56 protein-coding genes (2 of these 56 only partly in view) are annotated in these 57,671 nt (G+C 54.1%); 36 read left to right on the top strand and 20 right to left on the bottom strand.

All coding sequences use genetic code 11. From position 1 onward, the window contains the following. A protein-coding gene (locus ACR8BF_RS14475) for a glycosyl hydrolase family 18 protein (protein ID WP_434745172.1) crosses the window boundary here: on the bottom strand, positions 1–1,606 show its 5' portion. The gene continues 317 nt to the left of window position 1, outside the view; 1,606 of the gene's 1,923 nt are visible here — the first part of the coding sequence; its start codon is at positions 1,604–1,606; its stop codon lies off the left edge, out of view. 269 nt (positions 1,607–1,875) lie between these two features. On the opposite strand from ACR8BF_RS14475, the gene gspG reads away from it, so the two are divergent. The 13 genes from gspG to ACR8BF_RS14540 all read left to right on the top strand — a co-directional run bounded on the left by gspG (position 1,876) and on the right by ACR8BF_RS14540 (position 13,086). Next, positions 1,876–2,295: a type II secretion system major pseudopilin GspG gene (gene gspG / locus ACR8BF_RS14480; RefSeq protein WP_314985110.1), complete on the top strand. Its 420-nt coding sequence runs from the start codon at positions 1,876–1,878 to the stop codon at positions 2,293–2,295. A gap of 2 nt (positions 2,296–2,297) precedes the next feature. After that, positions 2,298–2,753: a lytic transglycosylase domain-containing protein gene (locus ACR8BF_RS14485; RefSeq protein ID WP_179897142.1), complete on the top strand. Its 456-nt coding sequence runs from the start codon at positions 2,298–2,300 to the stop codon at positions 2,751–2,753. An 8-nt stretch (positions 2,754–2,761) separates the two neighbouring features. Continuing rightward, on the top strand, positions 2,762–3,931 hold the full coding sequence (locus tag ACR8BF_RS14490) for a type II secretion system F family protein (protein WP_292989637.1): 1,170 nt from the start codon (positions 2,762–2,764) through the stop codon (positions 3,929–3,931). Further along, positions 3,931–5,562 (top strand): GspE/PulE family protein, encoded by a 1,632-nt coding sequence (locus tag ACR8BF_RS14495; RefSeq protein ID WP_434745173.1) that lies wholly within the window; start codon positions 3,931–3,933, stop codon positions 5,560–5,562. The genes ACR8BF_RS14490 and ACR8BF_RS14495 overlap by 1 nt, the downstream gene beginning before the upstream one ends. Further along, positions 5,546–6,253 (top strand): hypothetical protein, encoded by a 708-nt coding sequence (locus ACR8BF_RS14500; RefSeq protein ID WP_179896749.1) that lies wholly within the window; start codon positions 5,546–5,548, stop codon positions 6,251–6,253. The genes ACR8BF_RS14495 and ACR8BF_RS14500 overlap by 17 nt, the downstream gene beginning before the upstream one ends. Beyond that, complete coding sequence (locus tag ACR8BF_RS14505; RefSeq protein WP_179896751.1) at positions 6,250–6,765, top strand: hypothetical protein; 516 nt, start codon at positions 6,250–6,252, stop codon at positions 6,763–6,765. The genes ACR8BF_RS14500 and ACR8BF_RS14505 overlap by 4 nt, the downstream gene beginning before the upstream one ends. Next, positions 6,749–7,267, top strand: coding sequence for a hypothetical protein (locus ACR8BF_RS14510; protein WP_179896753.1), 519 nt, complete (start codon positions 6,749–6,751; stop codon positions 7,265–7,267). Before ACR8BF_RS14505 ends, ACR8BF_RS14510 begins: the two co-directional genes overlap by 17 nt. After that, complete coding sequence (locus ACR8BF_RS14515) at positions 7,264–7,776, top strand: hypothetical protein (RefSeq protein WP_179896754.1); 513 nt, start codon at positions 7,264–7,266, stop codon at positions 7,774–7,776. Before ACR8BF_RS14510 ends, ACR8BF_RS14515 begins: the two co-directional genes overlap by 4 nt. Before the next feature lie 116 nt (positions 7,777–7,892). Further along, complete coding sequence (locus ACR8BF_RS14520) at positions 7,893–9,656, top strand: secretin N-terminal domain-containing protein (RefSeq protein ID WP_314985123.1); 1,764 nt, start codon at positions 7,893–7,895, stop codon at positions 9,654–9,656. Then, complete coding sequence (locus tag ACR8BF_RS14525; RefSeq protein ID WP_434745174.1) at positions 9,656–10,132, top strand: type II secretion system protein; 477 nt, start codon at positions 9,656–9,658, stop codon at positions 10,130–10,132. Before ACR8BF_RS14520 ends, ACR8BF_RS14525 begins: the two co-directional genes overlap by 1 nt. Next, on the top strand, positions 10,119–10,466 hold the full coding sequence (locus tag ACR8BF_RS14530) for a type II secretion system protein (protein WP_292989614.1): 348 nt from the start codon (positions 10,119–10,121) through the stop codon (positions 10,464–10,466). Before ACR8BF_RS14525 ends, ACR8BF_RS14530 begins: the two co-directional genes overlap by 14 nt. Position 10,467: 1 nt before the next feature. Beyond that, on the top strand, positions 10,468–10,956 hold the full coding sequence (locus ACR8BF_RS14535; protein ID WP_434745175.1) for a hypothetical protein: 489 nt from the start codon (positions 10,468–10,470) through the stop codon (positions 10,954–10,956). A 237-nt stretch (positions 10,957–11,193) separates the two neighbouring features. Continuing rightward, the gene (locus tag ACR8BF_RS14540) at positions 11,194–13,086 is read left to right on the top strand and encodes a lytic polysaccharide monooxygenase (RefSeq protein WP_434745176.1); all 1,893 of its coding nucleotides are present in this window, start codon (positions 11,194–11,196) and stop codon (positions 13,084–13,086) included. A gap of 97 nt (positions 13,087–13,183) precedes the next feature. On the opposite strand, the gene ACR8BF_RS14545 is transcribed toward ACR8BF_RS14540, so the two are convergent. After that, entirely contained in the window at positions 13,184–13,921 is a 738-nt protein-coding gene (locus tag ACR8BF_RS14545; RefSeq protein WP_434745177.1) for a prepilin peptidase, read from the bottom strand. 131 nt (positions 13,922–14,052) lie between these two features. On the opposite strand from ACR8BF_RS14545, the gene ACR8BF_RS14550 reads away from it, so the two are divergent. Then, positions 14,053–15,306 (top strand): hypothetical protein, encoded by a 1,254-nt coding sequence (locus ACR8BF_RS14550; protein ID WP_434745178.1) that lies wholly within the window; start codon positions 14,053–14,055, stop codon positions 15,304–15,306. A gap of 12 nt (positions 15,307–15,318) precedes the next feature. Here ACR8BF_RS14550 and ACR8BF_RS14555 read toward each other — a convergent pair whose 3' ends face one another. Then, positions 15,319–15,783: a cytochrome b gene (locus ACR8BF_RS14555; protein WP_434745179.1), complete on the bottom strand. Its 465-nt coding sequence runs from the start codon at positions 15,781–15,783 to the stop codon at positions 15,319–15,321. 731 nt (positions 15,784–16,514) lie between these two features. Between ACR8BF_RS14555 and ACR8BF_RS14560 the strand changes: the two genes are divergently transcribed. From ACR8BF_RS14560 to ACR8BF_RS14570, 3 genes are all read left to right on the top strand, one after another. Then, entirely contained in the window at positions 16,515–17,111 is a 597-nt protein-coding gene (locus ACR8BF_RS14560) for a response regulator transcription factor (RefSeq protein ID WP_179896774.1), read from the top strand. A 1-nt stretch (position 17,112) separates the two neighbouring features. Beyond that, positions 17,113–20,466 carry an ATP-binding protein gene (locus tag ACR8BF_RS14565; protein WP_434745180.1) on the top strand — a complete coding sequence of 1,118 codons (3,354 nt, stop codon included), beginning with the start codon at positions 17,113–17,115 and terminating at the stop codon, positions 20,464–20,466. An 83-nt stretch (positions 20,467–20,549) separates the two neighbouring features. Further along, positions 20,550–21,236: a LuxR C-terminal-related transcriptional regulator gene (locus tag ACR8BF_RS14570; RefSeq protein WP_434745181.1), complete on the top strand. Its 687-nt coding sequence runs from the start codon at positions 20,550–20,552 to the stop codon at positions 21,234–21,236. Between the two features lie 225 nt (positions 21,237–21,461). Here the strand turns inward: ACR8BF_RS14570 and ACR8BF_RS14575 are convergent, their stop codons facing one another. Further along, a complete protein-coding gene (locus ACR8BF_RS14575) occupies positions 21,462–23,303 on the bottom strand; it encodes a TonB-dependent copper receptor (RefSeq protein ID WP_434745182.1) in 1,842 nt (613 codons plus the stop codon). Positions 23,304–23,909: 606 nt separating this feature from the next. Continuing rightward, complete coding sequence (gene bolA, locus ACR8BF_RS14580; protein WP_008924895.1) at positions 23,910–24,224, bottom strand: transcriptional regulator BolA; 315 nt, start codon at positions 24,222–24,224, stop codon at positions 23,910–23,912. A gap of 286 nt (positions 24,225–24,510) precedes the next feature. On the opposite strand from bolA, the gene ACR8BF_RS14585 reads away from it, so the two are divergent. From ACR8BF_RS14585 to ACR8BF_RS14620, 8 genes are all read left to right on the top strand, one after another. Continuing rightward, positions 24,511–25,089 (top strand): lipoprotein, encoded by a 579-nt coding sequence (locus ACR8BF_RS14585; RefSeq protein ID WP_179896781.1) that lies wholly within the window; start codon positions 24,511–24,513, stop codon positions 25,087–25,089. A gap of 57 nt (positions 25,090–25,146) precedes the next feature. Next, entirely contained in the window at positions 25,147–26,637 is a 1,491-nt protein-coding gene (gene ampG, locus ACR8BF_RS14590; RefSeq protein ID WP_313699864.1) for a muropeptide MFS transporter AmpG, read from the top strand. Positions 26,638–27,081: 444 nt separating this feature from the next. Further along, positions 27,082–28,008, top strand: coding sequence for a cytochrome o ubiquinol oxidase subunit II (gene cyoA, locus ACR8BF_RS14595; protein ID WP_179896785.1), 927 nt, complete (start codon positions 27,082–27,084; stop codon positions 28,006–28,008). Between the two features lie 4 nt (positions 28,009–28,012). After that, a complete protein-coding gene (gene cyoB / locus ACR8BF_RS14600; protein WP_292989579.1) occupies positions 28,013–29,995 on the top strand; it encodes a cytochrome o ubiquinol oxidase subunit I in 1,983 nt (660 codons plus the stop codon). After that, positions 29,995–30,612, top strand: a complete 618-nt coding sequence (locus ACR8BF_RS14605) for a cytochrome o ubiquinol oxidase subunit III (RefSeq protein WP_013356987.1) — start codon at positions 29,995–29,997, stop codon at positions 30,610–30,612. The genes cyoB and ACR8BF_RS14605 overlap by 1 nt, the downstream gene beginning before the upstream one ends. Further along, positions 30,612–30,941, top strand: a complete 330-nt coding sequence (locus tag ACR8BF_RS14610; RefSeq protein ID WP_136196568.1) for a cytochrome o ubiquinol oxidase subunit IV — start codon at positions 30,612–30,614, stop codon at positions 30,939–30,941. Before ACR8BF_RS14605 ends, ACR8BF_RS14610 begins: the two co-directional genes overlap by 1 nt. A gap of 13 nt (positions 30,942–30,954) precedes the next feature. Then, positions 30,955–31,842, top strand: a complete 888-nt coding sequence (gene cyoE, locus ACR8BF_RS14615) for a heme o synthase (RefSeq protein ID WP_090963256.1) — start codon at positions 30,955–30,957, stop codon at positions 31,840–31,842. Between the two features lie 132 nt (positions 31,843–31,974). After that, positions 31,975–33,339 (top strand): MFS transporter, encoded by a 1,365-nt coding sequence (locus ACR8BF_RS14620; protein ID WP_313699867.1) that lies wholly within the window; start codon positions 31,975–31,977, stop codon positions 33,337–33,339. A 282-nt stretch (positions 33,340–33,621) separates the two neighbouring features. Here ACR8BF_RS14620 and ACR8BF_RS14625 read toward each other — a convergent pair whose 3' ends face one another. Next, positions 33,622–34,113 (bottom strand): YajQ family cyclic di-GMP-binding protein, encoded by a 492-nt coding sequence (locus ACR8BF_RS14625; protein WP_337008071.1) that lies wholly within the window; start codon positions 34,111–34,113, stop codon positions 33,622–33,624. A gap of 135 nt (positions 34,114–34,248) precedes the next feature. Here ACR8BF_RS14625 and panE point away from each other — a divergent pair, with 135 nt between their 5' ends. Beyond that, positions 34,249–35,169: a 2-dehydropantoate 2-reductase gene (gene panE, locus ACR8BF_RS14630; protein WP_434745183.1), complete on the top strand. Its 921-nt coding sequence runs from the start codon at positions 34,249–34,251 to the stop codon at positions 35,167–35,169. After that, entirely contained in the window at positions 35,123–35,719 is a 597-nt protein-coding gene (gene yajL / locus ACR8BF_RS14635) for a protein deglycase YajL (RefSeq protein WP_179896792.1), read from the top strand. Before panE ends, yajL begins: the two co-directional genes overlap by 47 nt. A 66-nt stretch (positions 35,720–35,785) precedes the next feature. Here the strand turns inward: yajL and thiI are convergent, their stop codons facing one another. Beyond that, complete coding sequence (gene thiI, locus ACR8BF_RS14640; protein WP_434745184.1) at positions 35,786–37,234, bottom strand: tRNA uracil 4-sulfurtransferase ThiI; 1,449 nt, start codon at positions 37,232–37,234, stop codon at positions 35,786–35,788. A 232-nt stretch (positions 37,235–37,466) separates the two neighbouring features. On the opposite strand from thiI, the gene xseB reads away from it, so the two are divergent. The 4 genes from xseB to ACR8BF_RS14660 all read left to right on the top strand — a co-directional run bounded on the left by xseB (position 37,467) and on the right by ACR8BF_RS14660 (position 41,553). Next, a complete protein-coding gene (xseB, locus tag ACR8BF_RS14645) occupies positions 37,467–37,709 on the top strand; it encodes an exodeoxyribonuclease VII small subunit (RefSeq protein ID WP_013356982.1) in 243 nt (80 codons plus the stop codon). Next, positions 37,709–38,608, top strand: coding sequence for a (2E,6E)-farnesyl diphosphate synthase (gene ispA, locus ACR8BF_RS14650; protein ID WP_292989565.1), 900 nt, complete (start codon positions 37,709–37,711; stop codon positions 38,606–38,608). The genes xseB and ispA overlap by 1 nt, the downstream gene beginning before the upstream one ends. Positions 38,609–38,627: 19 nt before the next feature. Further along, entirely contained in the window at positions 38,628–40,493 is a 1,866-nt protein-coding gene (gene dxs / locus ACR8BF_RS14655) for a 1-deoxy-D-xylulose-5-phosphate synthase (protein WP_292989562.1), read from the top strand. A gap of 85 nt (positions 40,494–40,578) precedes the next feature. Further along, positions 40,579–41,553: an aldo/keto reductase gene (locus ACR8BF_RS14660; RefSeq protein WP_313699877.1), complete on the top strand. Its 975-nt coding sequence runs from the start codon at positions 40,579–40,581 to the stop codon at positions 41,551–41,553. A 56-nt stretch (positions 41,554–41,609) separates the two neighbouring features. Here ACR8BF_RS14660 and pgpA read toward each other — a convergent pair whose 3' ends face one another. The 6 genes from pgpA to nrdR all read right to left on the bottom strand — a co-directional run bounded on the left by pgpA (position 41,610) and on the right by nrdR (position 45,680). Beyond that, on the bottom strand, positions 41,610–42,149 hold the full coding sequence (pgpA, locus tag ACR8BF_RS14665; RefSeq protein WP_292989555.1) for a phosphatidylglycerophosphatase A: 540 nt from the start codon (positions 42,147–42,149) through the stop codon (positions 41,610–41,612). After that, positions 42,094–43,071: a thiamine-phosphate kinase gene (gene thiL / locus ACR8BF_RS14670; protein ID WP_179896803.1), complete on the bottom strand. Its 978-nt coding sequence runs from the start codon at positions 43,069–43,071 to the stop codon at positions 42,094–42,096. The genes pgpA and thiL overlap by 56 nt, the downstream gene beginning before the upstream one ends. A gap of 55 nt (positions 43,072–43,126) precedes the next feature. Further along, entirely contained in the window at positions 43,127–43,546 is a 420-nt protein-coding gene (gene nusB / locus ACR8BF_RS14675) for a transcription antitermination factor NusB (RefSeq protein ID WP_010255372.1), read from the bottom strand. A 19-nt stretch (positions 43,547–43,565) separates the two neighbouring features. Further along, positions 43,566–44,036 (bottom strand): 6,7-dimethyl-8-ribityllumazine synthase, encoded by a 471-nt coding sequence (ribH, locus tag ACR8BF_RS14680; protein ID WP_179896805.1) that lies wholly within the window; start codon positions 44,034–44,036, stop codon positions 43,566–43,568. A 90-nt stretch (positions 44,037–44,126) separates the two neighbouring features. Next, positions 44,127–45,227 carry a bifunctional diaminohydroxyphosphoribosylaminopyrimidine deaminase/5-amino-6-(5-phosphoribosylamino)uracil reductase RibD gene (gene ribD / locus ACR8BF_RS14685; RefSeq protein WP_314985155.1) on the bottom strand — a complete coding sequence of 367 codons (1,101 nt, stop codon included), beginning with the start codon at positions 45,225–45,227 and terminating at the stop codon, positions 44,127–44,129. Between the two features lie 3 nt (positions 45,228–45,230). Next, entirely contained in the window at positions 45,231–45,680 is a 450-nt protein-coding gene (gene nrdR / locus ACR8BF_RS14690) for a transcriptional regulator NrdR (RefSeq protein ID WP_009091750.1), read from the bottom strand. Positions 45,681–45,866: 186 nt separating this feature from the next. On the opposite strand from nrdR, the gene lysM reads away from it, so the two are divergent. Both lysM and ACR8BF_RS14700 read left to right on the top strand, forming a co-directional pair. Continuing rightward, a complete protein-coding gene (lysM, locus tag ACR8BF_RS14695; RefSeq protein WP_292989532.1) occupies positions 45,867–46,304 on the top strand; it encodes a peptidoglycan-binding protein LysM in 438 nt (145 codons plus the stop codon). Between the two features lie 16 nt (positions 46,305–46,320). Beyond that, entirely contained in the window at positions 46,321–46,899 is a 579-nt protein-coding gene (locus ACR8BF_RS14700; protein ID WP_434745185.1) for a DUF3251 domain-containing protein, read from the top strand. A gap of 59 nt (positions 46,900–46,958) precedes the next feature. Here the strand turns inward: ACR8BF_RS14700 and secF are convergent, their stop codons facing one another. From secF to queA, 5 genes are all read right to left on the bottom strand, one after another. Further along, positions 46,959–47,927 carry a protein translocase subunit SecF gene (gene secF, locus ACR8BF_RS14705; protein ID WP_179896813.1) on the bottom strand — a complete coding sequence of 323 codons (969 nt, stop codon included), beginning with the start codon at positions 47,925–47,927 and terminating at the stop codon, positions 46,959–46,961. Between the two features lie 10 nt (positions 47,928–47,937). After that, the gene (gene secD / locus ACR8BF_RS14710) at positions 47,938–49,785 is read right to left on the bottom strand and encodes a protein translocase subunit SecD (RefSeq protein ID WP_292989524.1); all 1,848 of its coding nucleotides are present in this window, start codon (positions 49,783–49,785) and stop codon (positions 47,938–47,940) included. A 25-nt stretch (positions 49,786–49,810) separates the two neighbouring features. Then, positions 49,811–50,143 (bottom strand): preprotein translocase subunit YajC, encoded by a 333-nt coding sequence (gene yajC, locus ACR8BF_RS14715; RefSeq protein WP_009091760.1) that lies wholly within the window; start codon positions 50,141–50,143, stop codon positions 49,811–49,813. Then, positions 50,143–51,291: a tRNA guanosine(34) transglycosylase Tgt gene (tgt, locus tag ACR8BF_RS14720; protein WP_013356969.1), complete on the bottom strand. Its 1,149-nt coding sequence runs from the start codon at positions 51,289–51,291 to the stop codon at positions 50,143–50,145. The genes yajC and tgt overlap by 1 nt, the downstream gene beginning before the upstream one ends. A 78-nt stretch (positions 51,292–51,369) precedes the next feature. Then, entirely contained in the window at positions 51,370–52,440 is a 1,071-nt protein-coding gene (gene queA / locus ACR8BF_RS14725) for a tRNA preQ1(34) S-adenosylmethionine ribosyltransferase-isomerase QueA (RefSeq protein ID WP_434745186.1), read from the bottom strand. A gap of 103 nt (positions 52,441–52,543) precedes the next feature. Between queA and ACR8BF_RS14730 the strand changes: the two genes are divergently transcribed. From ACR8BF_RS14730 to ACR8BF_RS14740, 3 genes are all read left to right on the top strand, one after another. Beyond that, entirely contained in the window at positions 52,544–53,125 is a 582-nt protein-coding gene (locus tag ACR8BF_RS14730; protein WP_434745187.1) for an ACP phosphodiesterase, read from the top strand. Positions 53,126–53,331: 206 nt separating this feature from the next. Beyond that, a complete protein-coding gene (locus ACR8BF_RS14735; RefSeq protein ID WP_434745188.1) occupies positions 53,332–54,144 on the top strand; it encodes an inositol monophosphatase family protein in 813 nt (270 codons plus the stop codon). Further along, positions 54,145–55,401, top strand: a complete 1,257-nt coding sequence (locus ACR8BF_RS14740; RefSeq protein ID WP_292989503.1) for a histidine-type phosphatase — start codon at positions 54,145–54,147, stop codon at positions 55,399–55,401. It abuts the gene before it with no gap. Between the two features lie 514 nt (positions 55,402–55,915). Here the strand turns inward: ACR8BF_RS14740 and proY are convergent. Both proY and brnQ read right to left on the bottom strand, forming a co-directional pair. Next, positions 55,916–57,268 carry a proline-specific permease ProY gene (proY, locus tag ACR8BF_RS14745; RefSeq protein WP_313699892.1) on the bottom strand — a complete coding sequence of 451 codons (1,353 nt, stop codon included), beginning with the start codon at positions 57,266–57,268 and terminating at the stop codon, positions 55,916–55,918. 70 nt (positions 57,269–57,338) lie between these two features. Continuing rightward, positions 57,339–57,671, bottom strand: the end of a protein-coding gene (brnQ, locus tag ACR8BF_RS14750; protein WP_434745189.1) for a branched-chain amino acid transporter carrier protein BrnQ. 987 nt of this gene lie beyond the right edge of the window; the window shows 333 of its 1,320 coding nt (coding positions 988–1,320); its start codon lies beyond the right edge, outside the window — the gene reads right to left on this strand; it ends in the stop codon at positions 57,339–57,341.

Consider the following 57,671-nt stretch of genomic DNA (forward strand, 5'->3'; position numbering starts at 1 on the left):
TGTAGCTATAGGTTGTCGCGGCTTTCAGACCCGTATCGGTAAATTGGGTTCCCGCCAGCGTGCCGACCCGGATGCCATCACGCAGGACCTGATATTTTACCGCACCGGAAACCCCTTTCCATTTAATACTCAGGTTTGTTTCTCCGGCAGAGATCAGGCTCAGGCTGGCTGGGGCCGCCGGGGCCACAGACCCGGCCTCAGGAGCCGGAGCCGTTTTCACTTCCACCTGATTACTGGCTTCAGAGAGATTGCCTGCCGCATCGCGTGCTTTGACGGTATAGCGATACGTCACGCCACCCAGCTCTGTGTTGGTGTCGGTCCAGTGGGTATCTGTTGTTGAGCCTACCGCCACGCCGTTGCGCAGAATCGAATAACTCATCACGCCCACGTTGTCGGTTGAAGGCTGCCACACCAGCATGATGGTTTTATCGTTTGCCATCACTCTGAGGCCGGTCGGGGCCGTTGGGGCGGTCACATCCGGAACTGCCTGATCGCCGGACATCAGGTCAGCCCGCTCTTTCATCTCGTTGAAGTAATCTACCTGCTGGGCAAGGGACGTCTGCTGATCATTTGCACCCAGCGTCCAGATGAAGAAACCACCATAACCGTTTTCTGCCTGCCATCCCGCACGGTTAACGTTAGTCTGACGATTTTCTACAAAGCGCCCTTCTGGTCCCCACTGAGAGTTAATCGTCTGACCGAGGACAATTTTACGCTTATCACCCACAGCGCGAGCGTAGTTGGCCATCGCTACGTCATATTTAAAGTTTCGACCTGCGTCATAAGCCATCACGTTAAAGAAGTCGAAAACATCCTTGCCTTTGGTCAGCAGCGGCAGGACTTCACCGTGATGACTGGAGCGCGATGATTCGGTGAATGAGCAGTTTTCAGTGACCGTGCTGGACTGGCACGCTACCGGGTCAGCGCCAACGTGATAGGTCGTCAGGCTGATCAGTTTTTTACTGCCAGAAGCGTTGAGCAGCTCGCGCACACGCTTTGCTACCGCCAGCACGTTGTCATTCTCTTCTGGCGTCAGACGCGCCACTTTTTCAAAGTCAAAATCAATCCCATCGAGCTGTACGGTTCCCGCCAGCTGATTGACGCCCATATCGCACGCCCCTGACCAGTTGGTGTGCAGACACTGGCCGGTCATCTCTTCAGGCTTCAGGTTCTTCTGGTAAACCGGGTAATTGGTTTGCAGCATTTTGACCAGATTCTGTGCCAGATTTTCGCGCGTTTGTGGGGAAGCCAGATACGCCCACATGGACTCATAGGTTTCACCGCCGAAGGCGACCATCATTTTAATACCTGGACGGGCCAGCTTCAGTCCGCTCCAACCGCTGTAAGCGGAGGCCTGGATGTACCAGGGATCGTAGGTCGGCATGCTAACGATATTATCAGAGCTGGATATGTTACCGTTCGCATCCCAGCCTCCGAATGAAAGCAGCAGCGTATTGGCTTTAACATCTTTGAGGGTCTCAACAGACCCTGCACCGATTCCCCCCCAGGAAGTCAGATAAGAAACCGCGTAGTGCTCCTGCGCAGCAAAAGCCGACTGTGCCAGGAGGGCACCGCCGATTAAAAGAGGTAACGTTAGTTTTTTCATGACATATCCCATGTTTTTATTGAATACAATATTTGTTACTGCACTCAGTATTACGCTCTGCTTTAAAAAAATCTCTGGGGATATTTTCTTTTACTTTCAGAAATGAGGTAAACCAGACAAGAAGTATCTTAAATAAAAGAGGATAAGAAATTCCTTAATCCTATGATGTTTATTCTCAGATAAGAAAAGAAGCCGTACCTTCTCCCCTGGCGCTATTTAATTAAGAATCCTTCCTCACTTAACAGCATCTCTGATAAAGAGGTATTTAAATGAATAGTCAAACCCGGTTGCTTCATCAGCAAGGGGGGTTCACCTTGCTCGAACTGCTGGTCGTCCTGATGATCATTGCGCTTCTGGCTGGCTTTGTCGGACCCAAGGTCTTTTCTAATGTTGACTCGGCAAAAGATAAAACTGCCCAGCGGCAGATGCGCGCAATTGCAGACGCGATGGTGCAATATCGTCTTGACGTGGGGCATTATCCTGATGAATCAGAAGGATTGCGTGCGCTAACGGAAAAACCCGCTTCGGCGCAAAACTGGAAAGGACCTTACCTAAGCCATCAGGTGCCACTGGATCCGTGGGGTCAGGCTTATCAGTGGCATAACCCGACCAGAGAACAAGGTTCTATTAATGACGTCGATATTACTTCTATGGGTAAAGGCGATAAAGCCATTACGTATGGATTCTGATGATGTTACGCGCTGGATTATTATTAGTGCTATTACTCCCGTTATTTTCCGTCCGGGCTAACTGCTGGGTAGATGCGGGAGCACGCTACGGAATCGAACCTGAACTATTACAGGCTATCGCGATTGTCGAGTCGAATGGAAACACCAAAGCAATCAATAAAAATCGTGATGGATCATTTGACGTTGGTCTGATGCAAATAAATAGCAGCCACTTTAATACGCTGTGGAAATTTCGTATTAGTCAGAAAGATTTGCTCAATGATCCCTGCCAGAGTGTGATGACCGGAGCATGGATTCTGGCCGGTCAGATTCAACGGTTCGGGTATACCTGGGACGCTGTCGGCGCCTATAACGCTGGCACGGCGAATACACCTAAACGCCGGGCGCTCCGTCAACAATATATAAAAAAAGTAGCTCCGCATTATGCCCGTCTTAAGAGGCAACGGGGCCACTCATAACTGGCAGAATGAAATCTTATACTGTTATCACCCTCACCGAGGGTAAACGCGTTAGTCAGTCAGTGCTTGCGACTTCAGCCGACGATGCCGCTCTTCGCGTCACCTCGAAAGGCGGCATCGTACTGCAGGTACATGCACGGGCTGCACGTCGGGATAAACGCTTTCCGCTGAGTTTATTTTTGCAGGAACTTATCGCCCTGCTTGAAGCCGGACTTGTCGTGGTTGAAGCCATTGAAGCGCTGCGCGAAAGCAGCCGGGATAGCACGGCAACGCTGGTGCTCGATACGCTGGTGAACCGACTCTATGAGGGCGCCCAGCTTTCACAGGCCATGTCGACACTGCCTGCGCTATTTCCGACGCTGCTGATTAATACCGTGGCCTCCTCAGAACAAACCGGCCATCTTCCGATCGCGCTGACCCGCTTCCAGCATTATGAAACCCGGATGGAAATACTGCGCAAACGCATTAAAGCCACGCTGCTTTACCCCACTATCGTTATCTCCGCCGGAGTAGCGATACTGATATTCCTGCTTGGCTTTATTATTCCGCGCTTCTCCGTCGTGTTTGACGGCATAAAAGATCCCTCATCCAGCGCCCAATTAATCCTCTGGTGGGGCAAGCTGACACAAAACCACAGCACCCTGCTGATTGCCGGCTGTGCCGCCACTGTTGCCGGAATTGTGATGGCGGTAAGAAGCCCTCGCCTGCGCAAGCGTTTACTCGACATGCTGCTGCAGATTCCTCAGCTACGCCAGAAACACCAGTTAGCCATACTGGTTCGCTTTTACCGCACCCTCGGACTGCTGCTGCAGGGCGGGCTGCCCGTGCCGCAGGCGCTGACGCTTAGCCGGGACGTCCTGCCTGAGAGCCACCGCCCGCAAATTGAGCAGGTCATTCGCGATGTCGGCGCGGGCGAATCGCTCTCTCGCATGCTGGAAGCGCAGAATCTGACCACGCCCGTCGCCACCCGTTTAATGCAGGTCGGCGAGCGCAGTGGTGAACTGCCCGCCATGTGCGAGCGAATCGCCGCGTTCTACGACGAGTCGCTGGAACGTGCAATTGAAACCTTCAGCAAAGTTTTCGAACCGGTTCTGATGATCGTGGTGGGCGGCATCGTCGGCCTGGTCGTTTTTTTACTCTATATGCCCATCTTCGAGCTGGCAGGAGGATTGCAATAATGACCGATTTATCCACGCCTATCGGCAGCATCGACGCGCTCATGAAGCTCTCTGACGAGGAGCGTTGTCAGACGCTGGCGACACTCCTGGAGCATTTCCCTGAGTGTCTGCACGATACAGCCGAGGCATTAGGGATGATCCCTCTTTCGGCGGCCGACGTCACCGAAGAAAATGAGGATTTTAGCCGCCTTGCGTTGACCGAGGCCCTAAGCTATCGCGCGCTCCCGCTGCTGATTGACAAAACATTCTACGTTGCACTGACCGACCCGTTCTCCCTGATGCAGCGTCAGTGGGCCTATAGCATGAACGCAAAGCCTGCCCTGCTCTCGCTCTCCTGGCTGAACACCCGGCTGAACGAGCTTGGCAAACAGCAGAGAACGCTCGATCAGCTTGAACAGCAGAGCAGTGACGAAAGCAGCGACATGCAGTGGCTGGAGATTACACCCGCAGCCATTGCCAGCGAGCCTCATGCGGTCATCAAACTGGTCAATGCCACCTTGTTTGACGCACTGCAAAGCCGTGCCAGCGACATCCACCTTAGCGCCGTTGCCGATGGCATCGTGGTGAAATATCGCATTGATGGCGTGCTCCACGCCATCCGGCATTGCGCCGGCATTCAACAAGCCGAACAGGTTATATCCCGAATCAAAGTTCTGAGCTGTATGGATATTTCGGAGCGACGTATTCCGCAGGACGGTCGTTTTAAAGCCTTAATTCTTCAGCGGCCTGTCGATTTCCGCGTCTCTATCGTGCCCGGTATTCACGGCGAAGATGCGGTGCTGCGCGTACTGGATAAATCTCATGATCAGAATATCCAGCTCGAAACTCTGGGCTTTGATGAACACACACTCAGAGCGATTCGGCAGCTGACTCATCTTCCCCATGGCATGGTGCTGGTAACCGGCCCGACGGGAAGTGGCAAATCCACCACCCTCTATTCTGCGCTCAGCGAACTGAACAGTGGGGAAAGCAAAATCATCACTATTGAAGATCCCGTCGAGTATCAGCTCAATGGCGTGCTGCAGATCCCGGTCAATGACAAAAAGGGGCTGACCTTTGCCCGTGGCCTGAGAGCCATTCTGCGTCACGACCCGGATATTATTCTGGTCGGTGAAATACGTGATGGCGAAACGGCAGGCATTGCCGTTCAGGCTTCTCTGACCGGGCACGTCGTGCTTTCGTCAGTCCACGCTAACGATGTCTTCAGCGTGCTCGAGCGTTTTCTTTATATGCAGGTCGAACCCGCCAGCCTGATCGCCGCCCTGAACGGTGTCGTCGCCCAGCGCCTGGTCCGTCAGATTTGTCCTGAATGCGGTGAAGATGCCCCACAGCCAGAGGCGATGCCTGATGCCTGGCAGTCTGAACGGTTAGGCTCGCTGACACCCCGCTGGCGACGAGGACGTGGCTGCGAGGCATGCCGACACAGCGGTTACCGCGGCAGGCTGGCGCTGGCTGAAGTCCTGCATTTCAGCGATGCAATAAAAGAAGCCATGCTGGTCAGAGCGTCGGTTCGTCAACTTAGACAGGTCGCGCTGGACGATGGCTTTGTCCCGCTGACCACTATCGCACTCCGTGCTGTTGCGGAAGGCAAAACCACCCTCGAGGAGGTCAATCGTGTTATCGCTCACTAAGGCATGGGAGTGTGATATCTGGCCCCATGCGCTGCGCCTGCGCCTGGGCAAAAAAGTGATTGCAAGGCACGAACGCGTGGCCGGTGAAACGCTGGATACCGCCCTCAGCATGCTCTTTCGCCTGCGTTCACCGTCATTTCCGTGGCGCGATAGTGTGGCATTTAACGTTGATACTGACGATCTGATGCTAATGGTTGTGCCCTGGCAACCCGGTGTGGCAACGCCGCAGGAGCTTCTGCAACTGGCACAGCTTCAGGTCATGCAACATGACAGCGCCGCGCTGCACAAAGGGGGCTGGATGATGCGTTTTGAGTCAGCGTGCTGGCAGCAACCTGCCCTGGTTTCAGGGGTACAGCATGCCTGCTGGGAGCGGCTTAAGGCGCTGGCCCGCCGGGAGAAACTGCGCTTTCGGGGTATCGAAACCCCCTTTCAACGCCTGCTGAAATACAGTCGCCGTACGTTTCCGGAGAAAGCGCTGTTTATCACGATCAGCGCGCATCAATGCCGCATCGCCAGCCGGATTAATCGGGCCTGGCATGAGGTCAGCACGATCTCACTGCCTCAACAGGAGACGGTTACCCAGCTGCGCGTCATTGCACAACTCAGCGGTATGACCGACTGCCCTCACTACCTTTTGAACACTGAAGAAGGCGAGCCACAGATTATTACGCCTCAGGAGAAGGGGGTATGACACCACTGTTTTCACCGGCTCCACCGTGGGCGGGACGGACACTGTTGCTCACTGGCCTGCTTTGTCTGCCGGTCGCCGGATTAGTCATGCGGGAAACGTTACACCAGCAGCATCTTGAGTATCAACTCACGCAGGCAGAACAGCAACTTGCCGCTCATCAGCGCATACAGCAACAACTTCAGGCTACGCAACTGCGTCGCCAGCGTCAGTCTCATCAGTTAACGGCGATACCGCCAGCTATCCGCATGATGGATAGAGTTGGCAGCGAGCTGTCGTCTGAGATCGCCCTGCTAAGCATCAACATCGTCCCTGAAAAGCGCGATGTTCATCTGACCGTGAAAGCCACCAGCCTGAATGCCCTGATGGCTTTCAGCCAGCGCCTGCAACAGCTTCCCGCGCACGTTGCATTGCAAAACCACCGTCCCACAGAAAGCACTGAAAACGGCTGGGCTGTAAGCGCCACGCTTGACGTCAGTTTCAGCGCGGAGGATCACCATGCTCCTGAAAGATAGAGGCGCGGCCTTGCGCTGGCGCGCAGCGATCCTCTCCGGGCGAACAGGACGTCTCCCACTGCTGCTGAGCACACTGCCATGCGGACTGCTGGCCTTTTGGCTGGGCGTACAGATACCGCATACCACCGCTCAGCAGGAGAGCCTGGCGAAAATCCAGTCCCAGCTGCGCGTTCAGGTGCCACTGGATAGCCAACAGCCGGCCCTGGAGAGCCATATAACACCCAGTGAATATCAGCTGGTCGGGTTGGTGTTCGACAGGCTCAGTCAGGGTGGCCTGCGCGTGGAAGCCAGCCGATACCAGCTGGATGAGAACGCGGCCAGACCCGCTCTGCTACTGGATATTCCCCTGCAAGGCGAGTATCTGCCGCTGGTTGAGTCGCTGGAAGCGCTGGCACGAACGCTGCCGCTGGAGATCGAGCAAATAACCCTGAAGCGTGCCTCACCGCTGGAAAGCCAGCTCAGCGTAACGGTCCGCCTTCGCCTGCTGAAGGTGACGCCATGAAGCTTCCCCGTTACCTTCAGGTTGCGCTCCTGGCCACCGCCGTCGCCGTGGTATGGAGTCATTTCAATGATGATGACTCTGCGCCGGTGACACCCCAGACAATGCGGCCCGTCACGTCGCACCAGATAAAACAGACTGCAGAACCGGCCTCCACGCTCCGGCCAGAACGAATCGATCTCTTTCCGTCGCCAAAGGCTGACGCCGTAGCAGAGCAGGCAATGCCGGTTGAGCAGGCGAAGGCTGAACCGACCACGCCCGACCTGCCGCTTCATGCGCTGGGCGCATGGTGGAGCGACCACCAGCGCATCATTGTCCTGACCGATGGCGTCGACACCTGGCCCGTCTGCAGACAGTGCAAAGCGGCGGGAAAAATCTGGCTCGGCAGCGAGCCGGTTAAGGGATGGAAATTAACAGCGGTGAAGCAAGACCACCTTCTATTTGAATGGCAGTCGACCCATGCGCAGCACAGGCTGGAGCTTGGAGAGCTGCAATCGGAGCCTAAACAATAATGATGAAAATTACCCCCATTACTGCGTCCATTTTATTCTGCTTTCTGCTAAGCGGCTGTGCGAAAAATGAAATACCTGCAGCTCACTCATCCGCTATTGAGCAGCCTGAGGCATTGATGCAGCGACTCAGGGAGATTGACCAGCAACGTATCACCGCACCTCAGGACGTCAATCTGCGGGCAGAAAAAGCGAACATTTCGAGAAAGCTGGCTGCCAGCTACCTCAAAAACGCAGACCTCGCTATCCGTAAAAACAACTACCTGCTGGCTTCACAGCAATGGCAGAACGCGTTGAAATATGAGCCTGGAAACGTTATGGCTCTTCAGGGGCTGCGGAAAATTAATAGTCGTCGTGTGCTGGACACACTTTATAAAGATGCGGTGAATAATACCCACAGCAACCCGGAACGGGCCTTGCAGACTATTCAAAAGGTTCTGGAAGAAGATCCCAGCTGGCCCCAGGCGAGGGAGCTTCGCGACCATCTGCTGCGCGAGATTGCCCGTATTAACCAGCCGGAAAATCGCCTTAATAAAGAGCTGCAAAAGCGTATTTCTCTCAATTTTCGCGAGCATAGCCTGGTGGCCATCTGTAACACAATTAGCCAGATGACAGGCGTAAACATTATCTTTGATAAGGATGTCCCATCGACTACGACGGCGACGCTGATTGCAAAAAACACGACCGCAGAAGATGCTATTAACCTGATGCTGCTGACTAACCACCTGCGCAGAAAAGTGCTGAACAACAACACATTGCTGATTTACCCGGCCACCCAGCAAAAAGAGAAGATGTATCAGGACATCGTAGTGAAAACCGTATTTCTGGGATACGCCAAAGCTAAGGATGTCAATGTCGCCCTGCGCAACATGGTGAAACTGAAGGATATCCACGTTGATGAACGCACTAATTCCGTCAGTCTGCGTGGTCCAAAAGAGACCGTTGAGAAGGCCGAGCGACTGCTGGTGACTCTGGACCGTCCAGAGGCGGAAGTGACGCTTGCCGTTCAGGTGCTGGAAGTGAACTCCAGCGATATCGAAGCGCTGGGCATTAACCTGCCGCAAAAAATCAGTGCCGGTTTCGTTAGCGGCGCAGAGGATGAAGGCAGCGGGATACCGCTTAAGGGCCTCAACAGCAGTAATGTGCGGGTCAATATCGAAAACATGTCCGTTGACCTGAGAAAAGTACTGGGGAATGCCCGGGTATTAGCTAATCCCCGTATTCGCGTTAAAAACAACAAAAAGGCGCAGATTGATATCGGCGAAACGATTCCGGTTCTGACCAGTAATGTGCAGGACGGTTTCTCTCAGCAAAAAGTCGAGTATCAGGATGTCGGGCTTAAGCTTGAGGTCACGCCGGACATCAGCGTGGATAACAACATCCTGATGGACGTGAAATTTACGCTCAGCAGCCTGGGCACGGCAGAGAGGGGCGAGCACGGTACCGTCTACTACCGCACCAACAAGCGCGAGGCGAATACGACGTTAAGCAGCCTGAACGGCGAGACACAAATGCTGGCTGGTCTGATTAAACAGGAAGAAAGCGTCATTGATAGCGGTACCCCGGTACTGAGCAGTATTCCTGTTATCGGCAGGCTGTTTGGCAGTAAATCACACAATAAGCAGCGAACCGAAGTTGTGCTGTTGATCACGCCGACTATTGACCAAAACCTCGATCTGCCGGGCAGCCATATCAGTACCATTGATATGGGCACTGACGATCTTACTGGCGACAGCATTCAGCTTCGCAGCTTGCCGCAGTCAGATACCGGACAGCGTTACACTGCGCCAGAGCTTGCGCCTCCTGCACAATTTCCGGCACGCACCAGCACCCTGCCACCCCCCGTACTGGATGACAATTTCGCGCGGAATGGATCGCATTAATGAACAGCCAGCGCGGTTTTACGTTGATAGAAATGATGGTGACACTGGCAATCCTCGCCACCTTAGCGGCGGCTGCCACACCGCTGATACATCGCTTTCACCAGCAGCAGCAGGAGGCAGAATTGCGGGAGTCTCTCCGTACCCTGCGTACCGCAATCGACGCCTGGTATCAGGCTGGTAAGGACGGGAAGATTGAGAAGAAAGCCAGCGAATCGGGCTATCCCCCTGCGCTTAAACAGCTGACTGAAGGCGCAATCGATATCACTAACCCCAACGGGAATCGGCTTTATTTTCTGCGACGAATACCCAGAGATCCGATGTGTGACTGTCCGGGTCGACGGGCCGAGGATACCTGGCGACTACGGGCATCAACGCAGCCACCGGGTGACTTCAGCGGTGGCGGTAAAGATGTGTTTGACGTCAGTAGCAGCAGTACTGGCAGCGGCCTGAATGGAGTGCCCTATGCGCAATGGTGAAAAAGGATTCACCCTGATTGAACTGCTCGTCGTCATGGCGATCATCGCAACATTGCTGACGCTGGTCGCGCCGCGTTTCTTCCAGCAGGCGGACCAGGCCAAAGTGGTGGTGCAGGCGCACAATCTGAATACCCTGCGCAACGCTATCGATCATTTCCGTCGCGATCGCATTGTGGGGCCTTATAGCATGGACGAATTGATTGAAGCGGGCTATCTGCGGGAAATGCCGCTGGATCCGGTAACCAATCGCCGGGATAGCTGGGAAGTCAAAACCGACAATAATGGACAGATACTCGATGTTACTGCACCTGTCGGCGCATCCAGAGGGTCTTAATATGCCCTACAGTAAACGGCAAGGCGGTTTCACCTATCTGTTACTGCTGGTTGCCCTGTCGGCATTGGCGTTATCGCTGCTGAAAAGTCAGGAGGACGTACAGATGCGCCACACGGAACAGCAGGAAGCAGAACTGCTGTTTCGCGGTGATCAATATCGTGCGGCGATTGCCGCCTACCGCGCCGCAGGCAACGGCTGTTTTCCCGTGCGCGCTGAACAGCTGTTAATCGACAAACGTGGACCCGCGCCGCGCTATCACCTTCGTCAGGTTTGGGTCGATCCCTTAACAAACGATAAAACGTGGGGGGCTATTTACGACGCTCAGGGACGCTGGGTTGGTGTACGCAGCCTGGGCAGCGGTAAACCGCGCCGTAAAGCGGGATTCCGTCACGATGCCGAAGTGTTTTCAAAGGCCAGTAGTTATTATGATTGGGCATTTAAGGTCGATACCGATCCCAGGGCTCCTCTGCCTGCAGCCTGCGGGCGGTGAATAAACACATCCGTGCAGGCTATTCCGATGCTCAATGCACGCGGACACCCGCTTCAGCCCCGTATAAAATCAATCAGACCAGAGAGTTTTGTGCAATTTGACAATATTTTTCTTCAAATTAGTCAATATATAGAAATTACTTAATGCACAGCCCGATCATCTCATACCTTTCTTTCTTCTGGGTCGTTACCGTTACTCCGTTATTTTTGATTCAATCTGAATAAGGAGTAAGCGATTATGCTTTCTACAAAGAAAAAAGTTCTGGCTGTCGTGATGGGTGGCCTGGCAGTATCCGCCCTGTCGGGCCCGGCATTTGGCCATGGCGCAATGGAAAATCCCAGAGCCCGTCAATGGGAATGCAATAACCAGGGCGGCATGTGGAACCCGGGCTCGATGAAGAGCGCCGCCTGCAGAGCCGCGCTTGAAAACAGTCCTGCAGGCCCAAATGCGTTCGTCAACTGGAATGGTTTTACGGGTTTTGCCAAACCCCCGCACGCGGTCACTCTGACTGATGTTCGCGATGGTATGCTTTGCAGCGGCAGTAACCCGGGCTACGCGGGCTTTAATCTGCCGCGTGCAGACTGGACTGCCACGACCATCCAGCCTGACAGTCATGGTCAGGTCGGCATGACTTACTACTATACCGCGCGACACACGCCGTCTTTCATTGAGTTTTATATCAACAAGAAAGATGTCGACATCACGAAAAAAGCGCTGGGCTGGGATGACGTAGAACTGCTGAAGAAATTTGATATTGCCGCTGGTGATCCCAGCGTTCGTCATACTGTAAACGTCACCATTCCGGCAGACCGCCAGGGCAAAGCGATCATTTTTACCCGCTGGCAGCGAATTGACCCTGTAGGGGAAGGTTTCTATAACTGCAGCGATGTGAATATCAAAGCCCGTGACGGCTCAGAAGCGCCGGCTGGTGGGGGTGAAGAAGAGGAAACTATCCAGAGCAGCTGGACGGAAAAAGGCGACTTCATTACCCAGGCTCATAAGCCAGCCGTGGGTGAAAAAGTCCGCTTTCGCCTGATGGGGGGAACCCGTGGCGACAACCTGATTGACGTTACTCTGCCAATCACCGCACAGAACATCAGTAACAACCAGTGGGTTGTTGAGCTGGGTCAGCTACTGAATCGCGATCACAGCAATGAGCTACAGATTGGTCAAAAACAGCCTGATGGCACCGTTCGCTTTAACGAACAGCTTCCGCTGAGCAACCAGGTCTTCGTCAGCAATAGCATTTATGGTTATGCCATTGAAATTGTGAGTAATGTACAGACACCGGTGATTACACTTAACCGCTACACTATTTCTCCGGTTGCCACCACCAGTGCCACTTACAACTATGCCGTGACCGGTAGCAGCGACAAAGCCGGTGTGAGCTGGAAGTGGAAGCATGTCGCAGGCGATACACAGATCACCGCAAATCCGGCAAATCAGGCAACAACGCAGATCAGCGTTGCCGGTGGCGTGAAAGGCGGCGCAACGGCCACCTTCGAACTGATCGGCACCAGCGCCAATGGCCATGCAGGTAAAGCCACGCTGAAAGTCAATGTCATTGCACCAGACGTCTCTCCAGCCGGCCCGACGAACATCGCTTCGGATAAAGGCGGAAAGTTCACGGCAAAAGCCAACTTTGATTACGATCAGGGTCGCGTGAGCTACCGATGGTCGCTGCTCAAAGATGGCCGCGAAGTCTCCGGTATCGATCAGAATGGTAATGTCATTACCGGTCTGCAGGCAGGCGATTATAAGGTAAAAGTGACCGCTGAGCTGGATAACGGCCAGCGCACCGCGACCGGAACCACTAACCTGAAAGTCACAGCAAAAGAAGAGCCAGCTACCAGCGGCTATGCGACCTGGGTTTCCGGCAACACATACACCGCCGGAAACACAGTAAGCTGGAAGGGCATTAACTACATTGCCCGTAACTGGACGAGGTCTGAACCGGGCAAAGGCAGCGACTGGAAATTGTACGAGAATGCTAAACCGGTCGCGTGGATGTCTACGATGGTTTACGAAAGTGGTAACCTGGTTACCCATGCTGGCAAAACCTGGAGAGCCAGTCAGTGGATTGCTCAGAACAATGCGCCAGGCACAGCCCCTGCATGGATACAGCAATAAACAAATAAAACCGCCCGCGTGACGGGCGGAACATAATATTTTAATGCCCTCGTTTGACACCGACAGCGCGCTGCCGGTGTCTTTTTTATTTGATATTTCAGCGTAATATCAGCAACCAGCCCATTGCCGCGATAACAGGATAAGGCCCAAAGGGAAAGGGTAAACCGGGTTTCACCCGCAGTAAAACCACGCCTGACAGCAGAGCCAGTAAGCTTGAAGCCGTCACAATGTCCAGCAGCGGCAGGGGACCCACCCACGCACCTAATCCCGCCAGTAACTTCATATCTCCTCGCCCCATCCCCTCATGCCCGCGCAACAGACGGAATAACAGAGAGAGCAGCCAGGGGATACCAAATCCCAGACCGGCCGCAATAAGCGCCTGGGGAAGTGTCACGGCGCCGTATCCGCTGGCCGCAAACAACAGGGCAACAACAAGCAACGGCAGTGTGAGCCTGTCCGGCAGAAGCATGGTCTGCAAATCAATAAAGAAAAGCGGCACCAGCAGCGTAACCACAAAGAGGTCGACAATGCTTTGCGGCGTCACGCCTTGCTGCCAGATGATCGTGCCGTATAAAATTGCCATCACGGCCTCAACCAGAGGGTAGCGCAGTGAAATGGCCTGCCCGCATCCGGCACAGCGGCCACGCAGCAACAACCAGCCCAGCAGCGGAATATTGTGATAAACCTTTACCGGTTGTTTACAGCCCGGGCAATGTGAGCCAGGCCAGGATAATGACATCGCCTCACCGTTAAGTATTCGCGGAAGACGGTAAATAATAACGTTACTGAAGCTGCCAAATATGGCACCGGTTAAAATAAAGAAAATAATTTGCATAGAATCCTTTTTTACGCACCATTCTGGAATGGTTAAATCGCATTTGCAGACCACAACCGCGAGAAGCCGGGTATCCTAAGAATATTGCTCGATTTAATGAACGATATGATAACGGCAGGGGCAAAACATCAATGACCCGCACTATATTTAGCTGGGTGCTTTTTTCAGGCCTCTATAGCCTGCTGGCGCTGTTAAGCCTGCGCAGCCAGGATGCCTGGAGTTTTTCTACAACCTGCTGGTTCCCCGCCTCGCTGCTGTTTGCTGTCCTTTGGTTAACCTCTGTTCGTGACTGGCCGGTGTGGCTTGTCACAACCGCGTTCCTGCATCTTTTTATCGACATCTGGATTGGTCACTCACTGGCACTTGCCAGCCTGTTCACCCTGTTCGAAATCACTGTCTACCCCCTGACCATACTCGTTTTTCGTTACAGCGCTCCCCTGTTGTGGCATCCCCTGAGCCATCGCCCCATTGCGCGTGAGCTGGTATGGGTAATGCTGCTTCTCCTGTTTACCTTATGCGGTAGCGCGGTACTCAGCCTCTGTCTGCTCATGGCCGGATACCCCATTTCAACACAGCATTTACTCTACTGGTCGCTCTCTACCCTCACCGGTGTATTGGCCATACTCCCCTTCCTGCACGAACAGGATGAGTCTCCCCTCTCACTTCGGCAGTCGGTGGGGAATGTTCAGACATGGATAGTGATTGGTGCGAATACGCTACTGCAGCTTGGGCTGTTTTTCTCTCCGCTTGAGCCTCTGCAACAGGGGCTTAACCTGCTCTTTTTACAGCTTATGCTGTTGCTGTTAAGTGTGTTCATGCTGTCAGGACGCGGCATAGGCCTGTTACTGTTAGTGCAATACCTGATCGTGGTACTGGCTACCCATCAGAGTAAGGGGATCTTTTTTGAGTTGATGCCAGTGCGACTGCCTGCGATATGGCAGGCTTACTGTTACCTCGTCTTTTCGTCGATACTTGCTGGTTGCCTGCACCAGTATCAGCGCCGGACACAGCTGCAGCTGCAGCAGGCGAAAAACACGGAGACGCTACTTTCCCGCTTTGCGCTTACCGGCAGCAGTCTTTTTTTCCGGCTGGATGTGCCACAACGTACGCTGCACTGGCAGGGTAATACTGAGACGTTTTTCCCCGGTGAACATCAGAGCATCAGTACTCTCGATCTGCTTGAGGCCCATTGCGATGCACCCTTTATGCCAGCATTTATTGACTGGTACACCCGCGGTGAAGAACCGCTGTTCGAAAAAAGGCTGACGATACAACGACTCAATGGGCAACAGTCGTGCTGCCTGTTGACCATGATGCGACTTCCCGGCGACCCTTCACTCACCGGCGGGATAAGCACGTTCAATCCCTTTCATGATCGCCCGTAATAAGCCGAGGGCTTACAACATACGCCGCAGGATCTCCGGCTTACCGGTAACGGTATATTTCAGTACGGCGGCTACGTGCATCACCAGAATGATGCCTAACACCATGCAGCTATAGCGATGAGCCGTGAAAAAGAACTGATTGATAACCGGAACGTCTACAGGACGCGTGACATGCAGAAGACCAAAAAGGTGATAATCCTTATGCAGCATCAGAAAACCGCTCACCAGCACGGCAAAAATGGTCAGATAAAACACCTCGTGCACCAAAGCCACCATCTGCTTTTTACGCAAGGATATACCTGCAGGCCGTTCGATCGACGGACGGAAAAAACGCCAGATAAAACGCACCAGCATGACAGGCGTAGCAATAGTGGCCAGCGACATATTTAATTCTGAGAAGAAGTAAAACCATCTTGTTCCTTCCAGCGCATGCAGAATGTATCCCACGCACATCGCATAAATGATGATCACCGCCACAACCCAATGAAGAATGCGCGTGAAGCGATCATAGCGCGCAACATTTAAAGAACTGGATATCATAACATTTACCTATAAAATTCAGTGTTATCTAAAACAAACCCTGCCAGCGGAGCCAGAAATAAATTAATAATTAATTAGCAGAAAGCAGGTTAAGCGCTGCATCCGGTGCCCGATGGCTGTCTGCGGTAGGTACGTTCAGTAAGCGGTAAACGTGGCCGCCGTAACAGGCATTCCCGGAATGGCAACATTATTGGCTGTATCGCTGGCGATAATCGCTTTGTAATAGTGCAGTGAACATTCAGCTTTTAAGAGTATGTAATTCATTTTTAATAAAACAGTGGAATGACTGAACAGTTCATCAGATATTCAGCGGCATAACCTGGAAAATTCTCAATCAGCTTGCGGTTAACCGTTTATTAGCATTCCTGCCTCTCAACCAGACAGCTCCTGACGAATGTCGATTATCAACGCATGTCTTGTATCTCATGTTTATCAGGAGATTACCAAAATAATGAATGCTAAAAGAGACTGAATTAATTTATTCTGCGCCATTCTCGCTCAGCCGCAGAAATAGTATTCTTCTTAAAATTATCTGGTGTTACAGGCAAACAGGCGACTTGTGCAGAGGAATCTACTTTGATTTACACTCTACTTAATACGCCGTTAAACCCGGCTCCTGCTGACGTTTTTCCTCTCAGAACCCATTCCCTTTCCATGACTGAAATGTGATGAAAAAAACCGTCCTGATTGCTGATGATCACCCCGTCTATTTATTAGGGTTACGTACCCTCCTGCAAACACGCCATGATCGCTATCATATTGTTCATGAAGCGCTGAGCGCTGACGAGGTCATGGACAAGCTTGCACACTCGCCTGTGGATATCATCATTACTGACTTAAGTATGCCCGGCGAGCGCTTCCCGGATGGATTGACCATGATCCAGACGCTGACCCGACGTTATCCGGAAAGTATGGTGGTCGTTGTCACAATGATCACCAACCCCGAACTCCTCGCCTCGCTGCGCCGCTGCGGCGTTCACGCCGTGCTGAATAAAACGAGTCTGTCGACAAATCTGATCCAGAGTTTACACAGTACGAGCCAGGGGCATATGGCTCCCGTAAAAACGGAGGTTCATCTTACACAGCGAGAAACTGAAGTCCTGCGCCTGCTGCTTCGTGGCTTAACCGTGAACCAGATTAGTGGTCAGCTTAAGCGCACTAAGCAAACCATCAGCACACAAAAAATCAGCGCTATGCGCAAGCTCGGCGCCTCAAGCGACTTTGAGTTGTTCCAGTTTGCTCAGAGTCTTGGTCTAGGCACGTAACATGCGCCAGGGCGGGTGGATTCTTCTTCTGCTACTGATACTGATCAACACACCATCCGCGACGGCTGAGCTGAAGATCGGTTTGATTATTGCGCCCCCGTTCGTCTCACAAAATAAAGCCAGCAGTCTGCTGGATGATGAACTTGAAATTTTGTTCATTCATAACCCCAGGCCGGAGGTTCACCGTTTTGTCTCTGCGGATGAGAGTGTGACAGCCCTGAAACAGGGCATCATTGATGTCGTCATTGCCAGCCAGCCGCCAGAGAGCGCTTTGCAAGCCAGTGACCCTATTGTCACTTTTTCTCTGGCTTCTGTTACGCTGCAAAATGGCACCGGTGGCACGCTGTGCTTTCACAACCTTCCGGTTAACATCACAGCCTCCTGCTCGGTGTCAGCGACTACCGCCTCAACGGAAGAGAATATTCAGCGACTGGTTCGTGGCGAAGCCAGCCGCTTTATCGCTCCGGAATTTATTCTGCGCAGCTGGATGGCTCACGCGCCAGCAACCACGTTGTCACTCGATACAGAGGAGGAGCTGCCCGCACTGCATTTTTATGCCTGGGCAATGTCCGATCGCACCGATGCGCTGGAAGAGATCAATGCGCATATTCGGACCATGGCTCCTGAAGATGCGCACTGGCTTGAGGAAAAATGGTTCCTCCCGAACGGCACCGTATTCAGTGCAAGAAACTCGCCAGCCAGCGAAAAGGCCCCTCGCCTGATGCTAAATGTGGTCCTTCCCTTGTCTCCCGCCCCGTTTGTACAGCTTTCGGCCGATGGGCAGATTCGCGGCGTCTGGTACGATCTCATTTCGAAATTGTTCCCCGCCACCCACTTCAGCCTTACGTTTGGGATGAACCCGGCATCACTCCCCCCGCTTATGCAGAGTGAGCACGTTCGCATAAAGATCGTGGCCAGCCAGACGTCACCAGCGCCAGACGCGATTCATTTTGACGAACTCGCCTGGGGTCTGGTCAGCCCCATTCAGCATGCGCTGCCTGCCGTTTTGCCCGGGCTGAAACATCGGCGCATCGCGGTGCTCCAGGATTCCCCTCTCCTTCCTCTATTGCGACATAAGCTACCGTCGGAAAACCTTGTACGGGTGAAGACGCTTTCTCAGGGGTTTGAATTAATGAATGCGGGAGGAGCCAACGGACTGGCGGGAGATGCTTATGCGCTGAACTATGCTCTGCGGCAACGTGAAGATACCTCACTGCAGCTTATGCCGCTCGATCTGCCGGGTACGCCGTTATGGTTTATCGCAGAGAGTTCAGACCCGTTTAAAGAAGAACGGGTCAACGCCATACTGGCATCTGCAACCCGCGCTAGCGTCTTTCGCGAGCGGGCCAGACCGCTGGCTGTCCTTAACAAACAGCAACCTTCTTTAAACCGCACGTTGTGGACTGCATTGCTGGCTGCGATCTTCTTTTGTGTCGCGATTCTGGTGCTGGTCATCTGGAAGATTGCACAACGCCGGCGCAGTCAGCGGGAACAGGATACTTTCGCATTGCATAATGCCCTGTCCTTGTGGCAAACACTCATGAACAATGTCCCGGTGCCGCTGTTTGTCTGCGATCCCTCTGGTCGCCTGACTCGCTATAACGACGCGTTTGTAAACTCCCCGCTTTTGGCGAACGAGCCGGAAGAAGGCAGTCTTTTTGTCAACCTGCCGCTGGGTGAACTCGCAGAGCAATTCGCTCTCCCCAGACGCCTGATGCTACTTAACGCACCCGATCCCCTGACTGGAGAAACGCGTATCGCCCAGGCAGGCGCCACACTCTATTGGTGGTTGTGCAGCTATACCGATAATGTTGGACGACCTCAGGGCATTATTGGCGGTTGGGTTGATATCAGTGAAAAAGCCGAATTGACCGCCGCGCTGAATCTTGCGCTTAGTCAGGCCGAACGCGCAAGCCTGGAAAAATCAAACTTTCTCGCCCGTATGAGCCATGACATCCGCACACCGCTCAATGCCCTGCTTGGGCTGCTGGAGCTGGAAAAAGAGCGTAGTAATAGCCTCATGGTGGCATGGCAGAGCGCAGGCTCATTGCGTGACGTGATTGGCGATATTCTTGATCTCTCTCGCATCGAAGCGGGAGAGTTGCGACTGGAACTGGCGCAACACTCTCTCTGGCAACTCCTCCATACCAACGAGGAGATCTTCGCTCATAGCGCCTCAGCTAAAATGCTGCAGTGGGAGGCCGCGCTGGATGTTCCGCGCCATCAACTGTTTCATATTGATAAGTCCCGGCTTAGCCAGGTAATTGCTAACCTGCTCAGTAACGCCATCAAATATACCCCTGAGGGAAAGGTGACGTTTAGCGCCAGGCTTGAGGGTCAAAAACTTGAATTACGTATCACGGATACCGGAATAGGCATCCCGCCAGATGCCATGCCATCAATCGGTACGCCGTGGTTCCAGTGTGACTCTGCTATGCCGCAAAGCAGCGGACTTGGGCTTGCGATTTGCTATCAGTTAATTGAGCTGATGGCCGGTAAACTCACCCTGAGTAGTGTGCCAGCTCAGGGCACTGAAGTGACGGTTTCGTTGCCTCTGCAGCCTGTCGATGAACAGACCAGAGTCATCACCGAATCAGCGTTCGCGCCGCTTCCGCGCCGCCGCATCATGATTGTCGATGATTTCCCCGCTAACTTAACCGTGCTGAGACTGCAGCTGGAAAAACTGGGACAGGAAGTGATTGGCTGTACCAATGCCCGCGATGCCCTTGCCCGGCTGGCTACCGATCCGGTAGAGGTACTGATTACTGACTGCCAGATGCCAGAAATAGATGGCTATCAACTCGCAACATTGCTGCTGGTAAGAGATATCGCGGGGTTGGCCCCTGCACCGGCTATCCTGCTTGGCTGCACGGCCAATGCGCTGCTGGAAGAGAATGACAGGGCACGCCATGCCGGCATGGACGGTCTGTTGCGTAAACCTCTCACCCTGGATGAACTGCAGCAGGCACTGGCGCAGCATGCCAGTCCCCTCGTCGAGACCTGTGATCTTACAGGGCTTTATCAACTTGCAGAGGGACAACATGATGTGATTACCCTGATGCGCGATCAGATGCGGGAAGCGCTTGAGCAGGACCTGCGGCAGCTCCGGTGTTCCAGCCACTCGGCCGAAGCGCTGAGTAAGCTGGCGCACCGTCTCAAGGCATCATGGAGCTTGCTTTCCATGCGAGAAGCAACCCGTTTCTGCCAGGCAATGGAGGCTCTCCCTGAACTCCTCCGGGCGGGTCTTGTCGATGAGTTACAGCTTTCACCGCTCGCAGAACGTTTCGTGGCATTAATGCAAGAGAGCCTGCTACGCCTGGACAGCGCGCAAGCGGAATTATCTGACAAGTACTAAAGAATACTCTCTGTGGGATCAGTATATTTCTTCACATCAGGTGACGTCATCCAGAGCGCCATCATCATTTCGGAGAAACCACTATGAGTATCAATATTGCTATCGCCCATGAGCATACGATTATTCGTCGCGGCGTTATGTCGATGATTATGAATGCGCCGGCTCTGCCCAGTGACAGCTTTTCCCGCCCCGAAATTAAAGTCACAGGGGATACAGCCTCGCCTTCCGGCCTCATTTCACTGCTGACTGAACAGACGGTTGATATTCTTTTTCTTGGCTTCTCGCTGGCTACCACTCCAGGCCCAAATCCCATTAGTGGCATGGATGGCGTGCTGCTGATTAAGTGGCTCAACCGCAAGTATCCAAAGTTAAAAATGATCGTCCTTTCTCCTTATAAAAATACCCAGCTCATCCGTATGACGCTGGAAGCTGGGGCAAAAGCCTATATCAGCCGGGATACCTGCGAGAAAACGCTGAGCCGGACGCTGAGTTCAGTCATCAACGATGAGGTTTACATTGAACGCGAACTCATGAACGCCCTTTTTCAGAACAATAATCAAGCCAGCAGGGAGCTATCTCCGCGCGAAATTGACGTGCTGCGTATGATGTGTCAGGGGCTTAATCTGACGCAGATCGCTCAGCAGATGAACCTGAGTAATAAGACCGTCAGCGCCCATAAGCTGAGAGCCATGGAGAAACTCAACGTCAGTAACGATTGCCAGCTCTATTGTGTGCTGGCAAAAACGCAGGCGTTCGATATTGCTATTTGAACATCACTATTAATAAGTCTCTTACGGCGTGACCGGCCGACACTTATTTACCCTTAAGAGACGGCCGCATGGCAGAATGACTTTTGCACTAAGGAACGGCTGCTATATTATTTGCCCTGCGTTGATCGGGGGAGATCATTAAACGCTCCTGGCGCAGGCGGCGCGGAAAACACCTCCCCAGATCACGTCCGGATAAATTAAAGCATCAGCGCTGCCTGTCGCCATCTAGAAAACATATTCCATTTCCAGCCACCACGTGCGACCGGGTTCAGTGATCTGCTGATGAGTGGAATAACCGAATTCGCTGACACCAGCCATATTAAGGTGTTCGCTGTAAGCTTTGTTCAGCAGGTTATCAATACCCGCACTCATCTTTAGCTGCTGACTGAACGTATAATCTGCATTCCAGGCCAGGGTACCAAACCCTGCGCTGCTGCTCAGGTCCTGCCCGGTTACGTTTCCTTTTTGGTTGGCGGTGCGATGCTGAGGAGCGACGGCTCGCCACATCACGCCTGTGCTCCAGTCTTCCTGATAGTAATTAAGCATGACGTGCCCTTCCAGTGGCGGCATCTGCGGCAGCGGCTGGCTGTCGGAACGATTTTCTCCCCAGGCGTAATTAAGGCTACTTTCCAGCAACCAGTTCGGTGCAATCTTCCAGCGCGCTCCGGTTTCCCCTCCCATAATGACAGCGTTGGTGTTGCTTGCCTGCGACGGCGTCTGGCTGTAATCGAACAGGATATAGTCGGAAATCCGTCCCACATAAGCGGAGAGCCACGCGCTGACGTTCTCGCCATTAAAGCTCAGACCATTATCCCACTGGAGCGTTTTTTCGCTTTTCAGTGTTTTGAAACTGGCCTGTCCGGCTTTGCCGGAAAAAAATTCCCAGTAGTCCGGGAAACGCTCGGTATAACCTACGCCACTGTAGAGTGTAAGCGGGGCATCCGGCAGCGTATGCTCAACGCGCATAAAGGCACCGGGCAGTACGTCACTGCGTGATGCGAAATCTGGTGAGCGCTTGTCGTCAACCCTGACATGATCCAGACGTGCGCCGGTGATGAACTTATTGTCGCTGTTTAATTCAGTCTGGAGCTCACTGAAAATGCCTGCCTGAATGAACTGCGCGTCATCGCGCCAGCCTGCCGCATTCTTTCTACGGTGAGTCTTACGCATCATGTCGGTGCCGGTCGTCAGCTGATTAGCGTCAGACTCCCAGACAGTACTCAGCCGGGTTCCCATCGTAACCCCACCGACTTCACTTTTGCGTTTTGGCCCAGCGGTCTGGCGCAGACTGTAGTTGTCCATGATGTGGTCGGTGTCGTTGTAGTAACTTTGCCAGCTGACTTTTCTCAGACGATCGCTTAACGCATATTTTTCCAGCTTCAATGCGGCACTTTTGCGCGCAAAACGGCTGCCGTCCATCATGCGTCCCGCATAGCGGGCTTCGCCGTCACTGGCCCCCATGCTCAGTTCCGCCAGCGTATCGTCATCCGGCGTCAGCCCCAGAGTGACGCCGCTGTTCCATTTACGCCACTTGCCTGGCACCCGATTGCTGTCGCCATCCCGGTAATCCTCCGCTTCCGAACGGTTGCCGTCTAAACGGATATAGCCCGAACGATTACCCAACACAGTATTGACGTTCTGATCTGAGCGACCATTCGCCCCCTGAAGAAGGTTAACCGAGCCTTTAATCCCCGGCTCGCTGAACAGTTCGGGCTGACGCTCAAACAGCAGCGTGCCCGCCGAGGCCATCGGCCCGTGGGTAACGCTTTGTGGCCCTTTGACAACCGTCAGCGTGTCGTAACTTTTGGGGGTGATGTAGGCAGTCGGGGTATCCATTCTGGAGCCACACCCCCCCTGCGTACTGGCACCATCGCTCAGAATATTCAGCCGGGAACCGAACATGCCGCGCAATACAGGATCGCCATTGCTGCCCCCGCTACGCAGTATCGAGAAGCCCGGGATTGTTTTCAGTAAATCTGCACCATCACTGGCCGGAACAGGCTGGCGCGGCGTTTGAGTAGAGGTCACCAGATGGCCCGGATTATTTACCGGGGCGGTTACGGTCATTACCTGCTCTGCCGTTGCCGGACATGCTGCAGCACATGAGAGAGCCAATATCAGCGGGCGCAGCGTTACCCTGGTGCATTTATTATGCAAAGGGGTCGTAGACATAATTATATTCCGTTGTAATCAGGATGAAATTAAGTCCACTATTGTTGTTGATAGAGTGAAAAGAATACACGCCAGTCACCTGGGAATACGCTTTTCCTGAAAGAGAAATATCTCTGACTAAGTAAGGAATTTATTCTAAATAAGCCGTACGGTTTCTACTATAAGGAGGGACTTAAATACAGAGAGGTCTTACCACGCCAGAGATAAATAGAGTAAGACCCATTATCAGAGTGAATTAACATCGGCAGAGGCATAAAAAAGCAACATAACCTGGTCAGCCGCTGAACAAAAAACCTGAGGGCTGAAGAGTGCTTTTTTGATTAATCGGAATATATATAGGTTGTTACCGATAGCGAACTCCGCTTTATTCCCTCTTATTTTAATAGATGTCATGTGCAGGTAAAGACCTATTTATTGCGCCTTCACTGCTTACGCGTTTTTAATGTCACGTCACGCCGCAATCGAATAAAACGGCCCGCAGGCCGTTTCACAGAAGGCAGTTCAGGCGAGTGTTCCGGCACCGCGGCAGTTAGGCGAAGCCAGTACGGTATCCTGCAACCCTTCCCACTCTTTCAGGGTGTACGTATGCAGGGCTAAAGCATGAACACTGCCCGCGAGTTCTGCCGCCAGTTCGCCATAAATCAGGCGGTGACGCGCCAGAAAACGCTGGCCCGCAAAGCAGTCGCTGACAATCACCACTTTGAAGTGACTTTCGGATCCGGCAGGCACGTTGTGCCGGTAGCTCTCGTCATGTACTTCCAGATGAGCTGGCTGAAACGCCACACGCAGCTTTTCTTCTATTTGTTCGCGGATCATGGCTATTACTCCTCAATGGCGAGCGCGGTGCCCCATCTCATTCAATCTTAGTCGCTTTTAGTGCGCTTACCTGTCAGCGGACGCTAAATATTGCATTTTATGTCAGCCCGCCTCTGGCGCGCATAATAACGCAGCTGAAACCAACATCAAACCAGCCTGTCAGAGAAGAGGCTTAAAACGGTTTCAGACACAATTTCCCCGGCAACAGGGCTTTTTTCACTGCCGGGCAATGCTATGATGACCGCAGTTTTTGCAAACCAACCCCCTGACACCAACGAGAAAAAGTATGTTGAAAAAACTGTTATTCCCACTGTTGGCTGCGTTCATTTTAGCCGGCTGTGCAACCAGCACGAATACCCTTACCATCCAGCCTAAAATTCAGTTGCCACAGCAGGATCCAGGCCTGATGGGCGTGACCGTCAGCATCAACGGTGCCGACCAGCGTAAAGATCAGGCGCTGGCAAAAGTAAACCGTGATGGTCAGTTAGTGACCCTGACGCCATCGCGCGATCTGCGTTTCCTGCTGCAGGAAGTGCTGGAGAAGCAGATGACCGCACGTGGCTATATGGTGGGTCCTAATGGCGCGGTTGATCTGCAGATTGTGGTTAACAACCTCTATGCCGACGTGACACAGGGCAATGTGCGCTACAGCATCACCACAAAAGCCGACATCTCTATCATCGCGACAGCGAAAAACGGCAACAAACAGGTTAAAAACTACCGCCAGACTTACAGCGTAGAAGGCGCGTTCAACGCCAATAACCAGAAGATTACCAACGCGGTGAACGCCACCATGAGCGATGTAATCGCGGACATGGCGCAGGACACGAGCGTGAACGACTTCATCAAACAGAACGCCCGTTAATATCCTCACTTCTCTGCCCTGCCTCGTGCAGGGCTTTTTGTTATCTGCAGGATCCGCATGAACCACTACCTTCGCCTCTTCAGCCAGAAAAACGCCGCCGTCTTACTGCTCCTCGGTTTTGCTTCCGGATTACCGCTGGCACTTACATCGGGCACGTTGCAGGCGTGGATGACAGTGGAAAATGTCGATCTGAAAACTATCGGCTTCTTTTCGCTGGTCGGCCAGGCTTACGTCTTTAAATTTCTCTGGTCGCCGATGATGGACCGCTATACGCCACCTTTTCTGGGACGGCGTCGCGGTTGGTTGCTGCTCAGTCAGCTGGCGCTGGTGGGCGGAATCTTCGCGATGGGGTTTCTGCAACCCGGGCGCGATCTGACACTGATGGCCGCGCTGGCGGTGCTGATTGCCTTCTGCTCCGCCTCGCAGGATATCGTCTTTGATGCCTGGAAAACGGATATCCTGCCGCCTGAAGAGCGTGGCAGCGGTGCGGCAATCACCGTGCTGGGTTATCGACTGGCGATGCTCATTTCCGGCGGGCTGGCGTTGTGGCTGGCTGACCGCTATCTGGGCTGGCAGGCAACCTACTGGCTGATGGCATTGATGATGGTGCCAGGTATTATCGCGACGCTGATGGCAAGCGAGCCGGACACCCGTATCTCCACTCCTCATTCGCTGCGTCAGGCGGTGGTCGATCCGCTAAAAGATTTCTTTCAGCGCAACAACGCCTGGCTGCTGATTACCCTGATTATCCTTTACAAGCTGGGCGATGCCTTTGCTGCCTCGCTGACTACCACCTTTCTGATTCGCGGCGTGGGTTTCAATGCAGGCGATGTCGGCCTGGTTAATAAGACGCTGGGCCTGCTGGCAACCATTATCGGGGCGCTCTATGGCGGCGTGCTGATGCAGCGCCTGAGTCTGTTCAGGGCGCTGATGATTTTCGGCGTGCTGCAGGCGGTCTCGAACTTTGGTTACTGGCTACTGGCAGTGACAGACAAACAGTTGTGGAGCATGGCCAGCGCGGTCTTTGTGGAAAACCTCTGCGGCGGCATGGGCACCGCAGCCTTTGTGGCGCTGTTAATGACACTCTGCAACAAATCATTCTCAGCCACCCAGTTCGCCCTGCTGTCGGCACTGTCAGCCGTTGGCCGGGTCTATGTCGGCCCGGCGGCGGGCTGGCTGGTAGAACTCTGGGGCTGGCCGACCTTTTATGCTTTCACTGTGGTAGCAGGCCTGCCGGGCCTGGTGCTGCTGGCTTTTTGCCGTCAAACGCTTAATCAGGTCGAGCAAAGTGGCAATTTCCTCACACGAAGCTACTATCCTCATGGTTATCGCTGGACAAATCGTCTGTTTGCAACCGGATGCGGCGTGCTGGCTCTGTGGCTTGTTGCGCTGGCACTGAATGCACTGGGACTGACTGCGCTGGCACCGCTGCTTACCCGCCTGTTTGAGCTGGGCATGGCCCTCTCGCTACTGGCGGTGCTTGCCGGGGTGTTGCTGGACTACCGGGCGCTGAAGAAAACGCCGGTGTTGCCGGCATCAGACGCTTAAGCGAAATCGATAGGTTAACGCGCTGCGACTTATTTTTTAAGCACTGGATAAGTCGCCATCATTTATCATCGCGTGTTATTTTTAAAAAATAACAATATGACCTGAGGAGGCGTAGCGGAAATACTAAAAACCGGTGAGCAATTACTTTGTTTAAATTTCATCGCACAAATGATACGGACTTGTTAAATAATTGGGGATTAAAAGTACGGGTTATTCCTTTCCCTGATTTTTTTACGGTTACTTCCATTGATTTTTGTTATATTGGTGGCAACTGCTTGTCTGCGTTAATTTTTTGTCACCTGGCGCAACATCTGTGACACCCTTAGCAAAAGGTGTCAACACGTATCTGACACATCCTTAAGCTGGTTTACACTGCATAAACCTTCCCGTAAAATGCGCGCACACTTAAACGACAATAGAGCCCTTTGTCATTGAGGTCGTTAAATGAGACTCAGTAAATACAATAAAAGTTTGGGGATTTTGTCATTAATTGCAGGCACTTTATTAATGAGTGGCTGTGATAGTGCATTGTTAAATCCCAAAGGACAGATTGCACTGGAGCAACGTTCGCTGATACTGACTGCCTTTGGCCTGATGTTGATCGTCGTGATTCCCGCAGTCCTGATGGCCGTGGTGTTTGCCTGGAAGTACCGGGCGTCCAACACGAATGCGAAGTACAGCCCTAACTGGTCACACTCTAACAAAGTGGAAGCCGTGGTCTGGACCATTCCGATCCTGATCATTCTCTTCCTTAGCGTACTGACCTGGAAATCGACCCACGCACTGGAGCCCAGCAAACCGCTGCAATCTGATGTGAAACCGGTTGAGATCGATGTGGTTGCACTGGACTGGAAATGGTTGTTCATTTACCCGGAGCAGGGTATTGCGACTGTGAACCAGATTGCCTTCCCGGCAAATACTCCGGTGAACTTCAAAATTACGTCTAACTCCGTCATGAACTCTTTCTTCATCCCAACGCTCGGCAGCCAGATCTATGCGATGGCTGGTATGCAGACCAAACTGCATCTGATTGCGAATGAGCCGGGAACTTTCGACGGTATCTCTGCGAACTTCAGTGGTCGTGGTTTCTCTGGCATGAAGTTTAAAGCCATTGCAACTAAAGACGATGCGGAATTCCAGCAGTGGGTGGCTAAAGTTAAAGCAGCCCCTAACACGCTGACTACTATGGATGATTTCGAGAAAGTGGCTGTGCCAAGCGAAAATCACCCGGTGGAATATTTCTCTTCAGCTGATCCGAAACTGTTCATGCAAGTCATCGACAAGTTCAAGATGAGCCACGGGAAAATGGACATGCCACAGCATGAAGGTATGGACATGAGTCACGCCGCTTCCGCGGGAGCCGAGGAATAATACGATGTTCGGAAAATTAACACTTGATGCAGTGCCGTACCATGAGCCGATTATCATGGTTACGGTTGCCGCTATCCTGATAGGTGGAGCGGCGCTGGTCGCTGCGCTCACCTATTTTGGTAAGTGGAAATATCTGTGGTCTGAATGGCTGACGTCAGTCGACCACAAACGCCTGGGTATCATGTATATCATCATGGCGTTCGTCATGCTGATTCGTGGTTTCGCTGATGCCATTATGATGCGTACCCAGCAGGTTATGGCTTCGGCCGGTGAAGCGGGCATTCTGCCACCGCACCACTACGACCAGATCTTTACCGCGCATGGCGTGATTATGATCTTCTTCGTGGCAATGCCTTTCGTGGTTGGCCTGATGAACATCGCGGTTCCGTTGCAGATTGGTGCACGTGACGTTGCGTTCCCGTTCCTGAACAACCTGAGCTTCTGGTTTACTGCGGTCGGTGTGATCCTGGTTAACCTGTCTCTGGGTGTGGGCGAGTTCGCACAGACCGGCTGGCTGGCTTATCCGCCGCTTTCCGGCGCGGAGTACAGTCCCGGGGTCGGGGTCGATTACTGGATCTGGAGCCTTCAGCTCTCAGGTATCGGTACGACCTTAACCGGTATTAACTTCTTCGTGACCATCCTGAAGATGCGCGCACCAGGCATGAGCCTGTTCAAAATGCCGGTCTTTACCTGGACCGCGCTGTGCACCAACGTCCTGATCATCGCTGCGTTCCCGGTTCTGACCGTGACCCTGGCGCTGTTGACCCTTGATCGTTATCTCGGCTTCCATTTCTTCACCAATGAAATGGGCGGGAACATGATGATGTACGTCAACCTGATCTGGGTCTGGGGCCATCCGGAAGTGTATATCCTGGTACTGCCGGTGTTTGGTGTGTTCGCAGAAATTACCGCGACCTTCTCCAAAAAACGTCTGTTTGGTTATACCTCACTGGTGTGGGCGACCATCGCCATTACCGTGCTGTCGTTTATCGTCTGGTTGCACCACTTCTTCACCATGGGTGCAGGTGCCAACGTTAACGCCTTCTTCGGTATCATGACGATGATCATCGCGATTCCGACCGGGGTTAAAATCTTTAACTGGCTGTTCACTATGTATCAGGGTCGCATTCAGATGCACTCTGCCATGCTGTGGACCGTTGGCTTCCTGGTAACCTTCTCTGTAGGGGGTATGACCGGCGTACTGCTGGCCGTTCCGGGCGCTGACTTTATTCTGCACAACAGCCTGTTCCTGATTGCACACTTCCATAACGTTATCATCGGTGGTGTGGTCTTCGGTTGTATGGCGGGCGTGACCTACTGGTTCCCGAAAGCCTTCGGCTTCACCCTGAACGAAACCTGGGGTAAGCGCGCATTCTGGTTCTGGATCATTGGCTTCTTCGTAGCCTTTATGCCGCTGTACGCACTGGGCTTCATGGGTATGACCCGTCGTCTGAGTCAGGATATCGATCCACAGTTCCACCCTCTTCTGGTGGTTGCTGCGGTCGGTGCAGGTCTGATTGCACTGGGTATCCTGTGTCAGCTGACTATGTTCTACGTTTCAGTACGTGATCGCGATCAGAACCGTGATGTGACAGGTGACCCGTGGGGCGGTCGTACGCTGGAGTGGGCAACCTCTTCACCGCCACCGTTCTACAACTTTGCTGTCATCCCACATGTCCATGAGCGTGATGCGTTCTGGGAAATGAAAGAGAAAGGCGAAGCATACAAACAGCCGGCATCGTATGAAGAGATTCATATGCCGAAAAACAGTGGTGCTGCAATCGTCATCTGCGCATTCGCCACCGTAATGGGCTTCGCGCTGATCTGGCATATCTGGTGGATGGCGGGTCTTTCATTCCTCGGCATGATCGTTACCTGGATCGTGAAGAGCTTCGACGAAGACGTGGATTACTACGTTCCGGTTGCTGAAGTTCAGAAGATTGAAAACCAGCACTTTGACGAAATCAGCAAAGCAGGTCTGAAATAATGTCAACTGAAACTCTGATTAAACATCACCACGACGCCCATGCGGAGCATGGGCATCACGATGCAGGAGCCAATAAAGTCTTTGGCTTCTGGATCTACCTGATGAGTGACTGCATTATCTTCGCAACCCTGTTTGCGACCTATGCTGTCATGGTCAACAACACTGCCGGTGGCCCGGCAGGTAAAGACATCTTTGAGCTGCCGTTCGTTCTGGTAGAAACCGCCCTGCTGCTGTTGAGTTCAATCACTTACGGCATGGCTGTTATCTCCATGAACAAGGAGCAAAAAGGTGCCGTTATCGGCTGGCTGGCGCTGACCTTCCTGTTCGGTCTGGGCTTCATCGGGATGGAAATCTATGAATTCCATCACCTGATTGCTGAAGGCTTTGGTCCGGATCGCAGTGGCTTCCTGTCTGGCTTCTTTACGCTGGTCGGTACGCACGGTCTGCACGTAACCTCAGGTCTGATCTGGATGCTGGTTCTGATGTTCCAGGTGTCCAAACGTGGCCTGAACGCGACTAACCGCACCCGTATCATGTGTCTGAGCCTGTTCTGGCACTTCCTGGACGTGGTCTGGATTTGCGTCTTCACCGTTGTTTACCTGATGGGAGCCATGTAATGAGTCATTCTGTTAACGAACATGGCGCTTCACACGGTAGCGTGAAGTCCTACATGATCGGCTTCATCCTCTCTATCATCCTGACGGCAATCCCGTTCTGGATGGTAATGGATGGCAGTGCATCTCACGGTACTATTCTCGGTGTTGTTCTGGTCTGTGCGATCATCCAGGTGCTGGTTCACCTGGTGTACTTCCTGCACTTAGACAGCAAATCTGAGGGTGGCTGGAACATGGTAGCCATTGTTTTCTCGGCCATCATCATCCTGATTGTCGTAGTGGGCTCACTGTGGATCATGTGGAACCTCAACTACAACATGATGCCTCACTAAAGAGTCACACGTAATGTTTAAGCAATACCTGCAAGTTACAAAACCAGGAATTATTTTCGGGAATTTAATTTCTGTGATCGGCGGATTCCTGTTGGCTTCCAAAGGCAACACGGATTACGCCCTGTTTCTCTTCACCCTGGTGGGCGTGTCACTGGTGGTTGCATCGGGTTGTGTTTTCAACAACGTGATTGACCGCGACATTGACATCAAGATGGAGAGAACCAGGAATCGGGTGCTGGTAAAAGGCCTTATCTCCGCGAAAGTAAGCCTGGTTTATGCCACTGTGCTGGGTATTGCTGGCTTTGCGTTGCTCTACTTCGGTGCTAATCCGCTGGCCATGTGGCTGGCGGTGATGGGCTTCGTGGTGTACGTAGGCATCTACAGTCTTTACATGAAGCGTAATTCCGTTTACGGAACGCTGATTGGCAGTCTGTCGGGTGCTGCGCCGCCGGTTATCGGCTACTGCGCGGTCTCTAACCAGTTTGATGCTGGCGCGTTAATCCTGCTGGCGATCTTTAGCCTGTGGCAGATGCCGCATTCGTATGCGATTGCTATCTTCCGCTTTAAAGATTATCAGGCAGCGAACATCCCGGTTCTGCCGGTGGTGAAAGGCATTTCCGTGGCTAAGAATCATATTACGCTTTATATCCTGGCGTTTATGATTGCCACGCTGATGCTGACGCTGGGAGGCTACGCAGGCTACAAATATCTGGTGGTGGCCGCTGCGGTCAGCGTCTGGTGGCTGGGCATGGCATTATCGGGTTATAAAACCGCAGATGACCGTGTCTGGGCAAGAAAAGTGTTCGTCTTCTCTATCGTGACCATCACCGCGCTGAGCGTGATGATGTCGGTAGATTCGCTGGCTCCGGCCTCGAAGGACCTGCTGACTTACGTCTGGTAACCGGCACCGATACAGCATGAAAAGGGCGCGATTTTCGCGCCCTTTCTTTTTGTTACCACTGCTTAAAAACTATTGTTTTACCCGCCCTGCCCCGCCACCTAGAATAACTGCAGCACATTAACAGAGGTTGGAATGAACGATAACAAAATGACTCCGGTGGAGCTGCGCGCCACATGGGGCCTCGGTACGGTCTTTTCCCTGCGCATGCTGGGAATGTTTATGGTCCTGCCGGTACTGACCACCTATGGCATGGCATTACAGGGCGCGAGTGAAACCTTAATCGGTCTGGCAATTGGCATCTATGGCCTTGCCCAGGCAATCTTTCAGATTCCTTTTGGTTTGCTCTCCGATCGCATCGGCCGCAAGCCGTTGATCGTGGGCGGACTCTTGCTGTTTGTCCTGGGCAGCATAATCGCTGCCTGCACCGACTCCATCTGGGGCATCATTCTGGGCCGTGCGCTTCAGGGTTCAGGGGCCATTGCGGCTGCCGTGATGGCACTGTTATCCGATTTAACCCGTGAGCAGAACCGCACTAAAGCGATGGCGTTTATCGGTATCAGTTTTGGCGTGACCTTCGCGATTGCGATGGTCGTGGGCCCGATTGTCACTCATGCAATGGGCCTGCATGCGCTGTTCTGGATGATTGCGATTCTGGCATCACTGGGTATCGTGATTACCCTGATGGTGGTGCCGTCTGCTTCCCATCATGTGCTGAACCGTGAGTCGGGCATGGTGAAAGGCAGCTTCCGCAAAGTGCTGGCGAACCCGCGTCTGGTGAAACTTAACATCGGTATTTTCTGCCTGCACGTCCTGCTGATGTCGAGCTTTGTCGCCTTGCCAGGACAGTTTGAACAGGCTGGATTCCCGGCCCCCGAGCACTGGAAAGTTTATCTCTGCACTATGCTGATCGCCTTTGCGGGCGTGGTGCCGTTCATAATTTATGCCGAAGTGAAGCGCCGCATGAAGCGTGTCTTTGTCGGCTGCGTCGGAATGATTGTCATTGCTGAGATCGTGTTGTGGGGCGCGGAAGGTCATTTCTGGACGCTGGTAGTGGGTGTTCAGCTCTTTTTCTTCGCCTTCAATCTGATGGAAGCCATTCTGCCTTCCCTGATCAGTAAAGAGTCACCCGCTGGCTATAAAGGTACGGCGATGGGGATCTACTCCACCAGCCAGTTCCTGGGCGTGGCCGTTGGCGGCAGCATGGGTGGCTGGGTGTTTGGACATTTCGATGCGCAGACCGTGTTCCTGGTAGGCGCGATGGTGGCAGCAGCCTGGCTGTTTGTCAGCATGACAATGCAGGAGCCACCCTATGTAAGCAGCCTGCGCATCGTGCTGAGCGATGCTGCCCTTGCTGTGCCGAATCTGGAACAGCGCCTGAAAGCACAGCCGGGGGTTAACGCCGTGTTTATCGTGCCGGAAGAGAAAAGCGCGTATATCAAGATCGACAGTAAAGTTACCAGCCGTCCTGAACTGGAAGCGCTGCTGGGTAGTTGCTGATAAAAGCCGGTTTTGGTGGGTTAGCGGTGAGATCGGGTTGGCTTTGAAAGCGGGTTTAAGAGGGTGAGCAGCACCATTTAGTTTTGCTGTCAGATCGAGCTGGCTCAGGGAACAGAGTCAGATCGGAAAGATGCAATAGCCCCCCTCCATGGCCCGTGCGATTAGGCACCTCATCCCTGCCAGAACGACATCATCCAGACGACCTCCAGCTCAACAACAAAAAACCCGGCCTTAGCCGGGTTTTTCATCAATGCATTCAGACTGAAATCCCGTCTCCCCCGCTTAATCGCGGAAGTTTTTAAACTGGAATGGCTGCCCCAGGTTGCTGCCACGTACGACCGCCATCGCACCCTGCAAATCATCACGTGCTTTACCGGTCACACGCAATGCTTCACCCTGAATCTGAGTCTGCACTTTCAGCTTACTGTCTTTGATCAGCTTCACCAGCTTCTTCGCCACGTCGCTTTCAATGCCTTTCTTCAGTTTGGCATCGACCGCCCAGCTTTTACCACTGTGCTCAATCTCTTCCGGCACCTCTAAGGCGCCGCCTTCAATCCCGCGCTTCAGCAACTTCTCACGCAAAATATCGACCAGCTGCTTAACCTGGAAATCAGATTCGCTGGTGATCTTGATGGTTTCATTCTTTTCGTTGAGCTCAAACTCGGCGCTCACGTTGCGGAAATCGAAGCGGGTAGACACTTCACGGTTGGCATTCTCCACCGCATTGCGAATTTCCTGCAGATCGACCTCTGAAACGATATCGAAAGATGGCATCTCTTCTTCTCCTGACGCTAAAGTGACATGCATAATACGCGTCTTAAGGTGCTAAATAAAATCAGGCTGCACACAACGCTATAATGAAGGTGTGACAGTTAATAATAGATGGATAGCCCGCCAGCGGGAGGCAGCATGAAAATTACCGTATTAGGTTGCGGTGCATTGGGTCAGGTCTGGCTGACAGCGCTGGCCCGCCAGGGACATGAGGTACAGGGATGGTTGCGGGTGCCGCAGCCTTACTGTTCAGCCAATGTGGTCGATCCACAGGGCAATATATCCAACCGCACCTTTATCGCCAACGATCCGCTGTTCCTGGCGGAAAGCCAGCTGTTGCTGGTCACGCTTAAAGCCCCGCAGGTCTCACCTGCGGTGAAAAATCTGGAAAGCGTGTTGCCAGAAAACTGCCCGGTGCTGCTGCTGCATAACGGCATGGGGACGCTTGAGGAGTTAAAAGGGCTGACTCAGCCACTGCTGCGTGGCGTCACTACCCATGCAGCGATGCGCGATGGCACCGTCATCAAACACATTGCCAGTGGTATCACCCACATCGGCCCAGGCAATCGCAAAAGCGCCGCTTACAGCGATCTCGCCGACATCCTGCACCCTGCTCTGCCCGACGTTGCCTGGCATGACAACATCCGGGCAGCCTGCTGGCGCAAACTGGCCGTTAACTGTGTCATCAATCCGCTCAGCGTGGAGTATGAATGCCAGAACGGCGCATTGCGTGCTTATCCGGAGCAAATCGCTCAGCTGTGCGAAGAGATAAGCTGGGTCATGGAGCGGGAGGGCCAGAACGTTGCCAGCGATAGCCTGCAGGACATCATCTTCGACGTGATCGAAAGCACCGCAGCCAACACCTCTTCAATGCTGCAGGATGTACGTGCCCAGCGGCTCACCGAAATCGACTATATCAGCGGCTTTCTGCTGCGCCGCGCCCGGACACACGGCATGGTGCTGACGGAGAATACCCGTCTGTATGACATTATAAAACGCAAGGAGTCCCATTATGACCGCGAACGCATCGGTGCTGGTTTGCCTGGCACATGGCAGTGAAGAAATTGAAGCTGTCACCACCATCGACCTGATGGTACGGGCCGGCCTGAAGGTTGTCACCGCCAGCGTCGAAAGCGATGGCAGCCGGGAAATCGTCTGCTCACGCGGAGTGCGTCTGCTGGCTGACGTCACGCTGGTTGACGTCGCCGACAATGATTTCGCCGCCATCGTCCTGCCTGGTGGCCTGAAAGGCGCTGAAACCTTCCGTGACAGTCCGCTGTTAGTCGAAACGGTACGTCAGTTTCACCTCAATGAGAAGATCGTCGCCGCGATATGCGCAGCGGCAGGCACGGTACTGATCCCTCACGATCTCTTCCCGGTGGGCAACATGACCGGCTTTCCCGGCTTAAAAGAGACCATTCCGGAAAATAAGTGGATGGAGCGGCGCGTCGTATGGGATCCGCGCGTCAATCTGCTGACCAGTCAGGGGCCGGGTACGGCCATGGATTTTGCACTGAAGCTGATTGATCTGCTGGTGGGAAAAGAGATGGCGCGCGAGGTTGCCGCACAGCTGGTGCTGGCTCCCGGCATTTATGACTATCAGGAATAAATACTAAGGTTTAAAACAAGAAAACCAGTCAGACCTGAACAGGTGCTGACTGGCTCTGAGACGTGACTACGGGCGGTAAACTTTAACGTTCTTAAAACCCTGCTCATGCAGGTAGAGCGCCTGAAGACGGCTCATCACACCGCGATCGCAGTAGAGCAGCCAGGTGCGGTTCTGATCGAGATCGCCAAACTGCGTGCTGAGTTTGTAGAACGGCAGCGATTTTACTTCCGTGGCTTTCAGCGTCAGAGGCTTTTCTTCCTGCTCATCGATAGAGCGGATATCCAGCACTACGTCGTTCTCGCTCAGCAGGGCGACGGTCTCAACTTCCACCACCTCCTCTTCTGTCTGCTCAGCGATGGTACGGATATCAACGTTTGTCGCTTCTTCGATGACCCGATCAAGAATCGTGAAGTCGAAATTCTGCTCTTCCGCCTCAATCTTCTCTTTCACTGCCCTTACGGTCGGGCTTTTTGAGATCACACCGCAATATTCCGGCATGGTGCTGGCAAAATCTTCGGTGCCGATCTCACGGGCAATTCTGATGATGTGCTCTTTGTCATGGGAGATCAGCGGGCGCAGAATCAGCGTATCGGACGCGTTATCGATCAGACGCAGGTTGGTCAGCGTCTGGCTCGACACCTGGCCTACCGCTTCACCGGTGACCAGCGCCTGTACGCCGTAGCGCTCCGCAATCGTCGAGGCAGCGCGCACCATCATGCGCTTCAGCACTACGCCCATCTGGCCGTCATCCACTTTCTCGAGGATCTCACCGACGACCGGCTCAAAATTGATCGCCACGAAGCGTACGCGGTGTGAGCGACCAAAACGATTCCACAGATAGTGCGCAACCTGACGGACGCCAATCTCATGGGCGGCACCACCAAGGTTAAAGAAGCAGTAATGCACCCGGCTACCGCGACGCAGCAGCATATAGCTGGAAACGCCGGAGTCGAAACCACCGGAAATCAGTGACAGCACATCTTCCTGCGTGCCAATCGGGAAGCCACCCAGACCTTCGTAACGCGCGGTCACCAGCGTCAGACGATTCTCTTCAATTTCAAGATTCACCGTCACGTCCGGGTTTTTAAGCTGCACACGGGCGCTTTCAATATGCTGGTTCAGACCACCGCCAACATAGCGCTCTACATCCTGCGAACTGAAGCTATGCTTACCACGACGCTTAACACGCACGCAGAAGCTCTTCCCTTCCAGACTGTCGCGATACTGCGCTAACGTCTGTTCAAAAATGTGATGAATATCGGTGTACTCGCGATCTTCAACCGCTAAAACGTGATGAATACCGGGAATGCGCGCGAGCTCATCAGGAATAATCTCTCCCAGCGCTGCATTTTTTGACCGCACTTCAATGTGATCCCAGTGACGCACAACGGCGATTTCGTCGCTAACGGTTTTCAGGACGTTGCGAATATTGCTGGCAAGAATCTTGATAAAGCGCAAACGCACCGACGGACTCTTGATGGTGATTTCAGGAAATAACTTGATGATAAACTTCATGGCGACACAGCTTCGTTGGGCAAATAAGTGCTAAAACAGGCGGCACTTAGCTGGTAAAATCACAAAATTGCGGGCTGCAAGGCGCAACCGCATCCGAGGCGCGGGAGTATATCACCTTTGTCAGGTGACTGCTTCTTCATCAGCCGCCGCATTGATTATTTTGCTAATCATAGGGTCTCAGCTACCATGACCGATTGCGAGATAATGTCCCAACCGTGAGTCGACACGAAATATGCCGAAAAAAGCCGAACAGCCAGCCAGCTTTGAAACGTCATTGCAGCAGCTGGAGCAGATTGTCAGCCGTCTGGAAAGTGGTGAACTGCCGCTGGAAGAAGCCCTGAACGAATTTGAGCGCGGCGTGCAGCTGGCGCGGAATGGCCAGCAGACACTGCAGCAGGCTGAACAGCGGGTCCGGATTCTGCTGAACGATGATAAAGATGCCGACCTCACTGCTTTCACGCCGGAAAACGACTAATGGATTTCGCCCGATTACTCGACGTTTATCAGCAGCAGGTGAACGCCGCGCTGACGCGTTTTATAGAGCCACTTCCTTTTCAGAGTTCTCCTCTGGTGAATGCCATGCATTATGGGGCATTATTAGGCGGTAAACGCCTGCGTCCTTTTCTGGTCTACGCTACTGGTGAAATGCTCCACGCCGACCCGGCGAGTCTGGATGCGCCCGCCGCTGCGGTTGAATGCATTCATGCGTACTCTCTGATTCATGACGATCTCCCTGCGATGGACGATGACGCATTGCGTCGCGGGCAGCCAACCTGTCACATTAAATATGGCGAAGACACGGCGATTCTGGCGGGCGACGCCCTGCAAACGCTGGCCTTCTCTATTCTGGCAGATGAAGCGATGCCCGGAGTCAGTGCCGAATATCGTCTGATGATGCTTTCAGAACTGGCTAAGGCCAGCGGCGTAGCCGGGATGTGTGGCGGACAGGCGCTGGATTTAGCGGCGGAAGGCAAATCTGTAGATCTTGACCAGCTGGAACAGATCCATCGCCACAAAACCGGCGCGCTGATCCGCTCAGCAGTCCGGTTAGGCGCGTTATCGGCAGGCGATGCGGGCCGTGAAGCGCTGCCGCTGCTTGACCGCTACGCTGAGGCTATCGGTCTCGCGTTTCAGGTGCAGGACGACATTCTTGATGTGGTGGGTGATACGGCGGTGATCGGAAAACGCCAGGGAGCCGATCAGGATCTGGGAAAAAGCACCTATCCTTCACTATTGGGCCTTGAAAATGCCCGTGCCAAAGCGCGGGATTTGTATCAGGAAGCTCTTGATGCTTTAGAATTGCTCGCTGCGCACTCTTATAACACTACAGCACTGCAGGCGCTGGCGAGCTTCATAATTGAACGCGACAAATAACTTCCATAATGAGTCTCTGATGAGTTTTGATATTGCTAAATACCCGACACTGGCGCTGGCAAACACGGTTCAGGAGCTGCGCGCCCTGCCCAAAGAGAAGTTGCCTGCGCTGTGTGATGAACTGCGTCAGTATCTGTTAGACAGTGTGAGCCGCTCCAGCGGCCATTTTGCGTCGGGTCTGGGCGTAGTCGAACTGACGGTCGCGCTGCATTATGTCTATAACACCCCCTTTGACCATCTGGTCTGGGATGTGGGTCATCAGGCTTATCCGCATAAAATTCTGACCGGTCGCCGCGATCGCATCGGCACCATTCGTCAGAAAAATGGCGTACACCCGTTTCCATGGCGCGGTGAAAGTGAATATGACGTCTTAAGCGTCGGTCACTCATCGACCTCGATCAGTGCCGGTCTCGGCATGGCTGCAGCAGCAGAACGTGAAGGCCAGGGCCGTCGCACCGCCTGCATTATTGGCGATGGCGCGATCACTGCGGGTATGGCGTTTGAAGCGATGAACCATGCCGGTGATATCAAGCCAGACATGCTGGTCATCCTCAACGACAACGAGATGTCGATCTCCGAAAACGTCGGGGCGCTGAATAACCGCCTGGCGCAGATCCTGTCAGGTAAAACCTATGCGCGACTGCGCGAAGGCAGCAAGCGTGTGCTGACCAGTCTGCCGCCGATTAAAGAGCTGGTAAGACGTACCGAAGAGCATCTGAAAGGCATGGTCGTGCCGGGTACGCTGTTTGAAGAACTGGGCTTTAACTACATCGGCCCGGTCGATGGTCACGATGTGCTGACGCTGGTGAATACGCTGAGCAACATGCGCAGCCTGAAAGGGCCGCAATTCCTGCATATCATGACGAAGAAAGGCAAAGGCTACGCCCCGGCCGAGGAAGATCCGATTGCCTGGCACGCCGTGCCCAAATTTGACCCGGCGATCGGCGAACTGCCGAAAAGCGCAGAAGGTCTGCCAAGCTACTCTAAAATCTTTGGTAACTGGCTGTGCGAGATGGCTGCCGACGATCCGAAGCTAATGGCAATTACTCCTGCGATGCGTGAAGGCTCCGGCATGGTCGCCTTCTCACGTGAATTCCCGAATCAATATTTTGATGTGGCGATCGCCGAGCAGCACGCCGTGACCTTCGCAGCCGGTATGGCGATTGGCGGATATAAACCAATTGTTGCCATCTACTCGACGTTCCTGCAGCGCGCCTACGATCAGCTGATCCACGACGTCGCCATCCAGAAATTACCGGTCCTGTTTGCTATCGATCGCGGTGGTATTGTGGGTGCGGATGGTCAGACTCACCAGGGCGCATTCGATCTTGCTTATCTGCGCTGCGTGCCGGATATGCTGATCATGACCCCCAGCGATGAGAATGAGTGTCGGCAGATGCTCTACACCGGCTATCACCATCAGGATGGCCCAAGTGCGGTGCGCTATCCGCGCGGCACCGGTGTCGGCACACCTCTGGCACCCCTGCAGAGCCTGCCGCTGGGTAAAGCGGTTGTGAAACGCCGCGGTGAAAAGCTGGCAATTCTGAACTTTGGTACCCTGCTGCCAGAAGCCGCCGCCACGGCGGAAGCGCTGAATGCGACCCTGGTCGATATGCGCTTTGTGAAGCCGCTGGATGAGGCGCTGATTGCTGAGCTGGCCGCCACGCACGACTCCCTGATTACGCTGGAAGAAGGCGCAATCAAAGGCGGTGCAGGCAGTGGCGTGAATGAATTTATCATGGCGAAGCGCCTGGGCGTTCCGGTACTGAATATTGGCCTGCCCGATGAGTTCATCCCGCAGGGCACGCAGGATGAAGTGCGTCATGACTACCTGCTGGACGCCGAAGGCATTCAGCAACAAATCGCCCGCTGGCTGGCGCAGTAACCTCCCTTCTCTTCTCTGCGCTCCCCTCGGGGAGCGCAACATCCTGCTATGCTGTAACCTTTGCACTTTCGCAGGAGCCTCCACCATGAAAACGATTCAACTGGGTACCACCGATCTGCAGGTGTCGCGCCTCTGTCTGGGTTGTATGACCTATGGCGAGCCAGCGCGCGGTAATCACGCCTGGACGTTGCCGGAAGAGAGCAGCCGTCCGCTGATCCAGCAGGCACTGAACGCGGGCATTAACTTCTTTGATACCGCGAACAGCTACTCAGATGGCAGCAGTGAAGAGATCCTGGGCCGGGCGCTGAAAGATTTCGCCCGTCGCGAAGAGATTGTGGTCGCCACTAAAGTCTATTTCCCGCTGACCAATCTGTCACAGGGGTTGTCACGCAAGAATATCCTGCAGTCGATCGATGACAGCCTGCAGCGTCTCGGCATGGAGTATGTCGACCTGCTGCAGATTCACCGCTGGGACTATGACACGCCGCTGGAAGAGACGCTGGAAGCGCTGCATGAGGTGGTTCAGTCTGGTAAAGCCCGCTACATCGGTGCCTCTTCGATGCACGCCAGCCAGTTTGCTCAGGCGTTGCAGATGCAGTCGGAGCAGGGCTGGCACCGTTTTGTCAGCATGCAGGATCAGTACAATCTGATTCAGCGCGAAGAGGAGCGTGAAATGCACCCGCTCTGCCTGAAAGAGCAGATTGCCGTGCTGCCCTGGAGTCCGCTGGCGCGCGGTAAGCTGACCCGCCCCTGGGGTGAGAACACTGCGCGTTCCGCGTCTGACCAGGTGATGGCGAAGCTCTATGACAAGACCGAAGAGAATGATGCCGTGATTGCAGAGCGGCTGGCGCAGGTGGCGGAGAGTAAAGGTGTGACGCGGGCACAGGTGGCGCTGGCCTGGCTGCTGAGCAAACCTGCTGTTACGGCACCGATTATTGGCGCGTCGCGTGCTGAGCAGTTTGCGGATCTGGTGAAGGCAGTGGATGTCACACTGAGTGACGAAGAGATTACCCTGCTGGAAGAGGTCTATCAGCCGCATCAGGCGGTAGGATTCGAATAAAACCAGACGTGACGCCCTGCCCGGGCGTCACCTTATTCAGGCATCAGCGTCGGCGGTTAACCTGCCAGCCAGACCCCAAAGCCATACAGCATGGCAGCGGAAATCACGCCAGCAATAATATCATCAACCATTATGCCCATGCCGCCATGCACATTGCGGTCGAACCAGCGAATCGGCCACGGCTTCCACATATCCAGAATACGGAACAGCACAAAGCCACCCAATACCCATTGCCAGCTGTTCATCGGAATCGCCATCAGCGTAATCCACATGCCGATAAACTCATCCCAGACAATACTGCCGTGATCGTGTACGCCCATGTCTTTGGCGGTGCGATGACAGAGATAAACGCCGACGCAGATGCCAGCCAGCACGACCAGAGAATAGAGATCCTGTGGCAGAAAGGTCATCAGCCACCAGAATGGGATGGCCGCCAGCGATCCCATGGTACCCGGCACGATCGGGCTTAATCCGCTGCCGAATCCCGTCGCCAGCAAATGCCAGGGATTGCTCATCCGCAGGCGACTTTTCGCCACGTCGTTATTTAGTATCAAAGTGATCAAACCCTTTATGACGGAATGTGGCGGGCTTGCCATTATCCAGCAGCGTCAAGCCTTCCGACTCCGGTGCCATTTGTCCGATGCAGGTATAAGGCACGCCCAGATGCCCCAGCGCCACATCCAGCGCGCCGCGATTAACCTCTGGTACGGTGAAACAGAGTTCATAATCTTCTCCGCCACTCAGCGCCCAGCGTAATACCTGCTCAGGTTCAAAATGGTCACGCAGCGCCGCCGACAGCGGCAACGCATCCAGGTTAAGCCGTGCGCCACAGCCGCTGGCTTTCAGCACATGGCCGAGATCGGAAATCAGGCCGTCAGAAATATCCACCGCAGAGGAGGCCAGCGAACGCAGTGCCTGGCCCTGCAGTATGCGCGGCATCGGACGCAGATGACGTTTAATCAGCGCTTCATGTACTGCGGGATCGCTGATGCGACAGTGATGCTGGAGCAGCGCCAGGCCCGCCGCGCTGTCACCCAGCGTGCCGGTCACGAAGATCCAGTCACCCGGCTTCGCACCGGAACGTTTCAGGGCGCGACCCTGCGGTACCAGACCGTGAATCGCCAGCGTCAGACTCAGCGGACCACGAGTGGTGTCGCCGCCCACCAGCTGCATATCGTAATATTCCAGCAGTTCAAACAGGCTTTCACTGAAGGCGGACAGCCAGCTCTCATCGACCTGCGGCAGCGTTAAGGCCAGCGTCAGCCACGCGGGATCGGCGCCCATTGCAGCAAGGTCGCTGAGATTCACAGCCAGGGCTTTGTAACCCAGATCGGCAGGATGGATATCCCGTAAGAAGTGCACACCCGCGACCAGGGTATCGGTGCTGATCGCCAGCGTCTGTTTTTCCGGCACGCTCAGTAACGCACAATCGTCACCGATGCCGAGTTCGACATCACGGCGGCTGCGTGTTCTGCGGTTGAAGTAGCGTGCGATGAGTTCAAATTCACCACAAGACATAATTGCGTTCCGCTTAACCCTTCATGAAAAAAGGCCGGCAAGCCGGCCTTTTTGTTTATTTGCGATTGGGTCGAATTTGTGGACCGGCTTTATCCAGCACGCCGTTAACAAATTTATGACTGTCTTCGGCACCGAAGACTTTCGCCAGCTCAATCCCTTCGTTGATGGCCACTTTATAAGGCACATCGTTACGTTTGCTCAGCTCATACAGCGAGATGCGCAGGATAGCTTTTTCTACCTGGCCCAGCTCTTCGAGCTGACGGGACAAATAGGGCTTCATCAGTCCATCCAGATACGCACTGTTGGTCGCCACACCGGACAGCAGTTCGCGGAAGTAGGTAATATCGACGTCTTTGACGTCCTGTTCCGCCAGAAACTGGTATTCCACATCGGCAATGTCGTTATTCGACAACTGCCAGGAGTAAAGCGCCTGAACAGCGCACTCACGGGCGCGACGACGAGCAGCAGGTTTCACAAAATTCCCCTTACAAAAATCAGGCTTTAATGGCTGTCAATACGTTGATCATTTCGAGCGCAGTCAGAGCCGCTTCAGCACCTTTGTTACCCGCTTTGGTGCCGGCACGCTCAATGGCCTGCTCGATGCTTTCAGTGGTCAGCACGCCGAACGCGACAGGAATGTCGCTGTTCATGGCAACGCTGGCGATACCGGAGCTGGCTTCACCCGCCACATATTCGAAGTGGGCAGTGCCACCACGAATAACGGTGCCGAGTGCGATAATCGCATCATATTTGCCGGAGTTAGCCAGCGCACGGGCTGCCAGAGGCAGTTCGTAGGCACCAGGCACCCAGACTACGGTGATATTGTCATCTTTGACCTGGCCGATACGTTTCAGGGCATCAACTGCGCCATCCAGCAGGCTGTCATTAATGAAGTTGTTAAAACGCGCAATAACGATGGCAACATTGGCCTCAGGCGTTGCAACAGCAGCTTCGATAACTTTCATACTTATCCTTTCAGGGGTTTGATTAGCCCCGCGCAGGGGGGCGGATTCTATCATACTCTTGGGCGGCGTGCTCTCGCTTTTCCGACCGTGTTATTGTGGTGTCAGGGTCAGGCGCAAATCATCACCGACCTGCCGGACATCGCTGAATTGAAAGGCAGGCGCGTCAGCCAGCTGGCTGAGTCCTGGCAGCTGACACAGGCCGCGTCCTTCGTGACCTAACAGCTTAGGAGCCAGATAAACAATCAGTTCATCGACCAGTCCGGCCTGCAACAGGGCACCAGCCAGCGAGGCTCCTGCTTCAACCCAGACACTGTTAATCTGTCGCCTTCCCAGCAGCATCATCATCGCCACCAGATCCAGTTGCTGTTCGCGCAGTGGAACAGCGATTTGCGTCACCTCAGCGGGCCAGATCTGCTGATCCGGCTGATGGCGCATCAGCCAGGTTTCACCTGGCTGCGAAATAAGTCGATGCTGCGGCGTCACCCGATTCTGGCTGTCGATAATCACCCGTACCGGCTGACGCAGCTGCTGCTCATCAAGCAGAGACCGGGTCTCTGCATTAAGTTCAGACCAGCGCACCGTCAGGGAGGGATCGTCCGCCAGCACTGTGGCGCTGCTGCTGAGGATGGCGGCGCTTTGCGCACGCAGACACTGCACATCACGGCGGGCAGCCGGTGAAGTGATCCACTGGCTTTCGCCGCTGGCCATCGCCGTTCGACCATCCAGTGACGCGCCCAGCTTGAGCTGAATCCAGGGGAAGCCGGTACGCATACGCTTCAGGAAGCCGCGATTCAGCGCTTCCGCTTCCGGCATCATCAGGCCGTGGCTGACGTCAATGCCCGCCTGATGCAGACGGTGCAATCCCCGACCCGCAACCTGCGGATTAGGGTCCTGCATGGCGGCAACGACACGGGTGACGCCCGCGGCGATTAGCGCATCACAGCAGGGTGGTGTGCGGCCATGGTGGCTGCACGGCTCCAGTGTGACATAGGCAGTTGCGCCACGCGCTTTCTCGCCAGCCATGCGCAGCGCGTGGACTTCAGCATGCGGTTCACCGGCACGCTGATGCCAGCCCTCGCCTACCACGTCGCCATCACGCACAATCACGCAGCCGACATTGGGGTTCGGCATCGTCGTAAAACGGCCACGTCGCGCCAGTTCCAGCGCGCGCGCCATATAGCGCTCATCCATACGTTAATCCTGTAACCGGGCGATCTCTTCGCCAAAATCACGAATATCTTCAAAACTGCGGTAAACCGAGGCGAAGCGAATATAGGCGACTTTATCGAGCTTCTTCAGCTCATCCATCACCAGATTGCCTATCAGTTTACTGGGAATCTCGCGTTCGCCGGTGGCGCGCAGCTGAGTTTTAATATGGTTTACGGCGCTTTCAACCGCATCGGCGCTGACAGGACGCTTCTCCAGCGCTTTCATCATCCCGCTGGCCATTTTGTCTTCATTGAAGGGTTCGCGTACGTCATTGCTTTTCACCACGCGCGGCATCACCAGTTCCGCCACCTCAAAGGTGGTGAAGCGTTCATGACACATCAGGCACTGGCGGCGACGGCGCACCGAAGAGCCTTCACTAACCAGACGAGAATCAATCACTTTGGTGTCCACAGCGGAGCAGAATGGGCAATGCATGACGTTTCCTGACGCGAGAGTGATGGGCCTGACAGTGTACCGCGAACCGTGAATCAACAAAATCTCTTCCGTGTCTTTAGCCGCGTTCTCATCACAGGATAAACGATGTTAAATTTCGTCTGCGGCAAAAGGGACTACGCTTTAAAGGCTGCAATTGAAATTTTCCACCAACACACTGGAGGTTATATGGGTCTGTTTAACTTTGTGAAAGAAGCTGGCGAAAAACTCTGGGATGCCGTGAATGGCGGTGATGACCAGAATAAAAAGCTGCAGGAGCACATCAATAAGCTTGGCTTGCCTGATAGCGACAAGGTCGACGTGAAGGTGAATGGCGATACCGTGACCGTGACCGGCGATGGCCTTTCCCAGGAGCTGAAAGAGAAGATTCTGATCGCGGCAGGTAACGTGGCAGGTATCACGAAAGTGGAAGATAAGGTGACCGTGACAGACAGCGCGGCCGAGTCAACGCTTTATACCGTGAAAAAAGGCGACACGCTGAGCGCGATTTCTAAACAGGTTTATGGAAACGCCAACGAATACAACAAGATTTTCGACGCGAATAAGCCAATGCTCTCGCATCCTGATAAGATCTATCCTGGCCAGGTTTTACGTATTCCAAAATAACGGACAAGGATAACTTATGAGCAGGACGGTTTGGATTCCGGTGGCGCTCTCTCTGGTGACGCTGAGCGGCTGCAGCAGCACGGCCAGCAACCCGCAGGTCAGAGAGTTGCATCAGGAAGTGAGTCAGCTTAATCAGCAGATGCAGCACCTGACTTCGCAGGCCAGCGCGCTGGAGATCCAGGGGCAACTGAACAGACAGTTGCAGCAAGGTGCCTGGCTGGTGCCGCAGGCTAATACGCCGGTGGAACTGCAAACTCAACTCGGCACGCTGCGCCTGACGCTGTCGCCGGTCACTGTGGAAGCCAGCGGCTCGCGGGCAACTCTGACTGTGCGTTCAATGGACGATCGGCCTTTGCCCGCCCTGCACGCAACGGTGATCTGGGGTGAACTCGACCCGGCAACCGGTAAACCGTTAAGCAGCGACAGTTTGAGTCAGACCCTCGCTGTGCCTGCCTCGTTACTGCCCCAGCATTCGGCGAGCGTCCCGTTGCGCCTCAGCGGCCTGACACCGGAGCAACTGGGTTATGTACGCGTGCATAACGTGTCCGGGGACGCGCCGGCCCAGACCTCCCCTGCTGCACCCGCTAATCCTTAGCCGTGGTGAAAAAAAAACGGGCAGCCAAAAGGCTGCCCGTTTTTATCTCTGATGCGCGATTAAGGCAGGATAGAAGGCTGATCGGCGCCCTCTTTCTCAACTTTTTGCACCATCATATGTTCACGCTTCATGCCCAGTTTCAGCGCCAGCGCCGAAGAGACATAAATCGATGAAATCGTACCAATCGTCACACCAATCAGCATGGTCAGAGAGAAGCCTTTCAGCAACGCACCACCAAACACGAACAGGATGAGGATCATCGCCAGCGTCGTCAGCGAGGTAATCAGCGTACGGCTTAACGTCTGGGTCAGTGACACGTTCGTAATATCGTAAGAACTGCCGCGACGAATCTTGCGGAAGTTTTCACGAATACGGTCAGAGACCACAATTTTATCGTTAAGCGAGTAGCCAATCACCGACATCAGCGAGGCAACAATCGTCAGGTCGATTTCAATGCGGAACAGCGCCAGCAGTCCGCAGGTGATGATCACGTCATGTGCCAGCGCCAGCACGGTACCCAGCGCCAGACGCCACTCAAAGCGGAAGCCGATATAGATCAGAATCGCAATCAGTGCAGACAACAGCGCCATCGCACCCGCCTGCGCCAGGTCGCTACCCACACTCGGGCCAACGAACTCAATGCGCTTAACGGTCGCGTTTTGCTGCGTGGTCTGGTTGATCACCGACACCACTTTATTGCCTAACTCAGTACCCGCTGGGCCGGTAACCGGTGCCATACGCACCATGACGTCACGGCTGCTGCCAAAGTTCTGCACCAGCGGCTCGTCGAAGCCCGCTTTCACCAGATCGGCACGCAGTATCTCGAGATCGGCCGGTTTTTCCAGCGCGATCTCAATCACCGTACCGCCGGTGAAATCGAGGCCCCAGTTAAAACCACGTACACCCACGATCGCAACCGCAGCGAGAATCAGCAGTCCTGAAATGATGAAGGCCAGCTTATCCCAGCGCATAAAGTCGACGACCTTACGCCCGTGGTTTAACTGCTCAATGTTATATTCCTGTGCCACAACGCACTCCTCAGATAGACAGCTTGTTGATGCGTTTGCCACCGTAAACCAGGTTAACAATGGCACGGGTACCGACGATCGCGGTGAACATTGAGGTCGCGATACCAATTGCGGTGGTTATAGCAAAGCCTTTTATCGAACCGGTGCCGACCGCGTAAAGAATGATAACTTTGATCAGCGTGGTCACGTTCGCATCGACAATACTGGAGAAGGCGCCTTTATAGCCCTCATGAATTGCCTGCTGAACCGAGCGCCCGTTTCGCAGCTCTTCTTTAATACGTTCGTTAATCAGTACGTTAGCATCGACTGCCACCGCCAGTGTTAACACGATACCGGCAATACCCGGCATGGTCAGGGTCGCGCCAGGCAGCAGGGACATGACGCCGACAATCAGCACCAGGTTAACCAGCAGCGCACTCGTCGCAATCAGACCAAACTTCTTGTAGAACACCACCATGAACAGGATCGAGGCGAGCAGTCCCCACAGGCAGGCTTCCAGACCCTGAGTAATGTTCTGCTGACCCATAGTCGGACCGATAGTCCGCTCTTCCACGATCTGGATTGGCGCAATCAACGCACCGGCACGCAGCAGCAGCGACAGCTGGCGCGCTTCGTTCGGGTTGTTGATACCGGTAATGCGGAAGCTATTCCCCAGGCGAGACTGGATATTAGCGACGTTAATCACCTCTTCCTGTTTCACCAGAACTGAACGGCCGTTGGCATCTTTTTTACCGCTGTCCTTGTACTCCACAAACAGGGTCGCCATCGGCTTGCCGATGTTGTCCTTGGTGAAGTTGGACATGATGTTACCGCCTGCGCCATCCAGTGAAATGTTCACCTGTGGCTGGTTGTACTCATCCATGCTGGAGGTCGAGTCGGTGATATGGTCACCGGTCAGAATCACCCGCTTGTAGAGGACCACTGGCTGGCCATCACGCATGTCTTTAACTTCTGAGTCACCCGGAACACGGCCACTGGCCGCCGCAGTAGGATCCACGCTGGTGTTCACCAGGCGGAATTCCAGCGTCGCGGTTGCGCCCAGAATCTCTTTGGCTCGCGCGGTATCCTGAATACCCGGCAGCTCAACCACGATGCGATCGGAGCCCTGACGCTGAACCAGCGGTTCCGCCACGCCCAGCTGGTTTACACGGTTACGCAAAATCGTAATGTTCTGCTGAACCGCATATTCCCGCGCTTCACTGAGACGGGCATCGCTCATGGTGGCACGCAGAGCATCGCTACCGCTGCTGTTGATCACCAGATCCTGATGACGAGAAGTCAGCCAGGAGATTGCCGCATCACGGCTGGCAGCGTCACGGAAACGAATTTCCACGCCGTAGTTCGCGACTTTATTGACGGTGGTGTAGGGGATATTTTTGGTGCGCAGATCGCTACGCAGCGTGTCAGCATTCTGCTCCTGCAGCTTGCTGAGCGCGGTGTCCATGTCCACTTCCATCAGGAAGTGCACACCACCACGCAGATCGAGACCGAGTTTCATCGGCTCTGCTGACAGCATACTCAGCCAGCGCGGCGTGGCTGGCGCAAGGTTCAGCGCGACAACGTAGTTTTCACCCAGCGCTTTCATGATCGCTTCACGGGCGCGTAACTGCACATCCGTATTATTGAAGCGCGCGGTAATCGCACCATTTTCCAGCGCAACAGATTTGCTCTGGATATTGTCTTGTTTTAATGCGGACTGAATTTGATCCAACGTCTGCTCACTGGCGGCGCTTCCGCGCGCGCCAGTGACTTGAACGGCCGGATCCTCACCATACAGGTTGGGAAGCGCATAGAGCAGGCCGACAAGAATGACGACGACCAGCATTACGTACTTCCACAAAGGATAACGATTTAACACGGCAGTTCCCTTAGGGAAGAAAGAATTACAGCGCCTTGATAGTGCCTTTAGGCAGTACGGCGGCGACGAAATCACGTTTAATGACCACTTCATTGGTGTCATTCAGCGCGATAGCTACGTAGCCCGTGTCAGAGACTTTCGTTACGCGGCCGACCAGGCCACCGCTGGTCAGCACTTCATCACCCTTAGAGATGGAATCCATCAGCTTCTTGTGCTCTTTCGCACGTTTCTGCTGCGGACGCAGGATCATGAAGTAGAAAATCAGACCAAACACCACCAGCATGATCACCAGAGAATACGGACTTCCCTGAGACGGTGCGCCAGCTGCAGCCACGGCGTCAGAAATGAATAAGCTCATTAAATTTCCCTCATTGATGAATTATCAGACGTTAATGGCGGAACTTCTTTGCCCGTCCGTTGGTAAAACTCAGTTACAAAGCGCTCTAATTTACCCTCTTCGATGGCCTGGCGTAAACCTGCCATCAGACGCTGGTAGTAGCGCAAATTGTGGATAGTGTTCAGACGCGCGCCCAGTATTTCGTTACAACGGTCGAGATGATACAAGTAGGCACGGCTATAATTGCGACAGGTGTAACAATCACACTCCGCATCCAGTGGCGCAGTGTCATCTTTGTATCGGGCGTTGCGGATTTTCACCACACCCTCAGTCACAAACAGGTGACCATTTCGGGCATTACGGGTTGGCATCACGCAGTCAAACATATCGACGCCGCGACGAACGCCTTCAACCAGATCTTCTGGCTTGCCGACGCCCATCAGATAACGCGGTTTATCCTGCGGAAGCTGCGGACAGACGTGCTCAAGAATACGGTGCATGTCCTGCTTAGGCTCACCCACCGCCAGGCCGCCCACAGCGTACCCATCAAAGCCAATCTCTACCAGACCTTTCACCGAGACATCTCGTAAATCTTCGTAAACCGAGCCCTGAATAATGCCAAATAACGCATTTTTATTACCGAGGCTGTCGAAACGGTCACGACTGCGTTGCGCCCAGCGCAGCGACATCTCCATAGAGCGTTTGGCGTAGTCCCAGTCCGCCGGATACGGCGTACATTCATCGAAAATCATCACGATGTCGGAACCGAGGTCGTACTGAATCTCCATCGATTTTTCCGGATCGAGGAAAATCGGGTCGCCATTAATCGGGTTACGGAAGTGAACGCCCGCTTCGGTGATTTTGCGGATGTCACCCAGGCTGAAGACCTGGAAGCCGCCGGAATCGGTCAGAATGGGTCCTTTCCACTGCATAAAGTCATGCAGATCGCCATGCAGTTTCATGATCTCCTGGCCCGGACGCAGCCAGAGGTGGAAGGTATTGCCCAGAATGATCTGCGCGCCGGTCTCCTGCACTTCTTCCGGCGTCATGCCTTTTACGGTGCCATAGGTGCCGACAGGCATAAACGCAGGGGTTTCCACCACACCGCGATCAAAAATCAGACGGCCACGGCGCGCGCGCCCGTCTGTGGTATCAAGTTCAAATTTCACAAAGCCTCCATCGGAGAAACAGTCCGATGCAGATAACCTTCGTCGCGTAACAGGCGATTCCGGCTATCGGTTAATAAATCAGTCGCCCACTTTTTCCAGCGGCGCCTGCGGATTTTTGCTGATAAACATCGCGTCACCATAACTGAAGAAACGATATTGCTCAGCCACGGCTGCACGGTACGCGGCCATGGTGTGCTGATAACCGGCAAACGCCGAGACCAGCATAATCAGAGTCGATTCGGGCAAGTGGAAGTTGGTGATCAGCGCATCGATCACCTGGTACTCATAGCCCGGATAGATAAAAATCTGGGTATCGTCGAAGAACGGCGCAATCAGGGCATCCTGACTCGCTTTGGCAGCGCTTTCCAGCGAACGGACAGAGGTGGTGCCGACAGCGACCACTTTATTGCCACGAGCCTTACAGGCCAGCACCGCGTCGACAACCTCCTGCGGCACTTCGGCATATTCCGCGTGCATGTGATGCTCTTCGATGTTGTCGACGCGCACCGGCTGGAAAGTGCCAGCACCGACATGCAGCGTCACAAACGCCATCTCAACGCCCTTCTCTTTCAGCGCCTGCAACAGCGGTTCATCAAAGTGCAGACCGGCGGTCGGTGCCGCGACGGCACCCGGACGGGCGCTGTAAACCGTCTGGTAAAGCTCGCGATCCGCCTCTTCATCGGGACGATCAATATACGGTGGCAGTGGCATATGGCCGACACTGTTAAGGATGTCGAGCACGGCGCGATCATCATCAAAGACAATTTCAAACAGCGCATCGTGGCGTGCCACCATCGTCGCTTTCACGCTCTCATCTTCGCCCAGTAACAATTCTGCACCTGGCTTTGGCGCTTTCGAGGCACGCACGTGTGCCAGCACGCGTTTGTCGTCGAGCATCCGCTCTACCAGCATCTCGATTTTGCCGCCGCTGGCTTTACGGCCAAAGACACGCGCCGGAATCACACGCGTGTTGTTGAACACCAGCAGATCGCCTGGATTCAGCTTATCCAGCACGTCGGTGAAAACACCGTGCGATAAGGCCCCGCTGGGGCCATCCAGCGACAGCAGGCGACAGCCGCTGCGCTGCGCCTGGGGATAGTGAGCAATCAGGGATTCGGGCAGTTCAAAAGCAAAATCGGCGACACGCATTGAAATGTTCTTTCTCAGGCAAAAACAGGCGGCACAGTTTAGCGGAAAAACGACCAATTCTGAACAACTGGCTGCGCAAAGGCAGTTCAGCCTATAATGCGGCATGAACTTTCTTGCGCATCTCCATCTGGCTAAGCTGGCCGACAGCTCCTTACTCGGCAATTTAATGGCCGACTTTGTGCGTGGCAACCCGCACCAGAACTGGTCTGCGCCTGTCGCGGACGGTATTCTGATGCATCGTCGTCTGGATGTGATGACCGATGCGCTGCCGGAAGTCCGCAGTGCGCGTCAGCTGTTCCGTGCGGAGACTTATCGCGTCGCACCCATTACGCTGGATGTCATCTGGGACCATTTTCTGGCCCGTCACTGGCTGCAATTCTCGCCGGAGCAGACACTGATAGCCTTTTCTGCCGCCGCCGAGCGCGAAATTATGCCGCAGCTGGCAGACACGCCTGTAGAGTTTCAGGAACTTAATGCCGTGATGTGGCACGAGCGCTGGTTTGAACATTATGCCCAGCCTGCACGGCTGGAGCGGGTGCTGCACGGCATGGCCAGTCGTCGTCCACGCCTGGCGGCGCTGCGCGACTCTTACCACGATTTCAGGCAACACTATGATCAGCTGGAAGCGCTGTTTTTTGTTTTTTATCCGCGTTTAATGGCGCTGGCATCCGGCAGAACCCTGTAAAACCCGATCCTCTGCTGCCGGGCTGGCGGATGCCCGCCCTGGCCCGCATAAAAAGCCCCTCTCGCGCCTCCGCGCTATCTTGCCATTACTGCTTATCTGCGGCTTAATGAAGCCTTTCTTAACAATAGCTAAAAAAACATTACAGCCAGACCGCCTGTTCAGGCGCACCTTCCATTCTTTAGGGTAAAAAAACATAAGAGGAAAAGATGTCATCCGCTTCGCATTCTGAAATAGACGCGCGTTATCGTTATGCCTGCGACATCGCCCGTGCGGCGGGCAGCCGGGCCTTATCATGGTATCAGCAGCGTCAGACACTGGTCGTGGAACACAAAAGGGATTTGCAGGATGTGGTCAGCGAAGCTGATCGAAACGTTGAGGCATTGATTAAGTCGTTAATCGCTGAGCGTTTTCCTGAGGATGCCGTCTATGGTGAAGAGAGCGGTGGTGAGGTGGAGGGCACGCCCTTTATCTGGGTCGTCGATCCGATCGATGGTACTGCCTGTTTCGTCAACGGTCTGCCTAACTGGTGCGTCTCACTGGCGGTGGTATGTGATGGTGAACCGGTGATCGGCGTAGTCTGCGATCCTAATCATCAGGAGCTGTTTCACGCACGAGCAGGCCAGGGCGCATGGGTCAACGAGAGTCGTCTGCAGGTTCATGATGCTGAGCATCTTAACGAAGGGTTGCTGGGCATCAGCAACTCCAGCCGAACCCCGGGCGAAAGTACCGCGCGCCTGATTAGCGGCCTGACTGAACAGGGTGGTATGTTTATTCGTATCGGCTCGGGCGCGCTGACCAGCGCCTGGGCAGCGGCCGGGCGCCTGCTTGGCTACTACGAAGCGCATATGCATCCGTGGGATAGCCTGCCGGGCATCGTCCTGATGCGTGAAGCAGGCGGTGTCACCAATGATTATCTGCGAAACGAAGGACTGAAAAACGGCAACCCGGTGTTGCTGGCCAATGCGGCCCTCTATCCAAAAATTAAAGCGCTGACCGGTAATCGCGCCCTGGAGGAGTAAATGACGCTGTCTGTCCTGTCCCGCTGTGCACTGATCCTCGGTTCTCTCTGGCTGCTAAGCCCGGCGTCACAGGCGGCGAATTACCAGCTGGAGAAAGTAGTCGAACTGAGCCGTCACGGTGTACGTCCGCCCACGCCCGGCAATCGCAAAGAGATAGAAGCCGCCAGCCAGCAACCCTGGACGCAGTGGACCACTGCCGATGGCGAGCTGACTGGCCACGGCTACAGCGCCGTGGTCAATAAAGGACGCTGGGAAGGCGAGCACTATCGCCAGCTCGGCCTGCTGAACGCGGGCTGTCCTGACGCGTCCCAGGTTTACGTGCGTGCCAGTCCGCTGCAACGCACCCGTGCCACAGCTTCGGCGCTGACGGATGGGGCGTTTCCCGGCTGCGGCGTGCCAGTCCATCACGTAGCGGGCGATGTTGATCCTCTGTTTCAGACCGGGAAATTGACGTTCACCCGAATCGATCCCGCTCAGGAACTGGCCGCTAAACAGCAGAGAGCGGGTGATCTGGCGCAGCTGCAACAGCAGTTGCAGCCGGTGATTCAGCAGTTGAAAGCCGCTGTCTGCCCGGCCGCCACAGACTGCCCCTTATTTGATGCGCCCTGGGCGTTCCGGCAGACGCGCAACGGCAACACTTACGTTTATGGGCTGAGTGTGATGGCGAGCATGGTGGAGACGCTGCGACTGGGTTACAGCGAAAATCTGCCGTTTGATCAGATCGCCTGGGGACACATCACCTCGGCCGCGCAGATCACCTCGCTGCTTCCGTTGCTGACCGCAAACTACGATCTCAGTAACGACATCCTCTATCAGGCACAGCGCCGTGGCTCAATACTGCTCAACACCCTGCTGGAGGAAATTGCTTCTGATAACTCGCCGACCCGCTGGCTGATTCTGGTGGCGCATGACACCAATATTGCGATGGTGCGCACCCTGATGGACTTTAGCTGGCAGTTGCCCGGCTATTCACGCGGCAATATTCCGCCTGGCAGTAGTCTGGTGCTGGAGCGCTGGCGCGACACCCATAGCGGCAACCGTTTTTTGCGGATCTATTTTCAGGCGCAGAGTCTGGATGGCATTCGCCAGCTGCAACCGATTGATGATAAACATCCGTTATTACGTCAGGAATGGCATCAGCCCGGCTGCAGAGTCACCGATGTCGGCCTGCTCTGCCCTTATCAATCCACGCTGACTCAGCTGCGTAAAAACCTGGATAACAGCGCTGTGCTGCCGGTTTCAGTTATATTGCCCTGAGTCTCTGGCTAATCAAATTAAGGCTGCAACCCTGATGCGGCCTTAATAATGTTAACCGCTGTTAATTAACGCTATCCCGGCCTTTTCTTAATTAAATCATCTGACTATCAGCTCCACGCATTTTGTTTTACGATAGTTCCGTCAATCATCCCTTTATTTACTATTTTCCTGTAATCCTTGAGTATTTCGGCGACTGGTTTCGCCGTTTTTTATTTCTGTCTTTATTGCCCCTCAGTACTCGTCTGGCTGCACGCTCTCTCGCCCGAAGCGCCATTGTGTTCATTTTCCCGATTTGCATCCTCAGTGATATTCATTACTATTTGAAATAATCATTCCCGGCATTATTTACTGAAATAATGTGATGCATGATCTTATTTCGCAGAGAAGAAATGAGTGCCGAATAAAAGGACTTTGTGTTGTGGCGGGGATCACATAAATAATCAGATGCGGGGACAACATCAGAGGGAAATAGCGTGTTCTGCTCCCCCATACATCAGGAGAGCAGAACAGAATATTAACGGGTTTTACGCACCAGCTTATAGCCCAGCAGCAGTACCACGATCCACACCATGCCGACATAGAGGGAAATGCGGGTATCCGGGAAATAACCAATCAGCCCGATAATAAAGCAGAGGAAGGCCACGCCGACAACGGCCGTCCAGCTGCCGCCTGGCAGCGCAAACTGCAGCTTACCCGCCGCCTCTTTGCCAATTTTGCGACGGAACGCGATCTGCGACAACAGAATCATGATCCAGACCCACACCGTCGCAAAGGTCGCCAGCGAAGCAATCACCAGGAAGACTTTTTCGGGCATCAGGTAGTTGAGATAAACCGCAATCAGCATAGCGAACATCATCACCACGACCGTCACCCACGGGATCCCGCGCGACGACACTTTCATGAAGACCTTCGGAGCATGTCCCTGCTGCGCCATCCCGTGCAGCATGCGGCCTACGCCAAACACATCGCTGTTAATTGCCGACAGTGACGCGGTCAGCACCACGAAATTCAGGATAGAGGCAGCTGCCGCGATGCCCAGATGCTGGAAGGTCAGCACAAACGGACTGCCCGACGTCCCTACCTGATTCCACGGGTAGATCGACATAATCACAAACAGCGTGCCAACGTAAAACACCAGAATGCGCCACGGCACTGAGTTGATCGCACGCGGAATCGACTTCTCCGGATCTTCCGCTTCACCCGCAGTGATACCGATGATTTCGATACCGCCATAAGCGAACATCACCATCTGCAGCGACAGTAACATGCCGACCACGCCATGCGCGAAAAAGCCGCCGTTGGTCCACAGATTATGGATGCCGGTCGGCTGGCCGCCGTTACCGAGCCCCCAGATGATCATGCCGAAACCGGCCAGAATCATTACGATGATGGTGGCGACTTTAAAGAAGGAGAACCAGAACTCTACTTCGCCGAACACCTTCACGCTCATCAGATTGACGGCACCGATAATCAGCACCACGCTCAGCACCCAAATCCAGTGCGGCACCTCGGGGAACCAGACGCCCATATAGATGCCGAACGCGGTGACATCCGCAATCGCCACAATCAGAATTTCAAAACAGTAGGTCCAGCCGGTGATGTAACCCGCCATCGGCCCAAGATAGTCCTGCGCGTAGCGTGAGAAGGAGCTGGCCTGAGGATTATTAACGGACATCTCACCCAGCGCACGCATGATGATATAAGCGACTGCTCCGCCGATGATATAGGCGAGCAGCACACTCGGTCCGGCCATTTTTATCGCATCGGCGGAACCGTAAAACAGCCCGGTGCCAATCGCCGATCCCAGCGCCATAAAGCGGATGTGGCGCGTGCTCAGTCCGCGTTTGAGCTTGTTGGTTTCTTGCATAACAACCTGTACCTGTGAAATGAAAAAACCACGGACAAGGCCGTGGTTAAAGAAAAATCAGTGCTCGCTGTTACGAGTGAACGGCAACCTGTTCCGGCCCTTTCACCCGATCAATAACAGCGGCAATCAGCAGCATCACCAGCGACGGCGGCAACCAGGCGAGACCCTGATCGGCCAGCGGCAGATGCTGACTGAAAGCGGGCAGCAAATCTTTGAACCCGGTGGTTTTAATCGCATCAACAATACCAAACAGCAGGCTTACCAGCATGGCTGGTGCGACAATCCGGCTGCTCTTATTCCACCAGTTAAGGGTGAAACTCAGCACCACCAGCACGATACAAGGCGGATAAATCGCCGTCAGTACCGGGATGGAGATCTGAATCAGGTGGCTCAGGCCGAGGTT

It is taken from the genome of Candidatus Pantoea rara (assembly GCF_051136265.1).
In the GTDB taxonomy this organism is placed as follows: Bacteria; Pseudomonadota; Gammaproteobacteria; order Enterobacterales; family Enterobacteriaceae; genus Pantoea; species Pantoea rara.

Coding starts and splice junctions, on each gene's coding strand:
- gspG (WP_314985110.1), top strand. CDS start 1,876: ATGAATAGTCAAACCCGGTTGCTTCATCAGCAAGGGGGGTTCACCTTG.
- ACR8BF_RS14485 (WP_179897142.1), top strand. CDS start 2,298: ATGTTACGCGCTGGATTATTATTAGTGCTATTACTCCCGTTATTTTCC.
- ACR8BF_RS14490 (WP_292989637.1), top strand. CDS start 2,762: ATGAAATCTTATACTGTTATCACCCTCACCGAGGGTAAACGCGTTAGT.
- ACR8BF_RS14495 (WP_434745173.1), top strand. CDS start 3,931: ATGACCGATTTATCCACGCCTATCGGCAGCATCGACGCGCTCATGAAG.
- ACR8BF_RS14505 (WP_179896751.1), top strand. CDS start 6,250: ATGACACCACTGTTTTCACCGGCTCCACCGTGGGCGGGACGGACACTG.
- ACR8BF_RS14510 (WP_179896753.1), top strand. CDS start 6,749: ATGCTCCTGAAAGATAGAGGCGCGGCCTTGCGCTGGCGCGCAGCGATC.
- ACR8BF_RS14515 (WP_179896754.1), top strand. CDS start 7,264: ATGAAGCTTCCCCGTTACCTTCAGGTTGCGCTCCTGGCCACCGCCGTC.
- ACR8BF_RS14520 (WP_314985123.1), top strand. CDS start 7,893: ATGCAGCGACTCAGGGAGATTGACCAGCAACGTATCACCGCACCTCAG.
- ACR8BF_RS14525 (WP_434745174.1), top strand. CDS start 9,656: ATGAACAGCCAGCGCGGTTTTACGTTGATAGAAATGATGGTGACACTG.
- ACR8BF_RS14530 (WP_292989614.1), top strand. CDS start 10,119: ATGCGCAATGGTGAAAAAGGATTCACCCTGATTGAACTGCTCGTCGTC.
- ACR8BF_RS14535 (WP_434745175.1), top strand. CDS start 10,468: ATGCCCTACAGTAAACGGCAAGGCGGTTTCACCTATCTGTTACTGCTG.
- ACR8BF_RS14540 (WP_434745176.1), top strand. CDS start 11,194: ATGCTTTCTACAAAGAAAAAAGTTCTGGCTGTCGTGATGGGTGGCCTG.
- ACR8BF_RS14545 (WP_434745177.1), bottom strand. CDS start 13,921: ATGCAAATTATTTTCTTTATTTTAACCGGTGCCATATTTGGCAGCTTC.
- ACR8BF_RS14550 (WP_434745178.1), top strand. CDS start 14,053: ATGACCCGCACTATATTTAGCTGGGTGCTTTTTTCAGGCCTCTATAGC.
- ACR8BF_RS14560 (WP_179896774.1), top strand. CDS start 16,515: ATGAAAAAAACCGTCCTGATTGCTGATGATCACCCCGTCTATTTATTA.
- ACR8BF_RS14565 (WP_434745180.1), top strand. CDS start 17,113: ATGCGCCAGGGCGGGTGGATTCTTCTTCTGCTACTGATACTGATCAAC.
- ACR8BF_RS14570 (WP_434745181.1), top strand. CDS start 20,550: ATGAGTATCAATATTGCTATCGCCCATGAGCATACGATTATTCGTCGC.
- ACR8BF_RS14575 (WP_434745182.1), bottom strand. CDS start 23,303: ATGACCGTAACCGCCCCGGTAAATAATCCGGGCCATCTGGTGACCTCT.
- bolA (WP_008924895.1), bottom strand. CDS start 24,224: ATGATCCGCGAACAAATAGAAGAAAAGCTGCGTGTGGCGTTTCAGCCA.
- ACR8BF_RS14585 (WP_179896781.1), top strand. CDS start 24,511: ATGTTGAAAAAACTGTTATTCCCACTGTTGGCTGCGTTCATTTTAGCC.
- ampG (WP_313699864.1), top strand. CDS start 25,147: ATGAACCACTACCTTCGCCTCTTCAGCCAGAAAAACGCCGCCGTCTTA.
- cyoA (WP_179896785.1), top strand. CDS start 27,082: ATGAGACTCAGTAAATACAATAAAAGTTTGGGGATTTTGTCATTAATT.
- cyoB (WP_292989579.1), top strand. CDS start 28,013: ATGTTCGGAAAATTAACACTTGATGCAGTGCCGTACCATGAGCCGATT.
- ACR8BF_RS14605 (WP_013356987.1), top strand. CDS start 29,995: ATGTCAACTGAAACTCTGATTAAACATCACCACGACGCCCATGCGGAG.
- ACR8BF_RS14610 (WP_136196568.1), top strand. CDS start 30,612: ATGAGTCATTCTGTTAACGAACATGGCGCTTCACACGGTAGCGTGAAG.
- cyoE (WP_090963256.1), top strand. CDS start 30,955: ATGTTTAAGCAATACCTGCAAGTTACAAAACCAGGAATTATTTTCGGG.
- ACR8BF_RS14620 (WP_313699867.1), top strand. CDS start 31,975: ATGAACGATAACAAAATGACTCCGGTGGAGCTGCGCGCCACATGGGGC.
- ACR8BF_RS14625 (WP_337008071.1), bottom strand. CDS start 34,113: ATGCCATCTTTCGATATCGTTTCAGAGGTCGATCTGCAGGAAATTCGC.
- panE (WP_434745183.1), top strand. CDS start 34,249: ATGAAAATTACCGTATTAGGTTGCGGTGCATTGGGTCAGGTCTGGCTG.
- yajL (WP_179896792.1), top strand. CDS start 35,123: ATGACCGCGAACGCATCGGTGCTGGTTTGCCTGGCACATGGCAGTGAA.
- thiI (WP_434745184.1), bottom strand. CDS start 37,234: ATGAAGTTTATCATCAAGTTATTTCCTGAAATCACCATCAAGAGTCCG.
- xseB (WP_013356982.1), top strand. CDS start 37,467: ATGCCGAAAAAAGCCGAACAGCCAGCCAGCTTTGAAACGTCATTGCAG.
- ispA (WP_292989565.1), top strand. CDS start 37,709: ATGGATTTCGCCCGATTACTCGACGTTTATCAGCAGCAGGTGAACGCC.
- dxs (WP_292989562.1), top strand. CDS start 38,628: ATGAGTTTTGATATTGCTAAATACCCGACACTGGCGCTGGCAAACACG.
- ACR8BF_RS14660 (WP_313699877.1), top strand. CDS start 40,579: ATGAAAACGATTCAACTGGGTACCACCGATCTGCAGGTGTCGCGCCTC.
- pgpA (WP_292989555.1), bottom strand. CDS start 42,149: ATGGCAAGCCCGCCACATTCCGTCATAAAGGGTTTGATCACTTTGATA.
- thiL (WP_179896803.1), bottom strand. CDS start 43,071: ATGTCTTGTGGTGAATTTGAACTCATCGCACGCTACTTCAACCGCAGA.
- ribH (WP_179896805.1), bottom strand. CDS start 44,036: ATGAAAGTTATCGAAGCTGCTGTTGCAACGCCTGAGGCCAATGTTGCC.
- ribD (WP_314985155.1), bottom strand. CDS start 45,227: ATGGATGAGCGCTATATGGCGCGCGCGCTGGAACTGGCGCGACGTGGC.
- nrdR (WP_009091750.1), bottom strand. CDS start 45,680: ATGCATTGCCCATTCTGCTCCGCTGTGGACACCAAAGTGATTGATTCT.
- lysM (WP_292989532.1), top strand. CDS start 45,867: ATGGGTCTGTTTAACTTTGTGAAAGAAGCTGGCGAAAAACTCTGGGAT.
- ACR8BF_RS14700 (WP_434745185.1), top strand. CDS start 46,321: ATGAGCAGGACGGTTTGGATTCCGGTGGCGCTCTCTCTGGTGACGCTG.
- yajC (WP_009091760.1), bottom strand. CDS start 50,143: ATGAGCTTATTCATTTCTGACGCCGTGGCTGCAGCTGGCGCACCGTCT.
- queA (WP_434745186.1), bottom strand. CDS start 52,440: ATGCGTGTCGCCGATTTTGCTTTTGAACTGCCCGAATCCCTGATTGCT.
- ACR8BF_RS14730 (WP_434745187.1), top strand. CDS start 52,544: ATGAACTTTCTTGCGCATCTCCATCTGGCTAAGCTGGCCGACAGCTCC.
- ACR8BF_RS14735 (WP_434745188.1), top strand. CDS start 53,332: ATGTCATCCGCTTCGCATTCTGAAATAGACGCGCGTTATCGTTATGCC.
- ACR8BF_RS14740 (WP_292989503.1), top strand. CDS start 54,145: ATGACGCTGTCTGTCCTGTCCCGCTGTGCACTGATCCTCGGTTCTCTC.
- proY (WP_313699892.1), bottom strand. CDS start 57,268: ATGCAAGAAACCAACAAGCTCAAACGCGGACTGAGCACGCGCCACATC.